This is a genomic window from Pontibacter toksunensis (assembly GCF_042686245.1).
Classification (GTDB): domain Bacteria; phylum Bacteroidota; class Bacteroidia; order Cytophagales; family Hymenobacteraceae; genus Pontibacter; species Pontibacter toksunensis.
Genome location: NZ_JBHUOX010000015.1, coordinates 57672 through 115342, shown reverse-complemented (window position 1 = coordinate 115342; position 57671 = coordinate 57672). Strand labels below are relative to the sequence as shown.

29 protein-coding genes (2 of these 29 cut by a window edge) are annotated in these 57671 nt (G+C 49.5%); 11 read left to right on the top strand and 18 right to left on the bottom strand.

Features of this window, described 5'->3' with window-relative positions; translation table 11 throughout:
* Both xylA and xylE read left to right on the top strand, forming a co-directional pair.
* Positions 1-3 carry the end of a xylose isomerase gene (gene xylA / locus ACFS7Z_RS18400; protein WP_377487678.1) on the top strand. The gene continues 1329 nt to the left of window position 1, outside the view, so only the last 3 of its 1332 coding nucleotides appear in the window; its start codon lies beyond the left edge, outside the window; the stop codon is at positions 1-3.
* A gap of 39 nt (positions 4-42) precedes the next feature.
* Complete coding sequence (gene xylE / locus ACFS7Z_RS18395; protein WP_377487676.1) at positions 43-1485, top strand: D-xylose transporter XylE; 1443 nt, start codon at positions 43-45, stop codon at positions 1483-1485.
* 636 nt (positions 1486-2121) lie between these two features.
* On the opposite strand, the gene ACFS7Z_RS18390 is transcribed toward xylE, so the two are convergent.
* Positions 2122-4851: a S8 family serine peptidase gene (locus ACFS7Z_RS18390; protein WP_377487674.1), complete on the bottom strand. Its 2730-nt coding sequence runs from the start codon at positions 4849-4851 to the stop codon at positions 2122-2124.
* A gap of 657 nt (positions 4852-5508) precedes the next feature.
* On the opposite strand from ACFS7Z_RS18390, the gene ACFS7Z_RS18385 reads away from it, so the two are divergent.
* Positions 5509-6216 (top strand): SGNH/GDSL hydrolase family protein, encoded by a 708-nt coding sequence (locus tag ACFS7Z_RS18385; protein WP_377487672.1) that lies wholly within the window; start codon positions 5509-5511, stop codon positions 6214-6216.
* Positions 6217-6375: 159 nt separating this feature from the next.
* Complete coding sequence (locus ACFS7Z_RS18380) at positions 6376-7185, top strand: ThuA domain-containing protein (RefSeq protein ID WP_377487670.1); 810 nt, start codon at positions 6376-6378, stop codon at positions 7183-7185.
* 97 nt (positions 7186-7282) lie between these two features.
* On the opposite strand, the gene ACFS7Z_RS18375 is transcribed toward ACFS7Z_RS18380, so the two are convergent.
* The 5 genes from ACFS7Z_RS18375 to ACFS7Z_RS18355 form a co-directional block, all read right to left on the bottom strand.
* A complete protein-coding gene (locus tag ACFS7Z_RS18375; RefSeq protein WP_377487668.1) occupies positions 7283-7882 on the bottom strand; it encodes a hypothetical protein in 600 nt (199 codons plus the stop codon).
* Entirely contained in the window at positions 7883-9184 is a 1302-nt protein-coding gene (locus tag ACFS7Z_RS18370; protein WP_377487666.1) for an LVIVD repeat-containing protein, read from the bottom strand.
* A gap of 611 nt (positions 9185-9795) precedes the next feature.
* Positions 9796-12726, bottom strand: coding sequence for a WD40/YVTN/BNR-like repeat-containing protein (locus ACFS7Z_RS18365; RefSeq protein ID WP_377487664.1), 2931 nt, complete (start codon positions 12724-12726; stop codon positions 9796-9798).
* A 267-nt stretch (positions 12727-12993) separates the two neighbouring features.
* Positions 12994-13368 (bottom strand): hypothetical protein, encoded by a 375-nt coding sequence (locus tag ACFS7Z_RS18360; protein WP_377487662.1) that lies wholly within the window; start codon positions 13366-13368, stop codon positions 12994-12996.
* A 189-nt stretch (positions 13369-13557) separates the two neighbouring features.
* A complete protein-coding gene (locus tag ACFS7Z_RS18355; protein WP_377487660.1) occupies positions 13558-14115 on the bottom strand; it encodes a PepSY domain-containing protein in 558 nt (185 codons plus the stop codon).
* A 198-nt stretch (positions 14116-14313) separates the two neighbouring features.
* On the opposite strand from ACFS7Z_RS18355, the gene ACFS7Z_RS18350 reads away from it, so the two are divergent.
* Positions 14314-14805 carry a hypothetical protein gene (locus tag ACFS7Z_RS18350; RefSeq protein WP_377487658.1) on the top strand — a complete coding sequence of 164 codons (492 nt, stop codon included), beginning with the start codon at positions 14314-14316 and terminating at the stop codon, positions 14803-14805.
* 118 nt (positions 14806-14923) lie between these two features.
* Here ACFS7Z_RS18350 and ACFS7Z_RS18345 read toward each other — a convergent pair whose 3' ends face one another.
* The 3 genes from ACFS7Z_RS18345 to ACFS7Z_RS18335 form a co-directional block, all read right to left on the bottom strand.
* Entirely contained in the window at positions 14924-18127 is a 3204-nt protein-coding gene (locus ACFS7Z_RS18345) for a WD40/YVTN/BNR-like repeat-containing protein (RefSeq protein ID WP_377487656.1), read from the bottom strand.
* 650 nt (positions 18128-18777) lie between these two features.
* On the bottom strand, positions 18778-21567 hold the full coding sequence (locus ACFS7Z_RS18340) for an outer membrane beta-barrel protein (RefSeq protein ID WP_377487654.1): 2790 nt from the start codon (positions 21565-21567) through the stop codon (positions 18778-18780).
* A 659-nt stretch (positions 21568-22226) separates the two neighbouring features.
* A complete protein-coding gene (locus ACFS7Z_RS18335; RefSeq protein WP_377487652.1) occupies positions 22227-23048 on the bottom strand; it encodes an NYN domain-containing protein in 822 nt (273 codons plus the stop codon).
* Between the two features lie 264 nt (positions 23049-23312).
* Here ACFS7Z_RS18335 and ACFS7Z_RS18330 point away from each other — a divergent pair, with 264 nt between their 5' ends.
* Together ACFS7Z_RS18330 and ACFS7Z_RS18325 are read left to right on the top strand one after the other, a co-directional pair.
* On the top strand, positions 23313-24284 hold the full coding sequence (locus tag ACFS7Z_RS18330; RefSeq protein WP_377487731.1) for a DUF1028 domain-containing protein: 972 nt from the start codon (positions 23313-23315) through the stop codon (positions 24282-24284).
* A gap of 428 nt (positions 24285-24712) precedes the next feature.
* Positions 24713-26113: a M20/M25/M40 family metallo-hydrolase gene (locus tag ACFS7Z_RS18325; RefSeq protein ID WP_377487650.1), complete on the top strand. Its 1401-nt coding sequence runs from the start codon at positions 24713-24715 to the stop codon at positions 26111-26113.
* Positions 26114-26682: 569 nt separating this feature from the next.
* On the opposite strand, the gene ACFS7Z_RS18320 is transcribed toward ACFS7Z_RS18325, so the two are convergent.
* The 7 genes from ACFS7Z_RS18320 to ACFS7Z_RS18290 form a co-directional block, all read right to left on the bottom strand.
* Positions 26683-27894: an S-adenosylmethionine:tRNA ribosyltransferase-isomerase gene (locus ACFS7Z_RS18320; protein ID WP_377487648.1), complete on the bottom strand. Its 1212-nt coding sequence runs from the start codon at positions 27892-27894 to the stop codon at positions 26683-26685.
* A 340-nt stretch (positions 27895-28234) separates the two neighbouring features.
* On the bottom strand, positions 28235-29242 hold the full coding sequence (locus tag ACFS7Z_RS18315; protein ID WP_377487646.1) for a PorP/SprF family type IX secretion system membrane protein: 1008 nt from the start codon (positions 29240-29242) through the stop codon (positions 28235-28237).
* A gap of 6 nt (positions 29243-29248) precedes the next feature.
* Positions 29249-32470, bottom strand: coding sequence for a gliding motility-associated C-terminal domain-containing protein (locus ACFS7Z_RS18310; RefSeq protein ID WP_377487644.1), 3222 nt, complete (start codon positions 32468-32470; stop codon positions 29249-29251).
* Between the two features lie 557 nt (positions 32471-33027).
* A complete protein-coding gene (locus tag ACFS7Z_RS18305) occupies positions 33028-34032 on the bottom strand; it encodes a PorP/SprF family type IX secretion system membrane protein (RefSeq protein WP_377487642.1) in 1005 nt (334 codons plus the stop codon).
* 6 nt (positions 34033-34038) lie between these two features.
* A complete protein-coding gene (locus ACFS7Z_RS18300) occupies positions 34039-36660 on the bottom strand; it encodes a gliding motility-associated C-terminal domain-containing protein (RefSeq protein WP_377487640.1) in 2622 nt (873 codons plus the stop codon).
* Positions 36661-36937: 277 nt separating this feature from the next.
* Positions 36938-37363, bottom strand: a complete 426-nt coding sequence (locus tag ACFS7Z_RS18295; protein ID WP_377487638.1) for a DUF2721 domain-containing protein — start codon at positions 37361-37363, stop codon at positions 36938-36940.
* A 24-nt stretch (positions 37364-37387) separates the two neighbouring features.
* Complete coding sequence (locus ACFS7Z_RS18290) at positions 37388-37924, bottom strand: hypothetical protein (protein ID WP_377487636.1); 537 nt, start codon at positions 37922-37924, stop codon at positions 37388-37390.
* A gap of 718 nt (positions 37925-38642) precedes the next feature.
* Between ACFS7Z_RS18290 and ACFS7Z_RS18285 the strand changes: the two genes are divergently transcribed.
* Together ACFS7Z_RS18285 and ACFS7Z_RS18280 are read left to right on the top strand one after the other, a co-directional pair.
* Complete coding sequence (locus ACFS7Z_RS18285) at positions 38643-39731, top strand: T9SS type B sorting domain-containing protein (protein ID WP_377487634.1); 1089 nt, start codon at positions 38643-38645, stop codon at positions 39729-39731.
* 29 nt (positions 39732-39760) lie between these two features.
* Positions 39761-40702, top strand: a complete 942-nt coding sequence (locus ACFS7Z_RS18280; RefSeq protein WP_377487632.1) for a PorP/SprF family type IX secretion system membrane protein — start codon at positions 39761-39763, stop codon at positions 40700-40702.
* A gap of 78 nt (positions 40703-40780) precedes the next feature.
* Here the strand turns inward: ACFS7Z_RS18280 and ACFS7Z_RS18275 are convergent, their stop codons facing one another.
* Positions 40781-43369: a M14 family metallopeptidase gene (locus ACFS7Z_RS18275; RefSeq protein WP_377487630.1), complete on the bottom strand. Its 2589-nt coding sequence runs from the start codon at positions 43367-43369 to the stop codon at positions 40781-40783.
* 558 nt (positions 43370-43927) lie between these two features.
* Entirely contained in the window at positions 43928-44704 is a 777-nt protein-coding gene (locus tag ACFS7Z_RS18270; protein WP_377487628.1) for a PepSY domain-containing protein, read from the bottom strand.
* A gap of 516 nt (positions 44705-45220) precedes the next feature.
* On the opposite strand from ACFS7Z_RS18270, the gene ACFS7Z_RS18265 reads away from it, so the two are divergent.
* Together ACFS7Z_RS18265 and ACFS7Z_RS18260 are read left to right on the top strand one after the other, a co-directional pair.
* On the top strand, positions 45221-51868 hold the full coding sequence (locus ACFS7Z_RS18265; RefSeq protein WP_377487626.1) for a PKD-like domain-containing protein: 6648 nt from the start codon (positions 45221-45223) through the stop codon (positions 51866-51868).
* A 1250-nt stretch (positions 51869-53118) separates the two neighbouring features.
* On the top strand, positions 53119-57671 hold the 5' portion of the coding sequence (locus ACFS7Z_RS18260; protein WP_377487624.1) for a PKD-like domain-containing protein. It continues 2929 nt past the right edge of the window; only the first 4553 of its 7482 coding nucleotides appear in the window; the start codon lies at positions 53119-53121; its stop codon lies off the right edge, out of view.

The following is a 57671-nucleotide window of genomic DNA, read 5'->3' as shown; positions in this document are numbered from 1 at the left end:
TAAGCCACTAATCTCTTTTAGTACACCCTTTTCCTGTTACTTGTGATAAAGAACGAAAAAGAAACGGCGGGACAAAACATTCCTTATATCGCCGGTATTACGCTGATTGCCACGCTAGGTGGCCTGCTCTTTGGGTACGATACTGCCGTTATCTCAGGCGCAGAAAGATCAGTGCAACTCTACCTGGTAGATAGTCTGGGGCTTAGCACCTGGGTACATGGGGCTACTATTTCCAGCGCCCTGATTGGATGTATCATAGGCGGCGCCATTTCAGGTGTTTTCGCTTCGGGCATAGGCCGGAAGAAAACCCTGATCCTGGCGGCCATCCTGTTTTTTATATCTGCCCTGGGGTCAGGTTACCCGGAATTTTTGTTCTTTAACGAGGGCGAACCTACTATGGGCTTGCTCTACATGTTCAACTTCTACAGGATAATAGGAGGAATAGGTGTAGGTCTGGCCTCCGCTGTAGTCCCGGTATACATTGGTGAGATAGCCCCGGCGAACATGCGTGGCCGACTGGTTTCCTTAAACCAGTTTGCCATCATCTTCGGAATGCTGGTGGTTTATTTCGTTAATTGGGGAATTGCCAGTGGGGAGTCTGTGGAGTGGCTGAACAGTGTAGGCTGGAGACGGATGTTCCTTTCGGAAGCGATTCCGGCAGGCCTGTTCGGGGTTTTGCTGTTCTTTGTTCCTGAAACGCCAAGGTACCTGAGCATGGCGGGTAGAGATGAAGAAGCCCTGCAAATCCTGACAAAAGTGAATGGTGGACACCGTGCGAGAGAAATCCTTTCGGAAATTAAGAATACGGTGGAGCATCATTCCGGCAAGCTGTTTTCTTACGGAAAGACCGTTATCGTGATAGGAATTCTACTATCTGTTTTCCAGCAGTTTGTCGGAATTAACGTTGCCTTATACTATGCGCCGCGGATTTTTGAAAGTATGGGAGCAGGTAAAGACGCCTCCCTGCTGCAAACTGTGGTAATGGGTGTGATTAACGTAATATTTACGGTAGTCGCCATTTTGACTGTGGACAGATGGGGAAGAAAGCCGCTGTTGATGGTCGGCTCTATTGGTATGGCAGTGGGTATGTTTGCCATTGCCGGACTTGCCTACTTTGAGATCATCGGCATCAGCACACTAGTGTTCATTATCATCTACACGGCATCCTTTATGATGTCGTGGGGGCCAATTTGCTGGGTATTGATATCGGAGATTTTCCCGAATAAAATCCGGGGTAAAGCTGTGGCTGTTGCCGTTGCGGCACAGTGGACCGCCAACTTTTTCATATCTGCCACTTATCCGTCGATGATGGAATTCAGCGGCGCTTTTACGTACGGCTTCTACGGCTTCATGAGTCTCCTGTCCTTCCTGTTTGTATGGAAGATGATTCCTGAAACGAAAGGGAAATCCCTGGAGGAAATGGAGCAACTCTGGAAAGGGAAGTCAAGCCATTTAGCTGATTCGAAAGTGACGGCTGGTAGGTAGTAAAATTTGACTTAAGTAAATAGTAGAAGGCCCTTCATTTATGGAGGGCCTCCTTTTTTAACAGTTCATAGCGTACTTTTTTTAGTAAAACTTGATACCATTCCTTTCTATCTAATCTGCTGTAGTGACGGCTTATCCAGTGGCAGCTTGCCTATTGTTTCATCTTATCTCTCTGTGCTCTCTAGGCCGAGGGGCCTCGTCTCTGGGCATCGCGCTGTGTATTTGAAGCTGCCTCCGCGCTGCTTCGGCTGCCTCACTTCGTTCGGCACCGCAACAACTACAAGGCGCTCAACCCAAAGACTGGAATCACTTTCACTCCGTGCAGATAGATATTGACTTCAAATTCATTATGTTGCTTCTAGCTTAATCTCCATGAGTAAGTTTATCTGGATGAAGAAGCCCTGCTGCCCTTGCTGTATGTTTTCACCAGCAAGTAAGACTGCCGGTCAATCTCAAATTATGTGTAAACCTCCTGAAGCTTCTTTCTTCGCTATAGGAGTAAATTCTCCTCATCGGAGTGGTAGGGATGGGTTCACGTTTGTGGCAATTGCATTCGGCTAATCCTGGAGATACTAAAGCAAAAGCGGCGGCCCCTTATTTGAGACAGCCGCTTTTGTATGTATGATAAGGAGCTGATTACCTCGTAATCACCATCCTGTTTGTGTATATTTTGCCACCTGTGTTGATGCGGTACAGGTAGGTTCCGTCTGGCAGGTTGCCACCGTTAAACTGCACCTTGTGCTGACCGGCGCTTTTCGCTTCTGACACCAAGGTGTTTAATTTCTTGCCCAGGATATCAAACACTTCTACTGTCACAAAACCATCCTGCTCCACTGCATAGGTGATGGTGGTAGACTCAGAGAAAGGATTAGGGTAAGTAAGGTTCTGCGTCCACTGCTGGCCTGCTGCCTGTAAGCCAGAGGTGCTGCTGTCAGATAGTGGCTGTGCGGCAGAGTTCCAACTGGCGTGGGTGCGGGTTATAATTACTGCAAACTCAGCGCGTGTTACATTCTGCAGCGGCTTAAACGTAGCGTGCAGGGTAGGGTACAGGTCAAGTGGCCCCTGTGTTACAGTGTAAAACGCGTTGATTAAGCCCATGTCCAGTGCCACACTCACGTATCCTTCCAGACCTTCCGGTATATCCTTGGCATCTTCTACCGGAATGGCTTTGCCGTCTACCGTAACTGTTACCGCTTTGCCATTACGCTCCAGGGCATGCTCCTGCAGGCCTAGGCTTTGAACAAGTGTATAAGCCAGACTGGCTCTGTTAACACTGCCATTCGGGTTAAACTTGCCAGATCCATCTGTCAGCATCACACCATTATAACTGTGCGTGCGGTCTCTTAAAGCTGCACCTTTTGCCGTTACAGATTCTGACAGCAGCAACTCATTGCCGCTAACGTCTTTGAAAGATGCGATACCAGTTGTCGGGATGAACTGACGTACCGCCTGACCCATCATCAGGTAATCAGCTAACTGTATTCTTTTCAGAAGTTCATCCGGTTTGAATCCAGTGCCCAGTCCATCAGCAAGTCTGGAGCTAACCGCCATTTTAATAGAAGCTTCTGCCGGGTGACCTGCAATGTCGCTCAGGCCAGTGGAGCCTGTGAGTTGCATGGAGGCAATGTTGCCTGTGATAGTTTCCGGCAGCGCCACGCCTTGCAGGCCTTCAATCTTCAAAGTCCACGTTCCTGCCATTGGTGCTGCAACAGCCATGCCTCTGTCAAAGGACTGGGCAAAAAGAACAGGTATGCCAGAGCGGTATTCGGCGCCATCGGGTGCAATGAGGATGAGGTTGACAGGATTACCTGTTAAGCCTGCTGCACCTCCTGATGTAATCTTAGCTTCAATGCCTGTTGTGCCTTCTGCTACCACAAAACTTTTCTGGTTGGTGGCCACCAGTAAGGGGTTGTAGTCAATGGTGAAGTTTTCTTTCACCGTGGCCGTATTAATGTTGCTGTTAAACCTCCTGGTCAGGTTGAGGCTGGAGCCAAAGGGCGTGTTTCTGAAGATGTGGTCTACAGCGGCGTAAGCATTTACGTAGCCAGCACCCACTTCCCAGGGGGCATAGCTTGGCATGTTAGTGGCTGTTCGCTGCAGGATGTCTTTTACCTGAGCAGGAGAAAGCGAAGGATTGGCTTCCAGCATCAGGGCAATAATACCTGCTGTGTGCGGTGTAGCCATAGAAGTACCACTCATGTGGGCATAAAAAGGAACGTGTGCCGGCTCAAGGCCCTCTACGTCCTGCTGGGCAGACAAACTGGTAACAGGTGCAACGACTCTGGTAGAAACGATGTCAACACCCGGTGCCACAATGGTCGGCCTGTTTTCATAGGTCCAGCTTTCGCCGTCTATGGTGAAGGTGCCTCTTTCGTCTTTCACTCCCCTGGAGGAGAAATCAGCTAAGCGGCCATACTTGTCGCCGGCACCTACCGATATTACCCAAGGCGCAATGGCGTAAGGGTTGTGTGTGTCTGAGCCGGGACCTTCGTTGCCTGCTGCAAAAACAGAGACTATACCGCGGTCATAGGCTATTTTGGAAGCAATATTCACAGGGTTGGTCGGATCGAAATCGCCGGAAGTACCCCAGGAGTTACTGATTACCCGAATGCCATACTCATACTGGTGGGTGAGGGCATAGTCATAACCACCAATGGCGTCTAAGATAAATAAAGCGCCACCGGAGCCATATCCAATCAAATCAGCACCCGGAGCAGCCCCTTCATACATGCCGCTCGACTTAGCGCCGTTGCCGCCTACGCTACCGGCGCAGTGCGTACCATGGCCCGAGTTAGTATCTGTGTTCGGAACATTCTCCAGGTACGTTACAGGCAAAAGCGAGCTCAGGCTGTTCAGGTTGGTTGTGCCCATTACGTTCTGCACCAGGTGCGTTCCCAGTTTAATATCATCATGAGTGCCGTCTACGCCACTGTCGTTGATAACCACGCCAACGCCCTTGCCGGATACAGGCAAACCGTTATTCCGGGCTGTCATTACTTTGTCGCCTCTCAGCCTGCGCACGCCGGTCAGGTTGGTGCCGTTATAGTTTAAGAAGTTGAGCTCCTTGTTTAAAAAAACTGACTTCACATCAGCGCTGTTAGCCAGGCCTTCTACCTGAGCCGCTGTTGCCAGCACACCTGCTATAGGAAGTGCTTTGAAGGACACGCCTTTCGTAATGCCTATGGAATTCAAAAGCGCCAGGTTTGCAGGAGAAGGAGCGGAGTTGCCATGGAACGTCACGATCACGCCTACAGATCCGGTCACAGTCTGCAGGTGCTGCTTCAGTTCCTGGTCTATGGTAACCTGTGCAAGAACGCTGTTTGCAAACAGGCACAAAACAGTAATGCAAGATAAAATTAACTTCATAAGGTGAGATGTGTTAAAGGTTTGTCTAATTGTACTTAATCTCTCATTTGAGGTAAGAGTAGTTTAAAATGTGAAATTGATAATGTTGAAGTTCTATAATGGCAGGTATATACAGAGGGGCCTGCAAATCATGAATGCTCCATTAACGGCTTTATTATCAGGAGGGTTTTTGGACTTTTATGGGCAGTAAAGGCCTTTCGCAGCATGGGAAAGCATTGGCTGCTTTTTGGGATAGTAGCAAGAAAATAAGAAACCGGAGAAGAGCAAAGGAAACATATCTGAAGCGGGTAACTATAACTTTTTAAAGTTCATATTTAAAGAGCTGTAGCCGATGGTGGTTCTTTTGTCTTTACGGAATGCATATTTGTGAAAAGAGTATCCTGTGTTATATGCTGGTAACATTTATTGCTTCCCGTATTTTTGTCCAAAATGCCACAGCACAATAATGCTTGAGGCTAAATATTGAGGCTGGTAAAAAAAATTTTTTTTGCCTTTCTTGCTCCTGAGCGTGCACAGAAGGCAGCGCTTTTTTTAAAAAGGTGTAAAATATTTCTACTGCTAATCAACCAGAAATCGCCACACATGGTGTGCTTGAGCTGAAGGTCAATCTGAAAAGCAGCTAACAGAGTATATACAGGTGAAACAATAGAATTACGTATGCATCGAGGTATTATTTTCTGCTTTATACTGCTGGGCATCGCTCTGTCTTCCTGTAATAAAGACACACCCGAACCCGCCAATCAGCCAGCACCATCCAGCGATAACACCTACAGCTATTTAGCTTTAGGCGACTCCTATACTATAGGAGAAAGTGTGCCGGCAACAGACCAGTGGGGGATGCAACTGGCAGACCTGCTCCGGAAAGAGGGCGTGGAGATAAGCAACCCAGTAACGATTGCCCGCACCGGCTGGACTACCTCACAACTAGCCGGTGCCATTGCCGAAGCAGACCTGAAACCAACGTTCGACCTGGTTTCTCTGCTGATAGGCGTGAACAACCAGTACCGCGGGCAGCCACTTTCTACTTACCGCACAGAGTTCACCCAACTGCTGAATACATCTATACGGCTGGCGAAAGGGGATCCAAAGCGTGTGCTGGTACTGTCTATACCGGATTGGGGTGCCACGCCTTTCGGGCGGAACCAGGACCGGGAGCAGATTGCCGCAGAGATAGATGCTTTTAATGCGGTGGCCAAAGAGGTGGCGCAAAAGGCAGGTGTGGAGTTTATTAATATTACGCCGCTTTCACGAACGCTTGCCCCTGACCTATCTTACATAGCCAGCGATGGCCTGCACTACTCCGGCAAGATGCACCGGGAGTGGGCACTGCTGGCGCTCCCAAAAGCAAAAGACATTCTAAAGTAGCCGGATTATAGTTTAGAAAAGGAAAGAGCCTGTTGTATGAAAAACATACCTGCACTTGAGTTGGTCCTTGCTACCAGATTAAGAGCAAAAACAGCAGGCAAATTATGGCTGAACTATACCGTTAAAGTCTTTCATTTGATAATCTAAAAAACTAAGTTTATGTCTTATCTCATTAAAGCTATTCGCCTAAACATGAAAAAAGAACTGATTCTTTTCGGATTTACACTGCTGGCTGCCTGCGGTGTACAGTCCTGCTCCTCCTCTGCCACCAAGCCACAGGCACCCGTGGTAGCAGCTGAAGAAGAAAATGCCGATCCATCCCGCATCCTGGTTTTTTCGAAAACTAGTGGTTTTTACCACGAATCTATACCTGATGGCATCGCTGCTATTCAGAAGTTAGGAAATGAAAACAATGTGGTGGTAGACACGACAAAGAATGCAGCCTACTTTAACCCGGATTCGCTGCGGAATTATGATGCCGTTGTGTTTTTAAGTACCACGCAGGATGTGTTGAACGCACAGCAGGAGGAGGCTTTTATGAAATATATTCAGAGCGGAGGCGGCTACGCAGGCATACATGCGGCGGCTGATACGGAGTATGACTGGCCGTGGTATAACAAGCTGGTAGGCGCTTATTTCCTGAGCCATCCGAAGCAGCAGAAGGCCACTGTCAGGGTAAACAATAAAAGCCATGCCTCCACAAGCCATTTGCCTGATAACTGGGAAATTTTTGACGAGCTCTACAACTACAAGAACATCAACCCGGACGTAAACGTACTGGCAACTTTAGATGAATCCACTTACCAGGGGGGCGAGAACGGTGAAAATCACCCCATTATCTGGTATCACGAATTTGATGGCGGCCGTGCCTTTTATACGGGCTTGGGCCATACAAAAGAAAGCTACAGCAACCCGGTATTCCTGCAGCACATGTGGGGCGGGATTAACTATGCGATGGGGCAGAAATAAAGCCGCATCAGCCTTGTATAGCATCAACAAAAAAAGGAGCACCGATTTCGCAGTGCTCCTTTTTTTGTTTTATAAGCTGTTTGCCTACATACGGTTGCTAAAACATGAAGCCCATGCGCAACGACAGGCGCTTATAGTTGATCTTTTGTTCTGCTCTGCCGCCGCCCCACCAGGTGGTTTCCGTCCTTGCTTTTTGGGCTTTGTAGCCAACGCCAAACGTAAAGGCCGTGCTGTTGCCGGTTTGCACGCTTATACCTGCGGAAGGGCTAAACATCCAGCCACCGTCGTGGTTCTGCTGCTCGTCCTCATCACTTAGAAAGGTGGCACTGTAGCCCAGGTCTAGTCCATACGTCGGGCTTACCCTGCTATCAAAAAGCTCTCCGCGCAATCCAAGTGCTATCGGAGTAATCAGCACATTGTCGTAAAAATCCATGCCCAAAGTGCCGCCTAAAACAAACATCCTATGGAAGCGATAGCCGCTGAACAGTTGCACCGTGGGAGAGGCAACGGAAGAGCTGAGGTCTGTGCTTCCTGTTTTGCCGTACAGAAAGCCGAATTCAACCATGCCCGCATAACGTTTTGGGGCATCTGGTAGTGTAGGAGGCAGTTTGAGGGTGTTTTCCTGTGACTGGGCTGTAGAAAAACCTGCTATTACCAGGTAGTAAAAAAGGGTAAGGAGTAGTGACTTTCTTTTCATTTAGATGTCCTTGCGCATTACAGGTATTTTGCTGAGCAGCTTTATCTGGCTGAGGTTGCTGTAGTCGTACTGGTACAGGCCATCTTTGCCAATCATCAGCAGCGTGTTCCCCAGCGGAATAACGTCGTAAGCATCCATCCCTTTGAAATGTGTTTTCAGGTTCTGGTCTACTTTCAGGTGGTCTTGTATATCAAATACTTTCAGCCCATACTCACCCTCGCAAAGGAACAGCGTAGACCTGTCGATGCCCAATCCGTGCGGGTTCTGCATCGGGTATGTTTTGATATGCTTTGGGTTTCGTGCATCGCTGACGTTGATTACCTCCAGTTGGTTCGTGAAGCCGGCGCAGGCGTTGCCAGAGCGCAGCGTCACCCAGGCCAGGTCTCCTTCTACCACTACCGGATCGCAGCTTCTGACGTGGGCGTAGGTGGAGAGGTGCACCGGGCTGGTAGGGTTGCTGTTGTCATAGATCTGCATGCCGGTGGTGGTACCTATAAAGAGTTTGTCCTTGTAGGGGAAGATTGTTTCGATGCCCCAGCCCATGCTGATTTTCTGCCCTGCCTGCGGGTTGGCCTCGTTGCTGATGTCAAAGAGTTGCATGTGGGAAAGGCTCACCGTGTATAAGTGGTTTCCTGAGATCGTAAATCTTGCCATGGAGCCACCTTTTCCGGCACTCCCTGATGCGGGCACTGCACCTGCGGAGTTAAAAGAGCCTCTGGAGTCATTCTGCAAAGCGAACCAACCGCCCCATCTGCCTCTACCAGTGTTGCCATTGCAGTCTGAGTCGTAAGCTTCTGTGATCTGTTTCTCCTCAAATCTGGCGATAAATACGCTGGCAGTGTCGTTCACCAGCATGCTGTATGCCGGGAAAATATTCTCGACCCGGTTCACCAGTTTTACATCCAGCGGATTGCTGATGTCCAGCGCCACCAGGTCTATATAGCTGTCCGCATACAGGATATTGCCCTTCACGGCCATGTCTATGTTGCCTGGTATCCGGACAAAGTTGATGTTTTGTGGTGCGGCCGGATTTGAATTATCTATGATATGAATGCCTTCGTTCATCTCGTTGATGAAAAGGTAGTTCCCTTTCGCGTAGATCTTGCCTGGCGACTCCAATACTCGTGGACCGTTGATTTTGAAGGAGCTTCTTAGTTCTGCCCGCATCATGTACACCGGCTCCTGTACCGTATAGGTGATGGTGGTGTCGCAGTCGTCGGAGCAGGAGCTAAGCAGCAGGGCTGGGAGGAAAAGAAGCAAAAAGAACACTTGCTGTAAAACGGGTATAAGGCTTTTTTTCATACTGATGAATTTTGTGATGAAACCATGTTTTGTAGCAAGGCCTGTGTTTCTGACTTGTGCAGCCCTCCTGTTTTGGTGACCCAGGTAAGGGGCGAAAGGTTGTAAGGTGTTATAAAAAATGTATTCTTTTTTGTCTAATCTGCCGTAGCAACAGGTTGTCCAGCGGCATTGAGCCTACTGTTCATTGCTATTGCACTGTGCTCTCAAGGCCGAGAGGCCTCGTCTTCGGGCATCGCGCTGTGTATATTTCCTGCCTTACGGCTGCCACTGGCGTGGCACCGGAAATTTACAAGGCGCTCAACCCAAAGACTGGAAACACATTCACTCCGTGCTAGCAGACTTCAGTAATAAGTAGCTCAACAATGGAAAAAGCCCTTGGTGACTTGATGAAGCAGACTCCCCTCCTTGGACTCTAAAGGGAGCCCCTGCACCCTCAGGAGGGGTAAGGGAGGTTGGACCCTGTACATCAGGAAAAGCAAAGAAACTATGGACGTGCTTTAGGTGATTTGATATAACGCCATAGAAGGAGCTTCATGTGAGTGTTGTATCGTCCTACAAAAAACAAGGGCAGCTTTTATAAGTTGCCCTTGAAAAAATAGATGTATTATTGACTATCCTCTGCTTCGCTTTTCTGGTGCTTTGATAGTGAATTCCTGCGTTTTTGTGGTGCCGCCGGCTGTTTCTACCTCAACGGTATACTTGCCTGGCTGCAGGTATATTACTTTGTTCTCTGACGGCTTTACTTTCACGGCTTCGTCGCCTTCTTTCTTCGCACTGTTCAGGGCGGCTTCGTACGCTTTGGCGTTGGCTTCTGCTACAGATAAGTTGTAAGTCACATAATTAAGACCGCGTTCGCTCTGGTCCTGCATCTGCTGCAGTACCTGCCCCTTGTCTGTTCTGATGCGGATAGTAGTGTTGCCGGCGCTATTGGTGTAGAACGGAATGGCAAGCTCTGGTACTGTTGGTTCGCTCCAGGCGCCCCACTTCTGGCCCCAGCGCTCGTTATAGTTCACAGGCTTCAAGGTGAACAGGTGCAACTGCTGGTTCATGAGCTCTGGTGTTAGCTGCTGCAGATGTTCCACGTTTGACAGGTAAATTGAGCGCCCATGAGTACCTACTATCAGTTCATTCTCCCGTGGGTGTACCATTACATCATGCACTGCTACCGCTGGCATGCCTTTGCTCATAGCAGTGAAGGTCTTGCCCCTGTCCAGGGAAATGTACAGGCCGTGGTCAGTGCCCACATACAGCAGGTTTGGGTTCTTCGGGTCTTCCTTTACTACGTTTATCGCCTCCTGCGGCAGATTCGAGCCGATGCGCTCCCACTTCCTTCCATTGTCTTCAGACACGTACAGGTAAGGCGTGAAATCATCCCAGCGGTAGCCGTTCAGGGAAGAGTATACCCGGTCCTGCTGGTGATTGGAGGCCACTACCGTAGATACCCACAGGTTCTGCGGCAGTTTGTCAGAAATACGGCTCCACGTGTAGCCTCCGTCTTTCGACACCTGAACCACGCCATCATCCGAGCCGGTATACAGCAGCCCGAACCGCTTCGGCGATTCATCTATCGTTGTTATAGTGCCATAGCCGACATCTCCTTTTCGGCCTCCATTGGTTAAGTCGCCGGAGAGGGTTTCCATTTCTTCGCCCTGTTTCATCGAGCGGTGAAATTTATTGGAGCCAAAGTACAGGATGTCCTGGTTATGGCGGCTCAGGTGAATGGGAGCCTCCCAGTTAAACCGCAGTGGCGTTTCGCCTAGCTTGTGGCTTGGCTTGATAAACGTACGCTCGCCTGTTTGCTTGTTTAGGCGGGTGTAGTTACCGTACTGTGAGCCGAGGTATACAATATTGTTATCGCGCCAGTCTACCTGCACCATCATACCGTCTCCGCCGCCAATGCGCTCGTATGGGTACTTGCCTCTGCTTGTCCATTCCGTACTGTACTCGTAATTGCTGGGGCCGTACCAGGTACCGTTATCCTGCAGCCCGCCATACACATTGTAAGGCTTTGCCATGTCCACAGCTACTGAATAAAACTGACCCACAGCCGGGGCGTTGGCATAATGCCAGGTTTTGCCGTCGTCGTAGGTGATGTTAATACCGCCGTCATTTCCATTTATCAGGTAGCCGGGCCTGTCCGGACTTACCCACAGGGCCTGGTGGTCTGAATGCACATTGTCGCCTTCGATGTTGCGGAAGGTCTTGCCACCGTCTTCCGATAAAAGCAGCGGCACCCCCAGAATGTAAATCTTGTTCGGGTCAGTAGGAGCCACGCGCACCACGCCAAAATAGTAGCCGTAGCTGGAGTACATGTCGTTGATGAAATCGTCGTGGGTTTTCTTCCAGGATTTGCCGCCATCGTCGGTGCGGTATACTTCGGCACCCTTTACTTCAGAAGCATAAGTCTCTGCGATTGGGTCAGTGATGTAGGCTGTCAGGGCCTCAGGCTTTAAGGTGCCGCTCTTCACCTGGGCTTTCAAGCTCTTGGCTGTATACTCCTGCGGGAAACGGTTATTGTCAAGGAAAGCATTCAGACTCTTATCATCCAGCTTCAAAAATTCTTCCGCCGACATTCCCTTGAACAGGTCATTATCCAGCATTTCAGGCTTTTCACCATCATTCTGAATCGGGCGGCGGTCGTAATTATCCACCAGCGCATACATAATGTTGGGGTTGTCCGGGAACAGGCTCAGGCCGATCCGGCCTACATTCTCATTATCAGGGAATCCGCTGGCTGCTGTGCTGATATCATTCCAGGTATTGCCACCATCCGTTGATTTGAAGATACCAGAGGACTTGCCCCCTTCTACAAAATTCCAGGCGCGGCGCTCTCGGTGCCACATAGCCGCGTATACATTGTCTGGGTTTTTGGGGTCTACCTGCAGGTCAATGGCCCCTGTGTTCTCATCCAGGTACAGTGTCTTTTTCCACGTTTTGCCTCCATCGGTTGTTTTGTACACGCCGCGATCTTTGTTAGGCGAGTACAGGTGTCCGAGTGCTGCCACCCAGGCTGTATTTGGGTTTGACGGATGCAGGATGACCTTGCCGATGTGGTGCGTATCGTCGAGGCCCATGTGTTGCCAGGTTTTGCCTCCGTCGGTGCTCTTATATACTCCAACTCCTGAGTAGGAAGAGCGGCTTGAGTTACTTTCGCCTGTACCTATCCAAATCGTCTCGTTGTTCTTCCAGTCCACGGCTATGTCACCAATCGTCATCACCGCCTGCTCATCGAACAGGGGCTCGAAAGACAGGCCGTTATTAGTTGTTTTCCATAGGCCTCCTGAAGCAAAGGCAGCATAGAAGGTTGTCGGGTCAGTAGGAGATACTTCTAAATCAGTGATACGGCCGCTCATAATGGAGGGACCTATGTTGCGCAACGGCAGGTTACTCACTGGGGAAACCTGCTCCAGTTGCTGTCTTTTCTCGTAGGCCTGCAGCCTTTCCTTTGCGGGTGTGGCAGCGGGCTGCTTCGTTTTCTTCTGAGCCTGCGCAGTACCCCCAAGGGCTACCAGCAGCGCTACCGAGAGTATACGCTTTTGCATTGTGTTGAATTAAAATAAGTAAGGTATGACTCGTTTGAGTTTATAAAGCTAAGGATTTGCAGGGGAATTTGGAAGAAGAGAGGGTGTAGAGGTATATTGCAGAAGGCTTATTCACAGAATATGGAGGAAAATTATTATCTGCTGCCAGCGCAAACTTCCCTGTAGAGCAGGTCAAAGGTTGAAACAAGCCAACGTGAAAGCCTGGTATGTGTTCGCTAGCCATATTCTTCGTCTGGTGAAGCAACGCCGGCGCTTAGTTGCTTGGCTCTAAAACCTTCCCCTTACCGTCAGCATCAGGTTACGGCCGGGTGCGCTGATGCAGGAGGCAAAAACGCGGTAATAGCGGTCGGTCAAGTTCTCCAGGGCAACTTCATAGTTCAGCTGCTGTAGCTGGGCTGATGTAAGTATGCCGGTTTGGTAACCGATATAGCTAAAGCGAAGCTTCCTATCTGGAGAGGTTATATCGCTAATATCCGCTCGGCCTCTAGTATTTGTGCGGATACTGCCTGTGCTGGAAGTGCTGTTAATGGCAACACCTGTCAATGGTTGTAGCGTGGTTTTATCTATGACCCTTACCGTTTGTGCTATGCCCATGCGGCACAGTAACAATAGGATGGGCAACAGGTGTGGTAACTTCTTCATGATTGTAAATGCGGATACTCGCAGCAGGATAAAAGAATCTAAAACAGGGACAGGCAGCTTATAGAATCGGAGGGCTATAAGGAAGATGAACAAAACCTGAAACTAAGTTTTATCTCTCCCATAAACGCAAAAGTAGTGTATCCTCTTGAAATCCTGTATTCATCATCCTGACACATGTACTCTTTTCTACTACCTCTTCAGCTTCCGGATTCTTTTAGGGTAGAACCACAAGGTAAAGCCGGTAAAGGTAAGCACCAGCAGGCCCAGCCCCAGTATGTTCATCGTTATCAGCTTAAAAAGATCCCCGATGATGGAGCCATCGTGTATTTTCTCTATCCAATCAGAATGCCGTTGTGCCACCGACAGTACTTTGCCGTTACTGCCGTCTAGCTGTACCTCCCAGGAGCCTTCCAGGAAAAGGACCTTCACTATGCCCTTGTCAGGCCGTGCCTCTATGCGGTCGATGGGATTGGTGCTGATGCCTTGCGCTGAGTCGAGGGCAGCGGTGGCAAAAGTGGACATCTGAGACAAAGGTATCCACTGCTCGAGGTTAGGGGTTGCGCCCTTTTGTGTTGGCGGTTGCAGCAGGTCCACATCCTTTTTCCAGCCTAGCAAAACACCGGTTACGCTGCTGATTAAGACCAGCACCGCCAGCACCAGCCCGAGGTAGCGGTGATATACGCGGTAATTGCGCAGGGAGCCCGTCAGGTGGCCGATCTTCTTTTTTGCCGATGTAGTGTTATTCACGTTTCCTTCTGATGCTGTACTTGCTCCTCTTGTGATTCAGGCTTTCAATATCTTACAATAGCGCCACAATTCCAATTATGAACGGAGCTGCGGTCGATAACCATAGTTGTAACACCTTTGTGTGTTGTTAATGGCGTTGCTTGCAACCATTCATCCTGTTTTGTGCTCTTATGGGTAATAACTGTTAAAGAATACACGATGATGAATTACATTTATCCGGCACTGCTGACGTTGCTGATGCTACAGTGCCAGAATGAACAAGTAACCCAACCGAACCAACGCACCGATGAAGCAGTTGTAAGTGATGGGGTAAAATTCGGACAGGAATTTACGCTGGAGCGGTTTGAGCAGGCCGTTATTTATGGTGGAGAAGCACCGCGCCGCCTTCATGTGAACGCGCAGCAATTGGAAGATTCCCGTTGTCCTGCTAATGTTATGTGCGTGCAGTATGGCAAGGCAACGGTGGTGTTGTCAGCCTCTAACAGCCAGGGAGAAAACAAAAACATCGAGCTTTGCATCGGCGACTGTGGCGTAGGTGCTACTCGAAGCGCTCATACTGTACAAGCTACCGTAGGTGAGTCTCTTTACAGCTTTACATTAAAGGAAGTGCAGCCTTTTCCGGGTTTAGAAAAAAAAGGAGAAGGGAAAAGGGCTAGGCTGATAGTGGAGAAAGTGGGTGCTACTAAATAAATATTTAAAATTGCTACCATATAGGAGAGGGTATAAGTTTCTTTTTCAGTCATGTAAAAAAACACAAAAGCCCCTACAGCAGATGCTGTAGGGGCTTTTGCACATTAAGTTGCAAGACTTACTTTACAGAAGAAGTAGGAGAGGCCTGCGCCTTTTTCTCTTTCTTCTCAACACTGATAAAGTCAATGTTCTTCTCCTGTATCATTTTGTTCAGCGCCGGAATTTCCTGCTCTTTTACCTGCTTTAGTTGGTTTAGCTGCTCGTCAATCTGGGCAGTAACTTCTTTCTTAAAAGCGTAGGCTTGGTCAGTTGGCCGGAAGTCGCCGGAACTTACCTGGCCCACCAGGTTCGCCAGCTTGTTATTTAACCGGATAGGGTAGTTGAGTGGATCCTGTCCGCTGCGGTTTTTTGTCTGGTACAGGGCTTCCTCAATCTTCGTCATCTTCTTCTCCACGGCCTCCGCTGATTCTATAATGGGTTTGTAGGCATCATTTCCTTTCAGGTTGCCGGTAAGCGTCTTGATCTGGCCGCGCATGGTTCGAATGTCTTTGATGGCATCATGCGTCTCCGTCAGTTTGTTGCGCACGTCCATCAGGAAGTCGAACTGCGCCTTCAGGTCTTCCGGAGAAGCCTTGGTGCGTGGGTCCTGTAGGATCTCGAACTGCTTCTCCTGGCTCTCTTTGTTCACCGTTAGCTTTGCCGTATAGGTTCCGGGTATAGCTTTAGGACCTTGCGTGCCACCACCCCACAGAATCAGGTTATCGAACTTGCTGGCTTCCGGGTAGCGCATGTCCCACACAAAGCGGTTCAGGCCCTCTTTCACTTCCAGCTTATCGTTTTTCTCTTTGGCATTGCTGGTATAGCTGCGGATAAGCTTGCCATTCTGGTCCATAATTTCCAGCTGCACAACCGTTGCGGTATCAGGTTTGTGCGGCAGGTAGTAGTGTACCATCACGCCGCCCGGGTGATTCTGGCCGGCTGTTTTAGATGCGCTTCCGCTGCCGCCATCTATCTTGTAAGTGGCTTGTGGCTTATAAAGCTGGAACCTTGAATTCGCTGCGCTGGCCTCCAACTGATGCAGCGGAGCAAGGTCGTCAATCAGCCAGAAACCACGACCCTGTGTGGCGGCAATCAGGTTGTCGTTCTTGATGGTAAGGTCAGTGATGGACGCGAGCGGAAGGTTCTGCTGGAAAGGCTGCCAGTCCTTGCCATCGTTAAACGATAGGTACATGCCATACTCCGTACCGGCATACAGTAAGCCCGGGCGTTTCTGATCAGCACGTATTACACGGGTAAAGTGGTTTTCCGGTATACCGTTCGTGATCTTCGTCCAGTTCTTACCATAGTCAGTTACCTTGTACAGGTAAGGCCTGAAATCACCGGACTTATACATTGTAGCGGCGATATAGGCGGCTCCCTTTTGCGTTGGGTGCGGATCGATGCTGTTGATCATGATCCACACCGGCATGCTCTTCGGGGTGATGTTTGTCCAGTTCTTGCCACCGTCGCGGGTGATGTGGATCAGGCCATCATCTGATCCTGTCCAGATAACACCCGGTTCTAAAGCAGATTCATTGATGGCGAAGATAGTGCTATAGTACTCCACACTGGTGTTGTCCTTTGTTATCGGGCCGCCGGATGGGCCAAGCTTCGTTGAGTCGTTGCGAGTTAGGTCCGGGCTGATGGTCTCCCAACTCTGCCCCTCGTTATGGGTAACATGCACATGATTGGAGGCAGTGTATAGTTTGTTCGGGTCGTTTGGGGAGTACAGGATCGGGAAGTTCCACTGGAACCTGTACTTCATGCCTTCTGCACCGTGGCCCATCGGATTATCCGGCCATACGTTTACTACGCGACTCTGGCCGTTGCTGTGGTCGAGGCGTTCCAGGAAGCCGCCATAGTTACCGCCATACACTACCTCCGGGTTTGTAGGGTTTACGGCAATATGGGCACTTTCAGAACCTGCTGTTGTCTCCCAGTTATCTTCTGTGATAGCATATCCTGAAGAACGGTGGTCGATACGGATGGCGGAGTTGTCCTGCTGTGCACCATAGATGCGGTACGGGAAATGATTGTCTGTCACCACACGGTAAAACTGGCCTGTCGGCTGATTATCCATCGTGCTCCAGTTCATGCCGCCGTCAGCCGACACTTGTGCGCCTCCGTCGTTGGCAATGATCATCCGCGAAGGATTAGCCGGGTCTATCCAGAGGTCGTGGTTGTCGCTGTGTTGGGCGTAAGCGCTTTCAAATGTTTTGCCACCGTCTTTGCTTCTGTGGTATGCAACATTCAGCACATACACCACGTCCTCGTCTTTCGGGTCGGCATATACACGGGTATAGTACCAGGCCCGCTGGCGCAGGTTGCGGTCATCATTCACTTTTTTCCAGGTCAGTCCGCTGTCATCTGAGCGGAAAAGACCGCCCTCTTCAGCTTCAACCATGGCATACACCCGCTCCGGGTTTGCCGGTGATACTGCTACACCTATAATGCCGAGCGTTCCCTTTGGCAACCCTTCATTCTTTGATATTTCCTTCCAGGTATCACCTCCATCCGTGCTCTTCCAGATTCCGGAGCCGGGGCCACCAGACAACAAGCTGTGTGGTGTGCGGCGGATATTCCAGGTAGTGGCATACAGGTTGCGCGGGTTCGATGGGTCGATGATCAGGTCAACGGCTCCCGCATCTTTGTTCGCAAACAGTGTCTTCTTCCACGTCTTTCCGCCGTCAGTGCTTTTGAACACGCCACGTTCTTCGTTCGATTTATACAAATCGCCCATGGCAGCCACGTACACAATGTCCGGATTGTCCGGGTGAATGCGGATGCGGCCGATGTGTTTGGTGTCTTTCAGGCCTGTATGCTGCCATGTTTTACCGGCATCCACCGATTTCCACACGCCAAAGCCCGACGATACGTTACCGCGCACTGTTTTCTCGCCTTCGCCGACATAAATCACATTCGGGTCAGCCTCACTCACGGCTACTGCACCAATAGAACCTCCGAAGAAGCCATCTGAGATGTTATTCCAGGTAGCGCCGCCATCCGTTGTGCGCCACACACCGCCGCCTGCAGAGCCAAAGTAATACAGGTTTGGCTTGCCCGGCACACCCGTTGCCGTAGCAGAGCGCCCGCCCTTGTAAGGACCGATGGAGCGCCAGGTAAGTCCGTTGTACAGTTCCGGATCAACGGTAGCGGTGGTTGTTGACTTTTTGGATTTGGATTTTTGCCGCTGGGCCTCTGCCGGTTGCCCTGCCAGGAGCAAGGCCAGTGAGCCTGCCAGTAGCAGCCGTGGTTGTAATGCAGCGCGTAGTGCTGTTCGCATGTTGTTAGTTTTAAGATAATAGAGGTCAGTGTTTGTTGTTTAGCTTCTGCTAATTTTGTTTCAAGCCTCAGATTTAGACAAATTTAGCTTTAAATGCAAGAACAGGAATACGCGCCGGATGGTTCGTTATGCTAATAGGAGCTAGATTAAGCGTGTTATAATTATTATATGGGCTGCCTATAAGCTATCCTCAGCAGCATCTTTTATTATTGCATAACTTGAAGCGTTTGTTTGTAATCGCGCCTAAGCTGCCGTTGCAACAGCTTATCCAGCGACTCAAATGCAGCCTTTTCCATAGGTTTTGTCTGTGCTCTCTAGGCCGAGAGGCCTCGTCTTTGGGCATCGCGCTGCGTAACTGAAGCTGCCTTCGCTCTGCTCAGGCTGCCTCACTGCGTGCGGCACCGCAACATTTACAAGGCGCTCAACCCAAAGACTGGAAATAGCTTCACTTCGTGCTGACAAATTTAAAGGGCTTATAGGTGAAGAGAGTTTTGAGCTGTACCTGACTCTGCTTTTTACTTATAAATTTGGTTCTAGTCTCGAGTGAACTGGCCCCATTAAGGCTATATATCAGGGAAGGAGCTTGCTTATGCAAACCCTTCCCTGTTCGTTTTCCTGAAGTAGTGTGTGCTATACTGCTGAGGCTATTTCTAAAACCGGAACATCGAGCTTCTGCCGCCTACTTTGCCTCCGAAGTTGCGGATGTTGTAGGTGAAGGTAAGCATGCCGTAGCGGTTCAGCACTACTGTTTGCGTATCTTCGATAATGTTCTCCCGGATGTTTCTGTAGGCGTTCAGGTTCTGGTCCAGCACATCAAATACCGATAGCTTAAGCTGTGCCCGATCGTCTTTCATGAACAGGTACGTGACACTGCCGTTTAGCCTGCTGTAGTTGTTCTGAAGGCCAGGGGCCATGTTGGAGTTGTACCAATAGTCAAAAGTTGCCTCCCACACCAGCTTTTTAGGCAGCCGTATCACTATTTCAGACCGAGAAGTTTTAGTGTTAAACTTCAGGCTTCGGAAGGTATTGTCCTCATATGTACTTTGCTGGTGCCGCAGCGTAAAGCTCTGGTTAAACTCCACTTTGTCGTCCAGGTTCATTTTTGCATCCAGCGTTGGATTCAGGCTCCAGGTCTGACTAAAGCTCTGGATGTCGTTGAACAGGACCAATGTTCGTGTATAGGAAGCCCATATGGAGCCTCCGATAGAATACTGCCTGTTGTTGTCATACTTGAAATCTTTCAGGAAACGGGCACTGCTATTTATCCGCCAGTTACCATCAGTGTTTACCGGCCGGGATGTCTGCACACCAAACGCATCTATCGTACGCTGGCGCGTAACGGCATCATTGCTGATTTCACCGTTCATGTACACGCTGTAGTTGAGCGAGCGTTTGGTGTCGTACTTCCTATAGTTCAGGTAGATGGAGTTTGATACAGAAGGCTTCAGTTCCGGATTTCCATAGTTAATAAACAGAGGGTTTGTATTGTCAATAACCGGCTGCAGATCAGTTGCATTTGGCTCTCTTAGGTTAACGTTGTAGCTCAGGTAGAATGATTTCCAGTTAACATTCAGCGTCGGAAACACATAAAAGAAGTCCTGCTTTATAGTTGGGTTCTTCTGGAAGGTGTTGGTGATATCCAAGGAAGTAAATCGAACAGCTGGCTGCACCGTAAGCTCTTTTATCTTCCATTTGATGCCTGTTGTCAGGTAATTTCTCCAGCCAGTGCGCTTTAGCTCATTCGATAGGCCCGGTACCAACAGCGTGTATTCGTCTGTCTCTGGATCTGCATCATACGTCTGCAGGGCGTTTTTATCATCAAAGTATTCAGAGTTCAGGCGGAAAACAGCACTAACATTCTTAGAGATAGGCTCATTATAAGACGCTGAATTGTTGATTTTGGTGCTATAGGTATCGTTGTCGCGGAGCTGATCCAGAAGCGTTATGGCTGGCTCAGGCCTGAAAAAGATGTTCTCAGCATTATTTACCTGGTCCTGCAGGATGGTGCTGTACTCATAAGTGCCGTAGTAAGTGAGGTTCCTGCCTTTCTTCCGGAAGTTCCGGCTCAGCGTTAAGTCATTCCCCAGCGTCAGGGTGTTGTTATTGTAGAACTGGGTGTTATTGCTTTCATTTATCAACTCCGGAAAGTTGCCATACGTGTTGGTGAAAGCAATCTGGTTTGAGCTGATGTCAGCAATTGTCACCACAGGTGTTACACTCAGATCAGTTAAGGTATCTATCTTCCAGTCAAGCTTTCCGCCAATTCTGTGGCTGGTGCTCTTGCTGAACTGGTTCCTTACCCTGCGCGAAGTAATGGTGTCTTCATCCACCAGTTGAGAGGAGTTGGTAATCTGCCTCAGGTCAGCATCGATGCCACCCAGGAAGTACTGCAGGTTTAGTGTGATGCCGTTATTAAACACCGTATTAAAGTTGGCACCGCCACCCGACGACTGCTGTATGCCTTCTTCTGTTCCGCCAAAGGATATACCATTCAGGGCAAAGCCGCCGTCACTTCTTATCATAACAGAGTTGAAGCCGCTTCTGTCAAAGCCACCGATTCGGGAGATATCCTCGAAGCCAAAACCCGGGCGGTTTAGGTTGTTGGAGTAACCCAGTACGCTTACCTGCATCGTGTCCCGGAACATATTCAATATACCGCCTCCTTCGTAGCGATCGTCTGTTCCGGCACCACCATACAACTTCCCGAACAAGCCTTTCTTCACACCTTTCTTAAACTTCAGGTTAATGACCTGCGGAATGTCCATCTCGGGCATATCCGGATCACGGCGCAAAGCCTCCGGGTCGTTCATGACCTGTACTTTCTCGATGACGTTTGCCGGCAGGTTACGGCTGGCAATTTTCGGGTCGCTGCCAAAGAACTCTTTGCCATCTACCAGTATCTTGCTTACCGCCTTGCCATTCACCATGATGTTGCCGGAATTATCTACACTTACACCGGGCAGCTTCTTCAGCAAGTCCTCTACAAGTGCTGTGGGTAAGGTTTTAAAAGAAGCAGCATTAAATTCTACCGTATCATTCCGTACCAGTATGGGTGGTGTCTCGGCCACAATCAGTACCTCACTCAGTAGCGTGCTGGATGCAGCCATCTTGACTTCCCCCAGATTAAGTATGGGCTGAGCTGCGGTAAGTGTAAACTCATGCCTGTACACTCCATAGCCCATCATGGTAATAATAGCTCTAAGGCGGCTCTCCAGCGGCAGGCCCGGAATCTTAAAAATACCGTTGTCATCACTCATCCTGAACGTAATCAGGGTGGTGTCCTGCGCATTATATACAGAGACTGTCGCATAAGACAAAGGCTCTTTACTAGTTTCATCTGATATCTTACCTGCCAGTTCGCCTTTGGCATTTTGTGCATGGGCGAGCATAGGTAGCGTGGCTGTAAACAGGAGTAGGAGGAGAGGAAGAAGATGCTTCATAGTTTATGGGGCTCATCGTGCTGGAGGCACTTGAATATAGTCTCGGCTTAATTATTTAATATTACAGAAAAAGATGGCTCTATCTACTATAAAGAAAGCATTTTAACGTTTATTTAACGTTTAGACATTTAAGAGTAAAGGGTTGGTATTGTGCAGGAAGCGCGAAAGGAAGCCTGCAATACAATGGACGTTCCGGATTTGATGAGAATATAATGCTGAGGTTCTCTCTGTGGCTTTATAAAGGTGGCAAAAATAAAAAAGCCCGACCCCTTACAGGTCAGGCTTTCAGACTTTAATGTAGCATCTGCTTTTATCTAGTGCTTCTCCAATTTGATTCTTAGAAAAGAAAAGTAAATGGGGAATCGTCCCTTTGAAGAGACTACAGGGGTGTTACGAACTGACGAATTGGCAGAAGCAAAACCAATTTAACAATCCAGCAAATGTAAACACCCCTCTTGCTCCCCTCAAGGGGAGAGTTTACGCTTATAATTACCTTGGCCAGGCATTAGATGCTTTTTGATGAAGTTTACAGTCAGTTGTTGTGCTTCTTTAGCAAAGTTCAGCTTTATATTTCGGGTTGCTGGGGTTCGTAAAGGCGTAGTCGGCGTCGTGGATTTTTACTGTTAGTTCTTCACTGATTTTTTCCACGCTTAGCCTACTTATTGTTTTTGGGCTTCTGCCTTTGGTTTCGGTTCAGCCTGCGGCTTTTTCCTGGTGCGGCTTTTTGGCTTGTCCTTGCGTTTTACATACACAGCAGAGGGGCCTTTGTCATCCTCTTTCCGGATGGTGAAAAGGTCTTTCTGCGCCTTGATGAGCTGCAGCAACTGCCCGTAGCCAAAGGTGCGTGGGTCAAAGCTGGGATCCAGTTGGCGCAGGTTCACGCCCATCACGCCCAGGTGCGCCCATCCATCCTCGTCCTCTGACATCACAAATGCCTCTTTCAGGAGCGGTACCGGGTTAGGCGAACTTTTACTTGTGCTGCTATCCGGCTCTTTCTCAGCTGCGGCTATTTTCTTATCGTCTATGGTATCTACCAGGTTCTCTGTAAAAATGAATACGTTACAGGCATTCACGAAAGGCTTTGGCGTCTTTCGCTGGCCAATGCCCATCACAAAAATGCCTGCCTCGCGTATGCGAGTGGCCAGCCGGGTATAGTCGCTGTCGGAAGACACAATGCAGAAGCCGTTCACGAACTCGCTGTGCAGCAAATCCATAGCATCTATGATGAGGGCACTGTCGGTGGCATTCTTCCCTACGGTGTAACGGAATTGCTGTATCGGCTGGATAGCGTGGTTGTTCAGGCAGTCTTTCCAGCCGTTCATTTGAGGGGTGGTCCAGTCGCCGTAAATGCGCCGGATGGTCGTGGCGCCGTATTTACCGGCTTCGGCCATCAATTTAACAATCAGACTTGGCTGCGCATTATCGCCATCTATAAGCATGGCCATGCGCGAAGGTTTTTTTTCTCTTACTGAGTTTTTCATGTGTAAGGGTTGCGTACAGGTGCAGGAAAGCACCTTCTTGTTCTTTGTGGTTTTCTTATATTGTTATACTGCTATTATCACTAGAGGTTGTTATCGCCATTCCCTGCCATCAGTATAATTAAAACTTTTATATTTGTTTGAACGCTATGGCAGCAGCTTTATTAGGTAATAAAATGACCGGAAGGAGCTGCCAGCGGCACAGTATAAAACAAGCAGGCACCGACAAAGAAGAACATGATAAAATTAAAAGCAATATTATTCGCTATGGGAGTATCTTTAGTGGCCGCGCTGGGTACGGCAAAAGCGCAGGTATTTAAGGCAGAGGAGCCGCTGGCACACACGTACTCCATCGTAGCCCGCGACCCGAAAACAGGAGAGATGGCCGTAGGTGTGCAGAGCCACTGGTTTTCGGTGGGTACCGCAGTGCCCTGGGCGGAGGCTGGGGTAGGTGCAGTAGCCACCCAATCCTTTACAAACAAGTCTTTCGGTCCGAAAGGACTGGCGCTGTTGAAAGAAGGTAAATCTCCGGAAGAAGCGCTAGCCATACTTTTGGCTGATGATGAAGCACGGGAGGTACGACAGGTAGCCATCATAGATGCGCAGGGCAGGGTGGCAGTGCACACCGGGAAGCAATGTATCCGCTATGCCGGCGACATCACGGGTAAAAACTTCTCTGTGCAGGCCAACATGATGCTGAACGATAAAGTATGGCCTGCTATGGCAAAAGCCTTTGAAAGAAGCGAAGGGCAACCGCTGGCAGAGCGCGTATTGCTGGCGCTGCAGGCCGGCGAACAGGCTGGCGGCGACATCCGGGGCAGGCAGTCAGCAGCCTTAGTGGTAGTGCCAGGGCAGAAAGTGGAGCCTTGGGAGAATGAAACCATCAACCTCCGTGTAGATGATGCCGAGCAGCCGCTGGACGAACTGGCCCGCCTCCTGAAAGTGTACCGCGCCTATGAGCACATGAACAAAGGCGACGTGGCGGTAGAGAAGGGGCAGATGCAACTGGCAACGCAGGAATATGGCGCAGCCGAGGCCATGTTTCCAAACAACCTTGAGATGAAGTACTGGCACGCCATAACGCTGGCCAACAATGGGCAGGTAGAGCAGGCTGCCAAAATGCTGCGTGAGATATACAAAAAAGACGAAAACTGGCGTGAACTCACCAGCCGCTTACCCGAAGTAGGCCTGCTAACTGTAAGCAAGCAGAACATGGAAAAGCTGATGCGGATAAAGTAACAACGATAGGTGAAATTGAGGAATAATGACTTGATGGAAGAACAACCTTAATTTAATTCTAATAGCTACGCAGCAGACAAGGTAGCCAAGTGCACGATTCGACACTCCACTGTCCGAGCGTTCAGCGAGTTTGGAGGGTCTTGATTCTTTTGCTTACTTTTCTCATCAAGGAGAAAAGTAAGGCCCAGCCGGCGAGGCAAAAAGACTGCAAAGAATCTTAGAGGTGATATTAATTCCATCGCTACAGTCAAGGTACTTTCATCAATATCAAATCAAAAGCGGCAGAAACTAATTTCTGCCGCTTTTGATTTTACTGTGCAACTGAATGTCAAGCTGCAGATGTTTACTCGTTCCAGTCATTGATTAAAATTTAGTAACTTATAGCCGCAAAAAACACAATCACTATATATCCAATTCACAAAAGATAAATGCTAACCCAAAAGAACCTGCGCAGCCTGCTGCTGGCTGCGGCAACGGCGCTCTCCCTGCCGGCAATGGCACAACAAAATTACGTATCCGATTCATTCACAATCAAAAAGATATACAACGAAGCCTTATCCAGCACAGAAAGCTACGAGAACCTGCGCTACCTGACGAAGAAGATTGGCGCTCGCCTGAGCGGATCGCCACAGGCAGCGGCGGCGGTGGAATGGAGCCGCCAGGTAATGGAGAACATGAACCTGGACACGGTGTACCTGCAGGAAGTGATGGTGCCTTACTGGGTGCGTGGAGACAAAGAAGTAGGCCGCGTCTACAATTCTAAACTAATGGGCACTATAGATATGAACATTGCGGCGCTAGGTGGCACGGTGGGTACAGGGAAGAAAGGAATGAGTGCTGAGGTGATAGAGGTACAGAATTTTGAGGAACTGGAGAAACTGGGCAGGAAGAAAGTGAAGGGTAAGATTGTGTTCTTCAACCGCCCTTTCGATAACACACATGTACAAACTATGGCTGCTTACAGTGGTGCCGTAGACCAGCGTGGCGGCGGTCCGGCGGCGGCAGCTAAACTCGGTGCCGTGGGTGTGCTGGTACGCTCTATGACAAACGATATTCAGGAGGTGCCCCATACAGGCAGCACCCGCTATGAGGAGGGCGTGCAGCAGATTCCTGCAGCAGCTATCAGCACAAAGCACGCAGAACAGCTCAGCAGCCTGCTGAAAGATGACCCGAACCTGAAGTTCTACATGCGCATGACCTCAGAGACGCTGCCGGATGTGCTGTCTTACAACGTGATTGGAGAACTAAGAGGCACTGAAAAGCCTGATGAAATCATAGTAGTGGGTGGCCACCTTGACTCCTGGGATATAGGCGAAGGTGCCCATGACGATGGTACCGGTTGTATGCAGTCGATTGAGGTGCTGCGCCTTTTCAATGAATTGGGTATAAAACCAAAGCGTACGGTACGGGCGGTACTGTTCATGAACGAGGAAAACGGATTGCGCGGCGGACACAAGTATGCTGAAGTAGCAAAGGCTAAAGGAGAGAAGCATATTGCCGCTATCGAATCGGATGCTGGTGGCTTTACACCGCGTGGCTTTGGCATTGACGGCACAGATGCCCAGTACTCTAAAGCCCTCACCTGGAAAGCACTGCTGGCTCCATACGGCCTGCACGACCTGACCCGTGGCGGCGGTGGCGCCGATATCGGCCCTCTGAAAGGACAGGGTACCGTGGCCCTTATAGGTTTCCGCCCCGACTCACAGCGCTATTTTGACTACCACCACACAGAAATTGACACATTTGAGCAGGTGAACCGCCGCGAGATGCAGTTGGGTGCTGCTTCGATGGCGACTCTAGCCTACCTGATTTCTCAGTATGGGTTATAGTTGGTTTGAAGATGCGGTGATATGATAGTTGCGGCAACTTTTATTTTTTTATTTGAAAGTAAGGATCCTATAACATTCCTGTCATCCTGAAAGGATCTTGGTTAAAGGGAGGTTAAGCTTTCGCTGAAATAAAGCAACAGCTTTAATCATTATAAAACAGAAGAACTGTTCACCCGAAAGGGTGCTTCTCTTTGAGAAATGAGGGTATAATTATAAGAGCCAGTCCAGCATGTATAGCGGGGCTGGCTCTTTTACATAGTCATTCAGTCGAATCACAACAAATGATTTTGTCTAAGCTATCGTAGCGGCTGCTTATCCAGCGACTCATAAATATCCTTTTTCATAGCTTGCTACGTGCGCTCCACTCCCGCAGGGGCGCGTTTTTCCGTTCAGCGCTATGTAAATAAAGCTGCCATCGCCCCGCTGCAGGCTGCCTCACTGCGTTCGGCACCGCATTATTTACAAGGCGCCTTCCGGAAAAACTGGAATCACTTTTCCTTTGAACTGGCAATACTGATTTTTGGATGCTAGAATTTATTCAGTTGCTGTTACCATGGTAGAAGCAATTACTACGGTAGTAGCAAAGAACTGTCGCCGTAGCTCAGGAAGCGGTAGCCGTTCTGCAGGGCGTGCTGGTATACCTTGCGCCAGTCTTCCCCGATGAGGGCGGAAACCAGAAGCAGCAGCGTGCTTTCCGGCTGGTGGAAGTTAGTGACCAGGCCATTGCAAATCCGGAAGGTATAGCCGGGGGCAATGATGATTTGCGTGCTGGCGTGCAGGTAATTGGTGCCTTGCCGTTCCATGTATCCCAGCAATGCCTCCAAGGCTGCGGATGCGGCAGGTGGTTCTTTTGTTTCATAGGCCTGCCATTGGCTTACCTGCAGTTCTTTTATAGGTAGCGCTGGCTGTTGCAGCACTTTTGCGCCAAGCCAGTACAGACTCTCCAGCGAGCGCATGCTGGTGGTGCCCACCGGTATAATGGGGTTACCCAATTGCTTTAACAGGCGCTGCAGCAGTGGTTTTGTGAGGTAAAGCTGCTCGGCATGCATTTCGTGGGCCTCCATTACATCGGCTTTCACGGGCCTGAAGGTGCCGGCGCCCACGTGCAGCGTCAGGTAAGCAGCCATGATGTTCTGCTTCTGCAGGCTCGCTATCACGCGGTCAGTGAAGTGCAGCCCTGCCGTTGGGGCGGCCACGGCACCCTGCTGGTTGGCGTAAATAGTTTGGTAGCGGGTATGGTCGTCGGGGGTGAGTTCGCGGTTGAGGTAGGGGGGCAGGGGCAGTTTGCCGCACCGCTCCAGCAGTTCGGCAAACGTTAGCTCCCACGGTTCCCACGTGAAACGTATCAGGAAATGCCCTTCCTGCTGCGCCTCACGCTCTGCCTGCAGCATGCCGCCGTCAAAGCGCAGTTTCACAGGTCCGCTCTTCCAGCGTTTGTTGTTACCCACAAGGCATTTCCACACGCAATTGCCCGTTTGCTGCATGGCCAGTTGCACCTCGCGGTAGGGAGCCACAGGCTCCAGGCAGAAAATCTCCACCGCGCCGCCCGTCTCTTTCTGAAACAGCAGGCGTGCTTGCACTACTTTTGTGTCATTAAAAACCAAAAGTGTGTGCGGTGGCAGCAGATGGGGCAGGTCTGTGAATGTGCGGTCTTCCAGCTGGCCCTGGCGGTAGTGCAGCAGCTTAGAATGGTCGCGCTCCGGCAGCGGGAACTTTGCAATGCGCTCCTCTGGCAGCTCGTACACAAAATCCTTTATCGCCAGCTTCTTCGGGTCAATCATGGTAATCGTGTTGGTAATGTCAAGGCAAAGGTAGCGCTTGTTTCGAAAACTGTATTAAACAAGATGTATACGTTATCTAGAAAGTGCTCCCGTGAAGACATAATTAGGCTACTTCTGTTCTGAGTCCCAGCGGGACCTGTTTGTAGATAGATGCCTCTAAAAGCATCGTAGCACAGTAGGAGCGACCTGTTATTATATTTACAGGTCGCTCCTACTGTGCTACGGCTCAATTCTGGTAATTGCTATCTACAGGTTGTCCCGCCGGGACTACTTTGAACAAGCTTTGATAGCAGCCCCTGCGGCTTTTCTTTTATTTCTCAGGGCTGCACTGGCTTATTTATTACCACACCCACTGCGGGCAGATGGTTTTCTGAGGGTTGTTCAGTTTTATTCCCACTACTATCTCATGGCTGTTGGCGCTTACCCTGCTCAGGTCGCTGGTAGTCAGGTCATAGGAATAGCTGACATCCAACATGTGGTTGATGAACACCCCGGCCATGCCGGCAACTGCATCTTTCTGCCGGTAAGAGGCACCTGCCCAGAAGCGGCGGCCATAGGCTGCCTTGGCATTTACATCAACCATATAAATGCCATTTTCTGCTACTTTCACCATAAGGGAGGGGGTAAAACTGATGTTGTTGGATACTCTAAGCCTGATACCACCTGTAGCGTAATAGTGATTCTGAAGGGGTGCCACAGTTCCGTTGTTACTGCTTTTCGTTTCGCTTCGGAGCACCTGCATACTTGACAGGCCTACATAGAAGTCAGAGCTGTAAAGCCACAGACCTACCCCTAAATCAAACTTATTCATGTTGCCGATTTCTCCTGCCACAAAAGGGTCCTCCTTCACCTGCATGTTTATATCCTGCTTGTTCAGGCGGTACTGCATCAGGCCTGCCGAAACGCCGCCCGAAAGATTGATTTCTTTTGTGAGGGGCAGGTGGTAGGCGTAGTTGAGGTTCAGGGAGAATGTTCTCAGGAGCCCGGACTTATCCAATTGCAGAACAGCTCCTACCCCATGGTGGGGCCTCACATGAAAACGGTTATTTTTGTTGACCGTTTGCTCAGATGCGACATAACTGTTTTTTGATTTTGAAGGCGGCACCACGTTCCTGTCGTTTTTATCCAGGGAAGCATTGATACTGGTGTAGTAGGTAGTAGGTGCCCCCTCCATGCCAACCCATTGGTTTCTGTAGCTGTTCCGGATGTCTATATAGCTCTCTGTGCCCGCCGCCGCAGGGTTAAGGAGGAAGTTGTTCTGGACGTACTGCGTATGCTGTGGCCGTTGCTGGGCAAAGCCGGTAAAACAAAGGCAGGTAAACAGGACCAGGCTTGTAAAGATTTTCATACGCAGTTACTTGATAATGGTAATACTTCCTGAAACCGGCTTTTCATTCATGCCCAGCTCTATGATGTAGTAATAGGCCGCCATAGGCAAAGGCATACCATTGTGTGTGCCGTTCCAGGGCTCATGGTACCCTGATGATTCATATATCTTGTTTCCCCAGCGGGTAAAAATCTGCACTCTACAGTTGGGGTATAACTCAATGTTCTTGATGTACCAGGTTTCGTTGATGTTGTCGCCGTTCACCGTGATAGCATTGGATGGAACAATGCGCGGAAGTACCGTCACTGTCACCTCGTCAGTAGCAACACAGCCAAACTCTGACGTCGCCGTTACGGTGTAGGTTGTTGTCTTGAGAGGTTTTACAGCAGGATTCGGGACAGTTGAATCCGACATGTCAGTGGCTGGTGACCAGGAGTACGTGGTGCCGCCGGTAGCCTGCAACTTAGCCGACTGACCTTCCATAATAACTACATCTTGACCAGCATCAACTGTAAAGGACCGCACTGTGGCTGTTACTTTTGTCCTGCTGGTGCTGGCACAGCCGTTTCTGGTCACGGCCTGCACATAAAAATCTGTAGTGGCGCGAAGTGGAGCAGACTTGTAGGTGCTGCCCTCCTTTAGAAAAGTGCCGCCGCTTGCCTGATCATACCACCTGTATAAAATGCCTGCTGCCGGTGAGCTAACCTGCAAGGTGGCAGGCTCGCCAAGGCAAACGGTTACATCCGTTACCTGTGGCGGTGCTGGCAGCGCTTCTATGGTTACCAGTACTGCATTACTGGTGCTTTGGCAGGATGCAGCCGCAGTACGAACAATCCTTCTAAACCAGGTAGACTGACCTAGCTGGCCTGGTGTGTAATCAGGTGCTGTGTTCAGGCCAGGTGCCGGAGCGAAGCCAGCCGTTGCGCCAGTGGTACTATACTCCCATGCATAGGTAAACCTGTCGGTGCTACTGGTTAGTACCGGACTGGTCAGTTTACCAGGTATACTGCCCTCACAAATTACCTGATTCCCTTGTATTGTGTTCTGGCTGATATCAGGTGTAACCGTAATTTCTACTGCATTGCTCGTTACAGATGGGCAGGGAGAAGACATAACCAGGCGCCTGTACCAGGTTGTCTGGTTGAGAGAACCCGGCTGATAATCCTTCTCTTTTCCCTTGCCTGTTCCAATAACAGATTTGAAGCCGCTTGAAGGACCTGTGGTGCTAAACTCCCACTGATATGTATAGGTGCCACTTCCGCCAGTTGGCTCAGTACCGGTTAAAAGAGCAGGGGCGGTATTGGCACAAATTGCCTGTGCCCTGGAGATGGTGTTGTTCCCAATAACACTCTGTACTGTAATCTGAACAGCGTTACTTAACAGTTCGTCGTTCGCACCAGAATCCGCTTTTCTCCTGAACCAGACTGGTCCTGTGGTAAGGACAGGCGGAGCGTAATGCTGCTCTTTGTTGCGTGGGCCAGGGGCAAGTGCAAAGCCGGTTTGGGCACCGGTTGTGCTCATTTCCCAGGTGTACTCATACGTACCAGTTCCACCGGTGGGCAGGCTTCCTGTTAAGGTGGCCGGTGCTTCGCCGGCACAAATCGTCTGGTCAGCTGAGATGGTGTTGCTGGCAAAATCATTCACCCAAAGAGGCCGTACTTCTATGGTCTCTGTTTTCGTGAGCCTGTCGCCGCAGGAGGTAGTAGAGGTCACCAGGAAGTCAACAAAGAAGGCCGACTGTTTCAGGGCCTCCTTATCGATGTGCCAGGTGAAAGGTGATGATGCCCGCCCTCTATTCTTCCTCGCCTGAAAATTGATGTTATGCGCGTTCAGTTGAAAACCCCTGCCTGCAGCGGAGATAGAAACCTCCTCATCGTCTGCATCGGTACCGGTCACGTCAAAACTGATGCGGTCTCCTTTCACCACCTCAAAGACTTTTGTTGGGGAGGAAAGTGAAATATCAGGAGCGTTGCCCTCTGCCGGTTCTACTACCACGCTGATGCGCCTGGTTGTTGTCAGGGGCTGGCCGCAACCGTCGTCCCCATCGTCACTCACCACCACATCGAGCAACAGGGGCTGCCCGTTGGTATCAAGGCACTGTTCAAAGCATATGGTCGCCTCCAGCGTTTTTACTCCATTGGGGCTGTTCACCACACCGCTCGTTGCCCCGGTCAGGCTAAAAACGTTGTCGTTGGTGAAGTCTACAGGGGTTACCTCCAGTGTCAGGGGCTCACTTGCCTGCGGGTCAGTGTATAGGATTTTAATACAGCGCGGGTCGCTGGGGCGGATGCGTAGCACTTGGCCATCGGTAAAAGTGCTCTGGCTGCCAACCTGCTTCATCGTTACCACCGGCTCATTGTTAAAGCGGCAGACCTTAACAACAAGCTGAAATTCCCTCCTGACTTCCCCGATCTTCACACCGTTTCTGAATTCCTGGCATCGTACGGCAAACACATACAAACCTGCATATTTTGGCCTTACCGTCAGCCATCCTGTGGTTCTGTCGATACCAAGGGATGGGGTGCCGTGTATCTGGTTATCCTTGTCATAACCCGGGAGCCAAGCTATTTCAGGGTATGGTGCACTGGAGGCAGAAGGGTTTGCATTAGCGGATGTGCTGTGTCCGTTTAATGGAGAAACCATGTCGTACACCAATTGATCACCATCAGCATCGGTGCTGCTAAAATCGAAAGAGAAGAGCTCTCCCTGGCAGGCGTAATCGCTGGGCGGCGGTGTGAGTGTGGGGGTAGAGTTCACGAAGGGAACGCCGTTTTTAACAACGGGCGGAATCTCCATATAAAAAGTAGTACCAGCCTCAAATGTGGAGGATATGTTGTTGGTCGTCTTATTGCGACAGCATCTTTCCACTGCCACATAATACCCCGCCGGATGATTATAAATAGCAGGAAGAAGGGTTATCTCATCATAGTAATGGATCCTGGATGTCTTCAGGCCGCTGGTGGTGCACCCAATGTTGCTGTAATTTAACAAGCTTGCATTCACAAAAGGCATCGTTATTTCTTTTATGAAGCGATTGGTGCCTTTTTCGAAAATAGAAGCTTTAATATTAGGCTCAATGCGTCGTGACTGCTGTGTTCCGTTGATTTCATCAAAGTACAGGTTTAGTGTAAGCCCGTAGCTGTAGTTTGAAAGATGCTTTAACTCAAACTCACCCCCAACAATGTGCGTGGCATTAGCCTGTAAGGTCAGAAACAGTGATATAAAAACCAGCAGTAAACGTAGTATCATCCTCTTGAGCGAAGGGTGTGAATTTGATTTTAAAATCTAAATATAGTGAAATAAAAGTGTGCTCAAAACAAGGCTGGATTTTTTTGTATCTGTTTTGAAGGGATAAGTGCATTTTATTAAATTTATTATATATAATACGGGAAAAGATTAAATAAAGTAATGGTTGTTAAGAATAAGTGCTATTGCTGTAGAGGGAATATTTACTTTAGCTGAAGCCTGCATCAGGAGGGCGGGATGCAATTTTATGCCAGGTTTAGATTTCAATGCTAAAGGGTTTTGATCAGGTAATAATTATATAGTGTTTCGTGTATATAACAGGTGTAGTGTTACTCTTTCAGTACTATTCAACACCTGTAGCGGTATAAGGCGCTTCTAATACTGGTGCCTTATGCAGCTTGCGCCGGAGAGGGGAAACTTCAGGAAGGAAGAGATGGAGGAATGTGTATACTGCTTTATTATGGCATGTGCGGGGCTTCAATGCTGGCCGGCTGCATGAACTGGGAAACGATGCAGCAACTTCAGCTTTTCTTTTATCAGCGCTATACCTCACCTGTTACTTACCATACCCAACTGGGGCATATAATTTTCTGTGGGTTGTTCAGTTTGATTCCTACCACTACTTCGTGGCTGTTGGCGCTGACCCTGTTCAGATCGGACGTAGTAAAATCATGGGAGTAGCTTACGTCGATGAAATGATTTACATAAATGCCCAGCATGGCGGCAACCGCATCGTTGTGCCGGTAAGAGGCTCCCGCCCAGAAGCGCTCGTTGTAGGTGGCCTTTGCATTTATATCTACAGCCGGTAAGCCTCCTGCTGCCAACTTCGCCATTACAGAAGGGGTAAACGTCACCTGCTCTCCCACACGGAGCCGGAGACCAGCCGTAGCATAGTAATGAGGCTGTAGCTCCGCCAGCGGCTTTCCGTCTGAGCCCACATCTCCCAGACTCTTCACCAACTGCATACCTGACACCCCCACATAAAAGTCACGGCTGTAAAGCCAGATGCCTAAGCCTAAATCAAGCTTATTCCTGTTGCCTCTTTCTACTGTCAGAAAAGGGTCATCCTGAATCAGCACATCTACATTTTTCCTGCTTATCCACTGCTTCAGAATACCTGCTGCTACGCCGCCCGAGAGGTTGAGGCTTTTTGTGAGGGGTATATGGTAGGCATAGTTCAGGTTAAAGGAAAAGGTAGAAAGCAGCCCGGAGTTATCCATTTGGGCAACTGCGCCTATTCCATGGTGCGGCCTTACATAAAAGCGGTTGTTTTTATTTGCAGAAGAGGTAGAAGAAGATGGCCTGCCAGTTCCGAACCGCGGCGAGTTCCTGTCGTTTTTGTTGAGGGCGGTGTGCACACTGGTGTAGAAAGTAGTAGGAGCGCCTTCCATGCCTACCCACTGGCTGCGGAAACCTGAGCGCACATCGGTATAGTTCTCGATGCCTGCCACAGCAGGGTTCAGCAGGAAGTTGTTTTGAAAGTACTGTGTATGCTGAGGCCGCTGCTGTGCAAAAACAGCGGTACACCAGCAGAAACAGCAGACAATGCAAAACAAAACTCTCATGCGGCTTTACTTAACAAGAGTGATACTGCCTGATACAGGCTTTTCCTTTAACCCAAGGTCAATGATGTAGTAGTAGGCGGCCACGGGCAGCGGCTTCCCCTGGTATGTGCCGTCCCAGGGTTCTTGGTAGCCTTTGGAGTCGTAAACTTGGGCACCCCAGCGCGTGAACACCTGCACCCGGCAATTCGGGTAATGCTCTATGTTCCGGATGTACCATTTGTCATTTATCTCATCTCCGTTTAGCGTAACGGTATTGGTTGGGTCAATGCGTGGCAGCACTGTTATGGTGACTTCATCAGTGTAAGTGCAGCCATACTTTGTGGTGGCAGAAAGGGTATAAGTCGTCGTTTCGGAGGGAGTCGCTAGCGTAATGGCAGCACCCGGATCTGAAAGGCTGGTGGCTGGTGTCCAGGTATAGGTTTCGCCGCCTTTTCCCTTCAGATCGGAGGAGTTGCCCTGAATAATGGTCACGTCCTCTCCGGCATTCACGACAGACTCAAACACCTCTGCTGTTACCCTGGCCCTGGAGGCACTTACACAACCGTTACTGTTTACTGCCTGCACATAATAATAGGTGGTGGCGCCTAATGGTTCAGTATGGTAGGTAGGACCCTTGTGCAGCAGGTTGCCACCTGTTGGCTGGTCGTACCACTCCAGGTTTGCAGGAACATCTGTGGCAGCAGCTAAGTTTGCTGTCTGGCCGGAGCACGTGGATCCGTTAGTAAAGGAGGGAACAAGGGGAGGCGGAATGACCGTTACCTTTACCTCATTACTGACTGATTCCGCTGAACAGGCACCGGACATTACTTTTCTCCTGAACCAGCAGGTCTGTGTCAGGGCGGTTGGGGTATAGTCGGCTTTGCTGTTGTCGCCGGGGGCAGGCTGAAAGACGCCCGGAGCATCTGCCGTGCTTATTTCCCAATTATAAGTATAGGCAGCGCTTCCGCCAGTGGGCTGGCTCCCTGTTATAGCCGCAGCAGAGGTGCCATAACAGATTGTCTGCGCCTGCGAAACAAGGTTGTTGGTTATCTTGTCCTGTTTCGTTCTCACCTCTATTCTTTCAGTAGTGGAGACTGGTTTCCCACAGGTGGTAGCGGTAACGGTAAACTCAAGTTGGTATACGGCCTGCTGAAGCGCACTGCAGTCTATCTGCCAGCTAAATGTGGAGGCAGCCTGGCTGGTGCCGCTGTTTTCCGGAAAAGTAATGCTGTGGCTGCCAATGTCAAATCCTTTTCCGGTTGCCGACACTGTTATGATGTCTGGGTCCGGGTCTGTGCCTGTTACATCAAAAGTTAGCACGTCACCTTCAGCTACCTCAAACACCCGGGACGGCGTGGAAAATGAAATAGCTGGAGGCTCGTCCGGTGAAGGGGCAATGACAAAGCTTAGCCGCAAGGTGTCCTGGCGGGGCAGGCTACACCCTTCATCGCCATCATCACTGACAATAAAATCAAGCAGATAAACTTTTCCTTCAGAGTTCAGGCACGGGTCGAAGCACACAGATGTCTGCAGCAGGTCTTTTACGCCGCCTGCGTTTGCTACACCACTTGTCAGTCCGGTAAAGGTAAAGCCGTTGCCGTCGAAATTGACAGGCATGGCCTTTAGCGACAGCGGCTCATCGTCATCCCCATCCGTGAAATAGATGTTCAGGCAGCGTGGATCAGTCGGGCCGACTCGGATGATCTGCCCTTCCTTGTAGTAGTTGGTGGTGCCCATCGGCTGCGCATACACTGCCGGGCTTTCGTTACGGGGGCAGTCCTTTACCAGTAGCTGAAAGTCTCTCCTGACCTCACCTATCTTCACGCCGTTCCTGAACTCCTGGCAGCGCACTCCAAATACAAACAGGCCTACAAAGGAGGGGTTTACAATGAGCTGCCCTGTTTTCCTGTCTATCTTAACAGATGGAGTGCCTCTTATCTGGTTATTGACGTCATGCCCGGCCAGCCAGTTAATTTCAGGATACGGTGCGCTGGAGGCCGGAGGATTTGGTAAGCCGGGGGTGCTATAGCCGTTCAATGGCGTAACCAGGTCGTATACCAGGTCATCACCATCTGCATCTGTACTGCCAAAACTATAGGAGAACACCTCTCCCTGGCAGGCGTAGTCGGTTGGCGGAGGGCTTAGCTTTGGAGAAGAATTAACAAATGGGTTGCCATTTTTTACAACTGGTGGAAACTCCACATAAAACGTTGTGCCGGCGCTCTCAGGCAGGTTTATATTATTAATGGAATTGTTGCGGCAGCAGCGCTCCCAAACCGCATAGTATCCCGGTGCATGGTTGTAAATAGCAGGATCAAGAAAAATGTCTTCGTAGTACTCAATAAGGGATGTTCTTAGCTCAACGGTTGTACAGTTGATGTTGGTGTAGCTTAACTGCTTCTCCTGCCTGATAGGCAAAGAAACCGTGGTGACAGCCCTGTTAGTGCCTTTCTCGAAGATGGTAATGAAGTTAACGGGATCCTTAGCGCCTGGTGAGCCGTTTATCTCATCAAAGTAAAGGTTCAGTAAAAGCCGGTAGTTGTAGCCCTGAACATGCTGTAGTTCCATCTCGCCTCCCACAATATGGGTGGCAGCAGCAGGGCGTAGCAGGCATAGCGTGAGGAGTAGGAGAAGTAAGTGCAGCTTCATCCTGAAGGGCTTTAGTTAAAGATGGCTATAGTTGAAACGTATCAAGATTGATTATGTTTTAAAGAATATTTTAATGAGGTTCTTTATTTCCTGCTAAAAATAAAGCGGTTCAATTCAGTGTGTTTAGCAACCTGTAGTTGCCCTGTTGCACATACCTTAACGCTCTCCTTAAAGTATGAGCGTTGGTATTTTAAATTAAAAAATGAAGAGGGCAGGGCTTCTTTTTTATTTCAGAAGCCCTGCCCTCGCGCCGGAATATTAATGTGCAGGCTGTGGATTATAGTTTGTCGCTGCTGTTCTTTCCTTCTTCTGTCTCCTCCTCCAGGTCATTCAGTTCCAAGGTCAGCGCCTTTACTGATATCTGTGTCTCCCGTAGCGCCAGCGCCAGCGAAGCCATGAGTAAAATAAGGCTCAGCCCAAAAACATACTTGCCGAGTGTAGTGTAGCCCGCAAAAAGAATAAACATGCAGAACACGCAGCCAAAGATGCTGCAGATGCCAAGCGCCTGCATGTTCTTGATGAGGTCGAGGCGTATGCGCAGGTTCTCTATTTGGCTATACACCAGGTGGCTGTGTGTAGAGGCATAGCGGGTCTTGAGGTTGCGTATGAGGCTGGCCAGTGTCAGAAAACGATTGGTGTATGCCAGCAGCAGCAACGAAATTGCCGGAAACAGGAGTGCTGGTGTGGTAAGGGAAATTTCCATGGCCTGGTTGCGAGTGGCGCTTCTTTAGAGGTTCTTCAAAAAGTCTTCGTCCAATGGGTCTGCATCATCCTGATCTTCCTCATTTGCCTCCCAATCTACTTCCTGCAGCAAGGCAACTCCATCGAAAAGCAGATCGTCCAGTTCTTCCTTTGAGCCAGCATCCAGCGTCTGCTCAAACAGGCTCAGAATCTGGTCACGCTGCTCATTCACAAATATCTCGTGGTACAATTGGTCGAACACCGCTATTTGCTTCTGAACCACCTTGTCGATTTCCTTTGTACTTCTTGCTTTTAAAGCTTCCAATAGCACCCCGAGTGCTTCTTTGCTTTTTTCGTTGTTAGACAGGCGGGTGAAGACTTTCACAAAAGCGAGGGCCATGAGCAGGCGCAGGCGCTCAAAACGGAAGTTAAGTTCTTCTGTTACTTTACCTGCTGCAGATTTGGAAGCTTTGAATGCTTTTTCGAAATCAGTATAGATTTTGCATGCTTCTTCAGCTGCTAAAGGTGGTTTTTCAGTTTCGTAGGCTGTTAAAAGTAAAAGCTCTGACGCTCGGGCGCTCATAAGGGAATTTGCATGATAGAAGGGGCAAAGGTAGTGGTTTATACTTTGTTAGCCTACAGGTGGTTTTGCAGGAAAGGCAGCACCGCTAATGACTTCATTTGTCAGGACTCAAACAACCCTGATTTGGAGGAACCATACAAACATGTTTTCGCCACCTGAGCTTTACAGAAAATGCCCTGCTCAAAGGAATTACTGGCTCTGTCTGAGCCGGATAGGTATAAATGCTTGTATTAGTATAACAAAAGCAGCCAAAAACAGTAATTGTGAAGCAATGTCTTCCCCTGAATGTCTGAAGACTCTCCTCATACTCCTGACATTTACCCCATCCTTTCCGGATTATCCCACTTCTATTGTTTATGAATTTTATTAGAATATGAAACTGTTGTCATAGTATTATCCGTATATATAGATTAATTATTTTATCCAGTTTAGGGTTTATGGCAAACGAAGCTTTTAAACTATCTGAAGCAGGTAAAACAATGTCTGAGATGAAGACTCATTAAACTCTATAACGTGACAACATACGAATAACCATCTGTTATCCCTGAATGCAGTTGTTGCATCCATCTCCCACACTCCCCGGAATCCTGTCCGTCAGCAGAAAAGGTAGCCACTTTATAAAGCTGAACTGAGGCAAGAGGCAAAAGCGACAGTCCTATGAAAGTAAGTACAAGAAACAACCGCAAAGATTACCCTTCACTAATTTAACTTTTACTATATGATTGAACATTTAACACAACGACTCATCCTGTTATGCGCCGTTAGCCTGATGGGTTTGCTACAGTTGGGCGTCACCCACAACTTGTATGCGCAGACTTCTGGTGGTGCCTGCGGGCCAACCGATGTAGAACTTGAAATTTTTGCCGCTGTCTGTGGCAGGAACAACGGCTATTTCAGAGTAATCGGGGTTACCGGTGGAACTGCTCCTTACATGTATGCCCGAAACGGGACTCCCTTTCAGGTATTCAATACCTTCGGTGATTTGGTGACAGGGGAGTATACCATAACCGTTAAGGATGCAAAGGGTTGCACCTACACTGAAACAGTGATGATAGGAGACGCCCGGCCTACTGATTTCACTGCAACTGCAAGCCCTGCTACCTGCACTGCAAGTAACGGACAGGTAACGGTGACTGATATTGTAGGTGGCGCCTCTCCATATAAATATAGCAAAGACGGTGGCACTACCTTCCAAATTAGCAATGTTTTGACCGGCCTGGCAGCAGGATCGCACCAGATTGTGGTAAAGGACAGGCTGGAGTGCACTGTTGTAAAAGAGGTGGCTGTAGCGGTAGCAGAATCTGCTCCAATCCAGGCGACGGTGACGCCGCTGACACAAGTCATAGGGCAGGAAAAGACTGGCAGCGCAACCCTTTCTGCTGTTAGCGGAGGTACTGCTCCTTACACCTACCAACTGGACGGCGGCAGCTTTACTGCTGAGCCAGCCTTGAATAACTTAGGTGCAGGAACACACACGCTGGTGGTGAAAGACAGCTTTGGCTGTACCGCAGAAATAAGCTTCATGATAGAGAGCATCACAGAGGTGGACATTCCGGACGGATTTACGCCGAACGGAGATGGCATCAACGACCTGTGGGCGATTAAGAACCTTTCCATACTCTTCCCTAACTGCAAGGTAATGGTCTTCAACCGCTGGGGAAGCCTGGTGTTTGAGTCCAAAGGTTACTCGACTCCCTGGGACGGTACCCATAAAGGCAAAATGCTGCCGGATGGTACTTACTACAGCATTATTGAGTTCGGCGCTGGTACGCCAGCCATTAAGAAGTCATTAACTATCATGCGGTAACATCGCCTTTAACTTATCATCAAAGCTTTATGAAAAATTATATACTTATTTTCTGCTTCCTACTTATGGGCTCGGCAGCTGTAGCCCAGCAGAAAGCATTATACAGCCAGTACATGACCAATTATTACCTTCTTAACCCGGCAGTGGCCGGTATGGAGAAGGACATAACCTTCAAGGCAGGTTACCGCAACCAGTGGGTTGGCTTTAAAGGGGCACCAAAAACGTTTTACGTTAGTGGTGAGACAGCTCTGTTTAAAGAGAACCTGACAGAGGGGCAGGCCTACCATGGTGTTGGTGGCTACGCGTACACAGACCAGGCCGGCCCTACCACCCGCACTGGCTTGCTTTTGTCTTATGCTTATCATGTTCCGCTTAGCGAAAGCATTTACCTTTCGTCAGGTGTTTTTGCCGGAATGCAGCAGTATCGGTTTGATGCAAGCAAAGTGTACCTGGCAGAGGGCTCTAACGAGCGTGATCCAGTTACCTCAGGCGGCAACTTCAACTCCTTTATGCCTGACCTGAGTGTTGGTACCTATATCCATTCAGACAAGTTCTTTGCTGGTGTTTCTCTTTTCCAGGTGCTGGGCAACAAGATACATGCTGTAGATGATGTGGAGGACCCAAGCCGCCTTTACCGCCACTTGTTTGTTTCCGGTGGGTATAATCTTGATGTGCACAGCAACATAGTGGTTACGCCTTCTGTCCTGTTAAAGTATGTGAACGCTGCTCCGCTACAGGCAGACCTGAACGTGAAGGGTGCCTACCATTTTACAGATGGTGCTAAATCGAAATACGATAACATGGTATGGGCTGGTGTTTCTTACCGCACAAATGATGCAGTAGTAGGCCTCCTGGGCATGCAGTTTAAAGAGCAGTACCAGTTAAGCTATTCTTACGATATCACGACATCACCTATAAATGATTACAGTTCAGGCTCGCATGAAATTGTGCTGGGTTTTCGACTGCAGTAATAACCACCTTTTCACCCTTATAAACAAAAGAGCCAGCGCATTTGTGCTGGCTCTTTTGTTATTCAATACGTTGCTGCTTTAATGAGCTGCCTCTTCTGCGCGGGCAGACTGGCCGCTGATAATCTGGCCGAAGAAGATGCTGTTCAGGAACAGTTTGTTCGTGCCGTACCAGAAAGCCCTGAAGTTCGGGTTGTCCGGCATGGCAATTACTTTGCCAGCCCCTACTGCCGACACATCCACGGCTGCAGAGTTCTTCAGCAGCTGCAGGTTTGGCTTAGAGATGTAGCCTGCCATGAGCGGGTTGGCAGTATACATCACCGGGTTGGCGTAAGGGCTCTTGGAGCGTTCCATAAACAGCGTGTTGCTCCGGAAAATAGGCAGCTGCGCATCCGTATAACCGTAAGCCAGCGGGTGCGTCAGGTCCAGCTTCGTCTCGAAGATAGCGCCGCCGATAACCTGCGCTCCGCTAGTGTTGGCCATGTCAGCGTATGGCTTTTGAGTTGCTGTATCTGATGGGCTTTTTTTGAAGCTGATGTTGCCAATGCCGTTGTCTGCCAGCCATTGCGCCGCTTCTCCCATGCCCACCACTGTGCCTCCCTGCAATACCCAGTTCCGCAGCTTGTCTTTTGAGATGCTGTTATAATTGCCATCTGCCATCACAATAACATTGTATTTGTTGAGGCCTATCCGGTTAAAGTCGTTTGTCTTTACCAGCGTAGGTTTCATGTCGAAGCGGTTGTCCAGCAGGTGCCAGGCCTCCCCAACATCGTAGCTGTTCACACCGTCGCCAATCAGCATCAGGATTTTGGGCTGCGCCAGCGTCTGCATCATGGGGCTACCTAGCTTAATCCCCTGCGGATTGAAGCCGGTGTTCAGCGCATGCACCTGAATACCATTTGCTGCCGCCACCTCCTGCAGCACCTGCTGTAGCGCCTCTGTACTTATCGACTGGCCGGTGACTGGTATCAGGATGGTACCATAATCATATTGCTTGCCTTCTACTGTAGTGAACTTGTCGGTGGCTACCCTGGCCGTAATGCCACGCTCAAACAAGGTGTTCAGCGCGCGTGGGGCGTAGTAATCATGCCACTCAAAAGCATAGGCATAGTCGCTCTTGCCACCAACAATTTCTCCCTTCGGAAAAGCGAGGTCTTCTACTTTCTGTCCCAGTTGGTTCTGCCTGAAGTTCCTGGAGGATAGTGCGGCATGTTCCAGGTCAAACGCCAGGGGGAAAGTCCAGGCGGAGATGTCGTAGAAAAGGCTGTCCTGGAAAGTAGTACGCTTCTCAAACATCGCCTCAATTAGTTTATACTGCGGCTGCTCCGTCGGGATGATGTAAGCATTTTCCGGCGTATACGTCACATTGTCAATCTTAAAAGCTTCTTTCGGACGGTATACCTCTATCTTATGTTGTTTGATGATTTCAGCCAGGTGGTAAGCGCGGACTTTGTCTTTTTCTGAACCGAACACATAGGCTTTTGTTGCTGCCTTTTTTGCTTCATTCAATGCATCTTTATAAAAGGCCTGCTGATGCGCCAGCAACTCCTCGCGCATGGCCTGTGCGGCCTGCAATGTGGAGAGGGTGGTGGTGAATTGGTTGCGTATCGTGAACGGGAACGTGAGCACACCATTCTCACTTTCCTGGGCATGCCCTCTTGAACTGGCTTGCTCAAACAGAATACCCACAGCGCCGTTCACATCCGGGTACGTAGAGCCTTTGCCGTAGTAGAAGTCGTCGTAGTTCTCTTCTGTGAAATAGAAAGAGCCGATTTTGTCCAGTGCCTTGGCATGGAAGTCGCCTATCTTCTGCGTCAGCTTAAAGTTGTTTTCCGGCGTGAGCGGGTGGTTCCGGCTAGGTATACCCGGTTGAAAGAAGAACGTGGAGTTGGTTCCCATCTCATGGTGGTCTGTCAGCACATTCGGCTTCCACTCATGGAACTTCGCCAGTCTGCCCTTCGACTCCGGGTGCTGCAGCGGTAACCAGTCGCGGTTCAGATCGAACCAATAGTGGTTGGTGCGGCCCCGCGGCCAAACTTCATCAAACTCTGCGCTATTGGCATCTGTCACCAGATTCTTGCCCCGGTGCGTGTTTACCCAACTGGCGAAGCGGTTCAAACCATCGGGGTTGATAGAAGGGTCCAGCAGGATGACTGTCTCGTTCAATAGCTTTTCTATTTCCGGGCCTTGTGCTGCTGCCAAATGATATATTGCCAGCAGAGCCGAATTGGTGCCGCTGGGTTCATTACCGTGCACACTGTAGCCCATCCACACCACAGCAGGCATGTTGCTGATGTCGACGCTGCCTGACTGTGCCGGCTCTGTTAGTTTTTTATGCTGCGCCTTTATCTGCTCGATGTTACGGAGGTTTTCAGGAGAGGTAATGGTGAGCAGGTACAGCGGGCGGTTTTCATGTGTGCGGGCATATTCCACGAGCGACATCCTATCAGAGAGTTCCGCCATCTGGCGCACGTACATCACCAACTGGTCGTGGCTTACGTGCCACTCGCCCACGTTATATCCCAGTATGTCTTTTGGAGCAGGAACAGCACTGCTGTACGAAACATCAGCCGGTAGGTAATAGGAGAGGCTGGTTTCGGCTTGCTGTGCCACTGCCACCGGGCCAAGCCCCAGCAAAGCCGCTACAGCAAGAACGCGTAATTTTTTCATGTATAAGGGTGAAGAGTTGTTAGTATGGGTCAGTTTATACCTGCAATTTCCTCTTTTATAGAAGCTTTTCCAAACCATATAGATTTCGATTGTGAAAGCTTTTATTAAACAGGCTTGAAATAAGGTTGGAGCAGCATACACAGCAGAGTTGAATGCAATTGCTGTAGAGTGCTTTAGTTGCTGCTTCGGGAAACAGAGGTTGATGACGTTGGAAGCTTAAGCTATTGATGAGTATTTATTGCTGCCTGTACAGAGCCAACAGTGGCGCTGTTAAACTTGTATCTGTACGTATTATACTTCTGCGCCCGCTATACACAATGTATAGATTCATACCTACAGTCCATTAAACCTATTGTCTTCAAAATGATGAGACGGCCTTTGACCCCTGTCATCCTGTAAAGGATCTTGTGGCTTAACTGTAGGTAATGGACAGGATCCTTTACAGGATGACAGAAGTGAATGGATTTGTTCGTTTAAAAGAATACCCTTTTTAATAGAATATTAGGTGCTGGAAGAAGTGACAGGCACTGAGAGTAATAAACTGTAAATAAGAGTAGGCTAGTTGATTACTTGTGGCCGTGAAGAACCAGCAGCAGCCTTTCTGCGGTTACCTTTGAAGCTCACAAAGTACAACGCAAAGCCAGACAAGATGGTGACCATCCCAACTATTGAAAACAGGCGCAGCAGCAGATTGCCGAAGTTGTCACGGCCCTGGTAGTCCATCGTATGCATCATCCAGAGGAAATCGAATATCCTCCACTTATTGTTCCGGAACTTCAATACCTCGCCCCGCTCATTCGCAACATACACTGTTGTGTTAGTAGGGTGCTGCATCGTCACGGCATAGGCTGGCAGTGGACTCTCGCGGTACTCATGGTGCTTCCCGACCTGCCCCTCCGTCAGATACTCTACTTGCTGCACCTCCACCTTTTCGCTAAAGCTGTTCCGGGCCATCTGCACAGCCTCCTGCTCTGTTAAACTGCCCCGCAATGCACCAGTTCGCGCTACAGCCAGTTGCGTCTGCGGCATTACTTCACCTTCGTGGTTAGCGAAGTAAACAACCTGGTAAACGGGTTCGCCCAATATCTCCACCAATCTCACCGACTTCACAGAGTCTGCCTGCGGCAATTGCTCCAGAACCAGGGCGGGAGAGGCCAAAGCCATCTGGCTACTAAAGTTTACCAGCGCTTTCCGCTGAAAATCCCCGTGAATCTCATCAATATCTGACCAACTGAAGTACAACCCGCCCAGCGTCCAGAAGATAAACTGAATGCCGGTGAAAAGGCCTAAGTAGCGGTGCGCTCTGCGGATGCGTAGGTGCGTTCTACGGTTCATAAGGTAAGAATTTAAGCAAATATACCGAAAGTACTATAATATTTTTAATGCTCTTCCTTCAAATTTTATGTGCGTTCACATCCATTTTAATAGCTTTTGCAATATTTTTTACTTATTAGAGTTTTTTATTGTAACATTTGAAGATATTTTTTTTCATTTAGTGAAACAAATTAAAATTTTAACTGTACATGTATCCTAATTAAGGAATTTATTATATAGGAAAAATTAAATATAATAGAAAGACAGTTATACCATTCAAGCAAATGAATCGTCAAAAAAGCTGGTTCAAGGTACAACATTACCTGAATTCGGCCCAGTTACCGCCTAACTAATACACATAAAGAACTGTGTATCAATTTGTAGTGCAATAGATGCCGCTAATAACAGGCTGAAACTACACTACTATGATTCTTATTGCTTCTTTGTAAAGCTAGATCTAGCTTTTGCTAAATGTAAAAACAAGTTAGTTCCACAAGTGCCCTAACAACAAGCTTTAAAAACCCTAACCCTATTTTTATGCAAAAGAATTTTACTCAACTGATTGCGCATTATCTGAGTGCGAAGAGGTACACTGTTCCGGCAGGTACCTTACTGTTTTTTATAATAACAGCAATTTACATTCAGGCAGCTGTTGGTATAAGCATCACCGGTGCAGCTTCCTACAGTCTTTCAGCTGATTTAGCTGTAACTACTACCTTTACCCCTATCACTGATGTAGTGGTCACAGAGGGTGCTACGACTGACTTTGCCTCCAGCAACTCTTACAGAATAGTGTTTACTGCACCAACAGGGTGGGTTTTTCCTGGTAGTGGTGTTTCTGCAAGTAGAAATGGAACAGGCGAGGTTACGCTAACTACTACCCCTGTCTATACAGCAGATGCATCTGGGGCTGGTGCAAGAACTATAGAATTTACTTTAAAAGCTGGCAATGGTGCTCAGAATAAGACTGATATAATAACAATTTCAGGTCTTAGTATCAAATCCACGAATGGGGTTATAGACCCAACACAACCTAAATTTGTAAGTGTTCAGGTTCTTAACACAACAAACACAACACCAACTACAGTTGCTACGGCTACTCCTATATCTCTGTCTCAGACACCAGGCGCACCGAATAAGCTAGCCTTTGTTCAACAGCCTACTACAGTAGAAACCAATACTGCAATAACGCCAAGTCCAAGTGTTGCCATTCAGGACCGATTCGGAAACACGGTGTCCGCTGCTACCAACGCTGTAACTCTTGCCAGAACACCCGACACTTCTCTAAGCGGGGTGCTGACACCCGGCACAGGCAGTATCTCAAACGGCGTGGTAACCTTTACAGGTGCCAGTGTCAATACTGCAGGTGTTGGTTATACTTTGGTGGCTTCAAGCAGTGGTTTGACCTCTGCAACCAGTACTGCTTTTACTGTCAATAACCTGCGTCCGGTTATTACAGACGTTGTAGAGTGCGTGACTGTGGGAGACCCAGAAACTACGGTAACCGTTACTGGTTCCAATTTTGTTTCTGGTGCTACTGTTACCTTCGACGGTGTTACGAGAGCAGCTACCTTCGTGAATTCAACAACGCTAACCACTGTTCTCACCACAGCTGATTTGTCTTCTGTTCGTGATGTGAATGTAACTGTCAACAATCCACTTCCGGCAAGTAATAACGGTGTTTCTCTGCCGATTTCTGAGCGTGTCAGAGCTCTTTTCTCGTTTCCGATAGAAGGGCCTAACGCTGTTTGTGCAAACACACCAAATTCCACAGCTTTCACTACGCAAACAGGGCCAAATGTAAGTTCCTACCTCTGGGCTGTAGTTTCCGGCGATGCAACTATAGCCTCAGGTGGAACTACTGGCAATCCTCTCATAAATTTTGGGAATGCTGGAGAGGTTACACTCTCAGTTATAGCTTACAACTTTTGTGGCAAGCCAGGACCTGCCACTATCAGAACTATTACTGTAAAGCCACGTCCTGATGTTGTGCTCGATGCCAGCAAAACAGAAATCTGCCAAGGCGAGTCAGTTAGATTGTCAGCAAGTGGCGCAGATTCCTATCAGTGGTATGGTGGGGGATTGAACGGCACAACCGAAACAGAGGTAACTGTCTCACCAACCTCGACTTTAACCTATACCTTAGTTGGCACCACAGATGGCTGCTCTGCCACTAAAACTGTTACCATCAATGTAACACCTGCTCTTTCGCAGGGTGCCATAACCGGCAGCACGCAGCTCTGCCAGAACCAGGCTGTTGATGCTGCTTCCGCGCTGACGGCCACGGTCTCAGGCGGCGTTACGGCAAAAACCTATCTCTGGGAGCAAAGCCCTACCAGTCTGGAAGGGAGCTGGAGCAGTGTTGCCACCACAGCCACTTATGCTCCCTCTACTGCCACGGCAGGCACTGTATACTACAGGAGAACCGTCAACTCCGGCAGCTGCTCGGTAACCTCTGACCCGGTAGCAGTAACGGTAACACCAGCCATTGTTGGCAACACCATCGCCACGGCAGACCAGAACGTCTGCTCGGGCGACGACATCGCCCTGCTCGACGGTGCTGCAGCAACTGCAGGCAGCCAGCAGGTAGCCTACTTCTGGGAGCAAAGGGCTGCTGGAACAAGCACTTGGGCAAATGCAGATGGGACATATACTAACGAAGACTACCAGCCTGCAACAAGAACTGTAACAAGCGCTTCTGCAATTGAATATCGCAGGAGAGTAGAGGCAGGTAACTGTGTTAGCTTCACCGATGTAGTTTCAGTTACAGTCAATCCGCGTCCTGAAGCAACTATCACGCAGGGGCAGTTTACTTACTTCTGCTCACCAGGCACAGCGCTACTCTCTGCCACAGAGGTGGCAGGCGCCTCATATACATGGTTCAGGGCTGAGGCCAACGGCCCTGTAGAGGTTGCCAACACCCGAACCACTGAGGTAGGGGTGGTTGGAACATACTATGTAGTGGTGAAGTATAATGCGACTACATGTGAAAGCACATCAGCTACTATCTCAGTACAGGAGACGGTGGTGGGCAACAACATCATTGGCACCGAGAACGGTGACCAGGTGGTGTGCTACAACACCATACCCGCCGAGATTGTGGGAAGCACGGCAACTTCAACTGTGGGCCCGGTAACTTATCAGTGGCTGGTGAGCACAGACAACACCACCTTCACTGCCTTGACTGGAGCAACAGGCATAAACCTTTCCCGTGCCCAGCTGGGCGCCCACACAGCCGACAGGTGGTACCGCAGGATGGCCATCGTAGGCAGCTGCACGAATACAAGCCCCGAGACAGTGCACATCTCGGTAAGACCGGAGGTGCTGCTAACCAGTACGGCAACACCGGCCCCTATCTGCAGCGGAGAAACCTTCTCCTACACACCGGCAACCAACGCGGCTGGCACCTCCACTTTTGCCTGGTCACGGGCCGACGTAGCGGGCATCAGCAACCCAGCCGCCACCGGCAGCGGGGCAATAGCTGAGCAGCTGGTCAACACAACGGCTATGCCGCTTGAGGTTACCTACATTTACAGGATAACGACTGAGAATGGCTGCGAAAGCGCCCTGCAGTACGTAAAGGTTGAGGTGAACCCTCGGCCTGTACTGAACAATGCCACTACGCAGGTGGCTGTCTGCAGCAACGCGCCCTTCACCTACACGGCCACAACGGCCACAACAAGCCTTCCGGCGCCGAGCTTTGCCTGGACCCGTGCGGCTGTGGATGGAATCAGCAACGTGGCGGCAAGCGGCACCGGTGCCACTGTGAGCGAGACGCTGGTGAATACTACCACGGCTCCAGTCAATGTGACGTATGTCTATACCATAACCGCCAACGGCTGTGCCGGAGAACCGCAGGAAGTGGTGGTGACGGTGAACCCGAGGCCGGTGCTGAGCAGCACGCTCGCGCCCCCGGCCATCTGCAGCGGTGCAACTTTCGGCTACACGCCTACAAGCGCTACAGCAGGGGCCACTTTCAGTTGGGAGCGCCTAGCAGCAACCAACATCACAAGCAACGGCGGAACAACAGGCACAGGTGCAGTGAACCAGACACTGACCAACAGCGGCACTGCGCCGGTGGAGGTGACCTACCGCTACACGGTAAGCGCTAACGGCTGCGCCGGCGCCAGCACGGAGGACGTGAAGGTGACGGTGAACCCGACGCCACAGCTGAGCAGCACGCTCACGGCCAGCGTTTGCAGCGGCTCTGCTTTCAGCTACACGCCAACAAGCGCCACTGAAGGGGCCACTTTCTCCTGGACCCGTGCGGCGGTTACGGGCATCAGCAACGCTGCCGTGACCACCCCGGTGGCAGGCGGTGTGAGCGAGACGCTGGTCAACACCACCACGGCTCCGATTAATGTAACTTACGTCTACACCACAAGCGCCAACGGCTGCCCAGGCACGCCGCAGAACCTGGTGGTAAGAGTTAATCCGCAGCCAACAGCTACTTTCTCCGGTGTTACGAATGGGCAAGTTATTTACTCCGGAGCAGGTAATATTACACTTGTTCCTACAGGAACTACAGGAGGTACATTTTCCGGACCAGGTGTGAGCGGAACGACATTCAATCCATGCACAGCGCTTGGCACAGCCACTGAGGTAAATGTTATTATAAGGTATACTGTTACACTAGGCACTGCACCTAATACCTGTACCGCCGTTGAGGAAAAGACGGTAACGATAAAGAAATCTACTTACAAGGCTGTTGTCACCTCTTCGTTCAAGCCGTTCTGTAGAGGCGATAATGTGACTCATACTGCGAAAGTTTGGCGGGATGCAGAGGTAATATACCCTTACCTGACAAATGCTGCAGGTGACCCAGTGAGAGATCTTGAAACAATGACTCCAATAGGACCTCAGGAATTACCAGTTGCGAATCCAAACTACGAGTTCCCAGCGGGTACACCAGAAGGAATCAAACTGGTAGCCTGGAGATACTTTAATCCTATAGTAAGAAATGGGGTTGAAGTTCCAATTCCAGCTGGTAATATACAATGGACAAAAAATCAGGAGGTAAATATCGGTGCTGATGATGAAGACTTTAAGAACGCAGGTTTATCATCACTTGATTATTATGCCGCATATGTTACTGTTGATGGAGGTGCTTGTGGGCCTCAATTTAACAAGCGCATATCCAGCAGAACATATACGGCCGAGCAGGCAAACTACAGTATCACCCTTAGTGCAGCACCACAGCCTGTCTGCCAGGGTGAGGAAGTAACCCTGACAGCCACACTAAATTCTGCATTTCCATATTGGAGCGAGATTGGTCTGAATTTAGAGTGGATCGTAACAAGAGATGGTACTTCCTATACATTAGGCAATACTACTTATACAGATGAGAATAATACTTCTGGACTGCAACTAATAACTACTGGTCCGGAAGGAGGCTTTATTGATGGAGATGAAGTATCTATTGTCTTCACTTCTGATTTAGATAGTCGGGATCGTGCTGATAGTAAATGTGCTGGAGGAGAGATATCCACAGTGGTCATCTTAGATGTTAATGACATTGCGACTGTTACGCCTACACTTAAGAATCCGATAGTATGTGTGGGCAGTTCAGAAACCTTCACAGCCCCTGTTACGACAACTGGTACATCTGAAGTAACTTATATTTGGACAGTAGGTGTAGCACCCGATATAAGAACAATTGAGACAACAACTGAAAGCCTAACCATAGTTGCTGATGGAACCTTTACTCCAGACGTTGCATATCCTGTAAGCGTAGTAGTCACCAACACTACATGCGAAACTACAGGGTCAATAGCATTAGGCTCTATAACTGTTAATACTCCGCCTGCGATCACTGCAAGACCAAGTGCACTAACTGTCTGTGAGGGAGATGCAAGCGCATCATTCTCTGTAACAGCAACTGGCTCTGGATTAACCTATCAATGGTATAAAAACGGGGTTGAAATAGCAGGTGCAACTGAAAGTAGCTACACTATCACTTCCCCGAATGAGGCTAATGAAGCTATGTACAGTGTAATTGTATCAGGTACTAGTGCCTGTGGTGTTCTTGACCCTGTTGAGGCAATGCTTACGGTAAACCAACCGGTGGTTGCTACGCCAGGAACAGCTGGAACATACTGCCAGAAAGACAATATAACTCTTAGTGTAGAGGCAGAGGGTACCGGAGTTGATGGTGGAGACCTTGTATATGAATGGTTTAAGGATAATGTTTCCATTGGCAATAACAGCAGTACACTTACCTTATCGAATGCCCAGCCAGAACAGAGCGGTGTATATACTGTTGAAGTCACCGGAGCATGTAACCAGGAGACAGTAAGTCTAGGAACATTAACGGTAAATCCATTATTAACTGTAGATGGTAAAATAACCTCTGCTCCAGACCCAGTCATGATTGATGAGGCAGCTACTTTCACTGTTGAAACTGACATAGCAACTGGCGTAGAAGTGCTGTATCAGTGGTATACAGGTGATGAAGAGTCAGAATCATGGACACTAGCAGCGACTAATAGAGTTGTCTCGTCGGAGAATTCATTCACTATTACTAAGGTAGTACCAGGAGAGTTTGATGTAAAAGTAGAGGTTACACCTCTGAATACTGGAACCAACTGTTATAATCCAGCAGTTTTCATCAACGGTGAAATTGTACCTCTTCCAGTCGAGATCCTCTACCTGAACGCCAGCAAGCAAGGCAACGACGTGCTGCTGGAGTGGGCTACTGCTTCTGAGCAGGACAACAAAGGCTTTGAAGTGCAGGTGTCGAAAGACGGGCTGAACTACAGGCTGCTGACGTTCGTTCCTAGCAAGAACGGTAACTCCAATACCAAGCAGGTGTACGCCTTCACCGACAAGGAGAGCGGCAAGGACGGCACCCGCTATTACCGCCTGAAGCAGATTGACCATGCCGGAACCTTTGAGTTCTTCGGTCCGAAGGTGGTGACGTTTGGTGCCGTGGCCAGCAAGGTGATTGCCTTCCCGAACCCGTTCAATGATGAGATAACACTCGACATTGCTTCTGAGACGGATGGTGAGATGCTGATTATGGTGACCGACGCAGTAGGTAAGCAACTGTTGCAGCGTAAGGTGCAGGTAGAGAATGGCTTCACAACAGAAAAGCTGAAGCTGGATGCCGGCTTGCCGAGAGGCCTCTACATTATCAAGACGCAGATTGGTGGCTACACCCAGTTCATCAAAATGATTAAAGAATAACGCGTAAAAGAAACTAATAGGGTTTAAAGCTGAAAGAGCCGGGTATTTTACCCGGCTCTTTTGCTTTTACAGAAGCTCTGCAACTAACATTCAAATCTATTTGCTTCGAGCAAACCGTTTGCCGCGGTGACCTCTGTGCTTAAAGAAACTTTGCGAAACCTTCACTTCCACTTAATGTTGTCATTCATGTTTCTTTGTACTACATAGTAAGAAACTGCCCCATAAGATGGCGTCCTTTTTGATTAACAGCATATTATATTTGCCATCTTGGCAGGTGTTACCTTACAAGGCATAAGGTGCGGGTAATTTATAGCTGCCGCAAAACCATCCACAGGTTAAAAGCTGCCTACAAATCCTATGCAGAAACTCTAGTTTTTCATGCTGGTGCTAGTGTGTGAATGTGTCATCAGGATTTACCTTCTGCTTCACATTTGGTGTCTAGCCTTGCTAGAGTAAGCAACATAGTGCAATTCTTACACTATCGGTCTATATGCAAACTATAGCTTTGTCTGCATATAGGCTAAATTAAGTCTTGCGCCAGGCTCCCAACTGCACCAGTTCCTTGGTCCCAGTTTGAAAGCTTTATGGTAGAGTCACTAGGATAATAGTGTTATGTCTTTAGAGTTAGCAGGTGCTCGATGCAAAAAAGAACCTAAGGCTGGTCCATTGTAAGCATGAATATTTTCCACTCATCAAGCTTAGTTAAAATGCCTAGAGTTATGCTTACCTAGTTTTGAGCTCATTAAACTTATAGTAAACACATTTTTTTGTGCAAAAAATACGCCGGGAGCAATTTGAGAAGTGGTTTTTCATTTATTAGTTCCCTGTGTTCTATTGGCTTTTCACTCCTTGTTCTTGCCCATTTACACATGATTTTACCTTTATCTATTTTTATTTGGCTTATTATATTAGATTTTTTTTCTGAAATTTGTAACCTATTTCGTGCAAATAGGTAAAGGTCTTATAATAGTAATTCTTAATATATGTATTGTTTAATATAGTATTCTACTATACCTTGCACTATATAAAATATAATGGGGAAAAATTATAACTAAACATTTAGAGTATGCCACTTACTCACATCATACGCCGTTGTTTTAGACATATTTTTTCCCATTTGAATCTTAAAAATCATCATGCATCAATTTTTTCTGATTAGTTACTATATAAGTACAGATGATTTGTATTAAAAGCTTATAAAAACCACACATACCCTAGTATCAAGCTTTAAAAACCCTAACCCTATTTTTATGCAAAAGAATTTTACTCAACTGATTGCGCATTATCTGAGTGCGAAGAGGTACACTGTTCCGGCAGGTACCTTACTGTTTTTTATAATAACAGCAATTTACATTCAGGCAGCTGTTGGTATAAGCATCACCGGTGCAGCTTCCTACAGTCTTTCAGCTGATTTAGCTGTAACTACTACCTTTACCCCTATCACTGATGTAGTGGTCACAGAGGGTGCTACGACTGACTTTGCCTCCAGCAACTCTTACAGAATAGTGTTTACTGCACCAACAGGGTGGGTTTTTCCTGGTAGTGGTGTTTCTGCAAGTAGAAATGGAACAGGCGAGGTTACGCTAACTACTACCCCTGTCTATACAGCAGATGCATCTGGGGCTGGTGCAAGAACTATAGAATTTACTTTAAAAGCTGGCAATGGTGCTCAGAATAAGACTGATATAATAACAATTTCAGGTCTTAGTATCAAATCCACGAATGGGGTTATAGACCCAACACAACCTAAATTTGTAAGTGTTCAGGTTCTTAACACAACAAACACAACACCAACTACAGTTGCTACGGCTACTCCTATATCTCTGTCTCAGACACCAGGCGCACCGAATAAGCTAGCCTTTGTTCAACAGCCTACTACAGTAGAAACCAATACTGCAATAACGCCAAGTCCAAGTGTTGCCATTCAGGACCGATTCGGAAACACGGTGTCCGCTGCTACCAACGCTGTAACTCTTGCCAGAACACCCGACACTTCTCTAAGCGGGGTGCTGACACCCGGCACAGGCAGTATCTCAAACGGCGTGGTAACCTTTACAGGTGCCAGTGTCAATACTGCAGGTGTTGGTTATACTTTGGTGGCTTCAAGCAGTGGTTTGACCTCTGCAACCAGTACTGCTTTTACTGTCAATAACCTGCGTCCGGTTATTACAGACGTTGTAGAGTGCGTGACTGTGGGAGACCCAGAAACTACGGTAACCGTTACTGGTTCCAATTTTGTTTCTGGTGCTACTGTTACCTTCGACGGTGTTACGAGAGCAGCTACCTTCGTGAATTCAACAACGCTAACCACTGTTCTCACCACAGCTGATTTGTCTTCTGTTCGTGATGTGAATGTAACTGTCAACAATCCACTTCCGGCAAGTAATAACGGTGTTTCTCTGCCGATTTCTGAGCGTGTCAGAGCTCTTTTCTCGTTTCCGATAGAAGGGCCTAACGCTGTTTGTGCAAACACACCAAATTCCACAGCTTTCACTACGCAAACAGGGCCAAATGTAAGTTCCTACCTCTGGGCTGTAGTTTCCGGCGATGCAACTATAGCCTCAGGTGGAACTACTGGCAATCCTCTCATAAATTTTGGGAATGCTGGAGAGGTTACACTCTCAGTTATAGCTTACAACTTTTGTGGCAAGCCAGGACCTGCCACTATCAGAACTATTACTGTAAAGCCACGTCCTGATGTTGTGCTCGATGCCAGCAAAACAGAAATCTGCCAAGGCGAGTCAGTTAGATTGTCAGCAAGTGGCGCAGATTCCTATCAGTGGTATGGTGGGGGATTGAACGGCACAACCGAAACAGAGGTAACTGTCTCACCAACCTCGACTTTAACCTATACCTTAGTTGGCACCACAGATGGCTGCTCTGCCACTAAAACTGTTACCATCAATGTAACACCTGCTCTTTCGCAGGGTGCCATAACCGGCAGCACGCAGCTCTGCCAGAACCAGGCTGTTGATGCTGCTTCCGCGCTGACGGCCACGGTCTCAGGCGGCGTTACGGCAAAAACCTATCTCTGGGAGCAAAGCCCTACCAGTCTGGAAGGGAGCTGGAGCAGTGTTGCCACCACAGCCACTTATGCTCCCTCTACTGCCACGGCAGGCACTGTATACTACAGGAGAACCGTCAACTCCGGCAGCTGCTCGGTAACCTCTGACCCGGTAGCAGTAACGGTAACACCAGCCATTGTTGGCAACACCATCGCCACGGCAGACCAGAACGTCTGCTCGGGCGACGACATCGCCCTGCTCGACGGTGCTGCAGCAACTGCAGGCAGCCAGCAGGTAGCCTACTTCTGGGAGCAAAGGGCTGCTGGAACAAGCACTTGGGCAAATGCAGATGGGACATATACTAACGAAGACTACCAGCCTGCAACAAGAACTGTAACAAGCGCTTCTGCAATTGAATATCGCAGGAGAGTAGAGGCAGGTAACTGTGTTAGCTTCACCGATGTAGTTTCAGTTACAGTCAATCCGCGTCCTGAAGCAACTATCACGCAGGGGCAGTTTACTTACTTCTGCTCACCAGGCACAGCGCTACTCTCTGCCACAGAGGTGGCAGGCGCCTCATATACATGGTTCAGGGCTGAGGCCAACGGCCCTGTAGAGGTTGCCAACACCCGAACCACTGAGGTAGGGGTGGTTGGAACATACTATGTAGTGGTGAAGTATAATGCGACTACATGTGAAAGCACATCAGCTACTATCTCAGTACAGGAGACGGTGGTGGGCAACAACATCATTGGCACCGAGAACGGTGACCAGGTGGTGTGCTACAACACCATACCCGCCGAGATTGTGGGAAGCACGGCAACTTCAACTGTGGGCCCGGTAACTTATCAGTGGCTGGTGAGCACAGACAACACCACCTTCACTGCCTTGACTGGAGCAACAGGCATAAACCTTTCCCGTGCCCAGCTGGGCGCCCACACAGCCGACAGGTGGTACCGCAGGATGGCCATCGTAGGCAGCTGCACGAATACAAGCCCCGAGACAGTGCACATCTCGGTAAGACCGGAGGTGCTGCTAACCAGTACGGCAACACCGGCCCCTATCTGCAGCGGAGAAACCTTCTCCTACACACCGGCAACCAACGCGGCTGGCACCTCCACTTTTGCCTGGTCACGGGCCGACGTAGCGGGCATCAGCAACCCAGCCGCCACCGGCAGCGGGGCAATAGCTGAGCAGCTGGTCAACACAACGGCTATGCCGCTTGAGGTTACCTACATTTACAGGATAACGACTGAGAATGGCTGCGAAAGCGCCCTGCAGTACGTAAAGGTTGAGGTGAACCCTCGGCCTGTACTGAACAATGCCACTACGCAGGTGGCTGTCTGCAGCAACGCGCCCTTCACCTACACGGCCACAACGGCCACAACAAGCCTTCCGGCGCCGAGCTTTGCCTGGACCCGTGCGGCTGTGGATGGAATCAGCAACGTGGCGGCAAGCGGCACCGGTGCCACTGTGAGCGAGACGCTGGTGAATACTACCACGGCTCCAGTCAATGTGACGTATGTCTATACCATAACCGCCAACGGCTGTGCCGGAGAACCGCAGGAAGTGGTGGTGACGGTGAACCCGAGGCCGGTGCTGAGCAGCACGCTCGCGCCCCCGGCCATCTGCAGCGGTGCAACTTTCGGCTACACGCCTACAAGCGCTACAGCAGGGGCCACTTTCAGTTGGGAGCGCCTAGCAGCAACCAACATCACAAGCAACGGCGGAACAACAGGCACAGGTGCAGTGAACCAGACACTGACCAACAGCGGCACTGCGCCGGTGGAGGTGACCTACCGCTACACGGTAAGCGCTAACGGCTGCGCCGGCGCCAGCACGGAGGACGTGAAGGTGACGGTGAACCCGACGCCACAGCTGAGCAGCACGCTCACGGCCAGCGTTTGCAGCGGCTCTGCTTTCAGCTACACGCCAACAAGCGCCACTGAAGGGGCCACTTTCTCCTGGACCCGTGCGGCGGTTACGGGCATCAGCAACGCTGCCGTGACCACCCCGGTGGCAGGCGGTGTGAGCGAGACGCTGGTCAACACCACCACGGCTCCGATTAATGTAACTTACGTCTACACCACAAGCGCCAACGGCTGCCCAGGCACGCCGCAGAACCTAGTGGTAACTGTTGATCCTAGGCCACAGTTAAGCAGCACGTTGACGCCTGCGGCCATCTGCAGCGGCTCTGCTTTCAGCTACACGCCGACCAGTGCTACGGCAGGGGCCACTTTCACCTGGACCCGTGCGGCGGTTACGGGCATCAGCAACGCGGCCGTGACCACCCCGGTGGCTGGCGGAGTGAGCGAGACGCTGGTCAACACCACCACGGATCCGATTAATGTAACTTATGTTTACACGACTTCAAGAAATGGTTGTGCTGGCGAACCACAACACGTGGTTGTTACAGTAAATCCAAGACCGGTACTGAGCAGCACGCTCACACCTCCGGCCATTTGCAGCGGTTCCACTTTCTTCTACACGCCGACAAGCAAGACAGCCAATGCCTCTTTCAGCTGGGAGCGCCTTGCTGCGGCCAACATCACAAGCAACGGCGGAACGACAGGCACAGGTGCGGTAAACCAGACGCTGACCAACAGCGGAACAGCACCGGTGGAAGTAATTTACCGCTATAGCACGTCAGCAAACGGATGCGCCGGCGCCAGCACACAAGATGTGAAGGTGACGGTGAACCCGACGCCAAGGCTAAACAGCGCGCTTACGGCCAGCGTTTGCAGTGGCTCTGCTTTCAGCTACACAGCTACCAGTGCTACTACTGGTACAGCATTTAG

Excerpts from the sequence above, each read along its gene's own strand:
- ACFS7Z_RS18390 (WP_377487674.1), bottom strand. The coding sequence starts at position 4,851 with ATGAAGTTAATTTTATCTTGCATTACTGTTTTGTGCCTGTTTGCAAAC.
- ACFS7Z_RS18310 (WP_377487644.1), bottom strand. The coding sequence starts at position 32,470 with ATGATACTACGTTTACTGCTGGTTTTTATATCACTGTTTCTGACCTTA.
- ACFS7Z_RS18330 (WP_377487731.1), top strand. The coding sequence starts at position 23,313 with ATGGGAGTATCTTTAGTGGCCGCGCTGGGTACGGCAAAAGCGCAGGTA.
- ACFS7Z_RS18280 (WP_377487632.1), top strand. The coding sequence starts at position 39,761 with ATGAAAAATTATATACTTATTTTCTGCTTCCTACTTATGGGCTCGGCA.
- ACFS7Z_RS18365 (WP_377487664.1), bottom strand. The coding sequence starts at position 12,726 with ATGCAAAAGCGTATACTCTCGGTAGCGCTGCTGGTAGCCCTTGGGGGT.
- ACFS7Z_RS18380 (WP_377487670.1), top strand. The coding sequence starts at position 6,376 with ATGTCTTATCTCATTAAAGCTATTCGCCTAAACATGAAAAAAGAACTG.
- ACFS7Z_RS18285 (WP_377487634.1), top strand. The coding sequence starts at position 38,643 with ATGATTGAACATTTAACACAACGACTCATCCTGTTATGCGCCGTTAGC.
- ACFS7Z_RS18315 (WP_377487646.1), bottom strand. The coding sequence starts at position 29,242 with ATGAAAATCTTTACAAGCCTGGTCCTGTTTACCTGCCTTTGTTTTACC.
- ACFS7Z_RS18270 (WP_377487628.1), bottom strand. The coding sequence starts at position 44,704 with ATGAACCGTAGAACGCACCTACGCATCCGCAGAGCGCACCGCTACTTA.
- ACFS7Z_RS18340 (WP_377487654.1), bottom strand. The coding sequence starts at position 21,567 with ATGAAGCATCTTCTTCCTCTCCTCCTACTCCTGTTTACAGCCACGCTA.
- ACFS7Z_RS18350 (WP_377487658.1), top strand. The coding sequence starts at position 14,314 with ATGATGAATTACATTTATCCGGCACTGCTGACGTTGCTGATGCTACAG.
- ACFS7Z_RS18290 (WP_377487636.1), bottom strand. The coding sequence starts at position 37,924 with ATGAGCGCCCGAGCGTCAGAGCTTTTACTTTTAACAGCCTACGAAACT.
- ACFS7Z_RS18360 (WP_377487662.1), bottom strand. The coding sequence starts at position 13,368 with ATGAAGAAGTTACCACACCTGTTGCCCATCCTATTGTTACTGTGCCGC.
- ACFS7Z_RS18265 (WP_377487626.1), top strand. The coding sequence starts at position 45,221 with ATGCAAAAGAATTTTACTCAACTGATTGCGCATTATCTGAGTGCGAAG.
- ACFS7Z_RS18375 (WP_377487668.1), bottom strand. The coding sequence starts at position 7,882 with ATGAAAAGAAAGTCACTACTCCTTACCCTTTTTTACTACCTGGTAATA.
- ACFS7Z_RS18295 (WP_377487638.1), bottom strand. The coding sequence starts at position 37,363 with ATGGAAATTTCCCTTACCACACCAGCACTCCTGTTTCCGGCAATTTCG.
- ACFS7Z_RS18320 (WP_377487648.1), bottom strand. The coding sequence starts at position 27,894 with ATGATTGACCCGAAGAAGCTGGCGATAAAGGATTTTGTGTACGAGCTG.
- ACFS7Z_RS18335 (WP_377487652.1), bottom strand. The coding sequence starts at position 23,048 with ATGAAAAACTCAGTAAGAGAAAAAAAACCTTCGCGCATGGCCATGCTT.
- ACFS7Z_RS18300 (WP_377487640.1), bottom strand. The coding sequence starts at position 36,660 with ATGAAGCTGCACTTACTTCTCCTACTCCTCACGCTATGCCTGCTACGC.
- ACFS7Z_RS18385 (WP_377487672.1), top strand. The coding sequence starts at position 5,509 with ATGCATCGAGGTATTATTTTCTGCTTTATACTGCTGGGCATCGCTCTG.
- ACFS7Z_RS18345 (WP_377487656.1), bottom strand. The coding sequence starts at position 18,127 with ATGCGAACAGCACTACGCGCTGCATTACAACCACGGCTGCTACTGGCA.
- ACFS7Z_RS18370 (WP_377487666.1), bottom strand. The coding sequence starts at position 9,184 with ATGAAAAAAAGCCTTATACCCGTTTTACAGCAAGTGTTCTTTTTGCTT.
- ACFS7Z_RS18325 (WP_377487650.1), top strand. The coding sequence starts at position 24,713 with ATGCTAACCCAAAAGAACCTGCGCAGCCTGCTGCTGGCTGCGGCAACG.
- ACFS7Z_RS18275 (WP_377487630.1), bottom strand. The coding sequence starts at position 43,369 with ATGAAAAAATTACGCGTTCTTGCTGTAGCGGCTTTGCTGGGGCTTGGC.
- ACFS7Z_RS18305 (WP_377487642.1), bottom strand. The coding sequence starts at position 34,032 with ATGAGAGTTTTGTTTTGCATTGTCTGCTGTTTCTGCTGGTGTACCGCT.